We start from the raw sequence: 56,060 nt of genomic DNA, 5'->3' as shown, positions 1-56,060 counted from the left end.
AGCTCGACCGCTACGATCCCGCGATGCAGGCGCTGGTCGAGCATCTCGATCTTCTCGCCAAGCGCGACATCGCGGGCTTGCGCAAGGTTTGCGGCGTCGACGACGAGGACATCGCCGACATGATCGGCGAGATCCGCCGTCTCAACCCCAAGCCCGGCATGAAGTTCGGCTCGGCGCGTTTGCAGACCATGGTGCCGGATGTCTATGTCCGCCCGGGACCTGACGGCGGCTGGCATGTCGAGCTCAACAGCGACACCTTGCCGCGCGTGTTGGTCAACCAGACCTACTATTCCGAGCTATCGAAGAAGATCGGCAAGGATGGCGACAAGTCCTACTTCACCGACGCGCTGCAGAACGCGACCTGGCTGGTGCGCGCGCTCGACCAGCGCGCCCGCACCATCCTGAAGGTTGCGACCGAGATCGTGCGCCAGCAGGACGGCTTCTTTACCCATGGCATGACGCATCTTCGCCCGCTCAATCTGAAGGCCGTCGCCAACGCCATCCAGATGCATGAATCCACGGTGTCGCGCGTCACCGCCAACAAATACATGGCGACCAATCGCGGCACATTCGAGTTGAAATATTTCTTCACGGCCTCGATCGCCTCGGCCGACGGCGGCGAGGCGCATTCGGCGGAAGCCGTGCGTCACCACATCAAGCAGCTGATCGATTCGGAAGAGCCGGCCGCGATCCTGTCGGACGATACCATAGTGGAACGCTTGCGCGCCTCGGGCATCGATATTGCCCGCCGCACGGTCGCGAAGTACCGCGAAGCCATGCGCATTCCCTCCTCACTGCAACGCCGCCGCGACAATGAGTGGGTAACAATCAACAGTCGAGCATCGGCCGGAGTTCGCCGTCCGTGAAGAACACTTGAGCCGCCGATTCGAATTGCGAAGCGACTTTTGTTCTAGCTGGGTGGACCGACAAGCAACGTTGGAACTCGTCGGGCATGATTACTCGCCTCGGGTACGTTGGCGAGCAGCGAGGGCTGGAACGGGGCGACATAGAGGACCAGGACGTTTCCCGCGAGGCTCGATATGATCATCGACATGACCTTACGTTGGTAGCGGCGGGCTGCGACAGCGGATACAGGCTCCTATCGGCGCTTTTCGACGAAGTCTACAGGATGATCTCGGCCGGCCGCCGCTACCAACGCGCAGATTTGGATTCGATCTGAGCGACATTGCTCCAGGCAACATCGCCGATCACGATGGGGCGCGGCTTCTTCACCACAGAGACTTTAGGCACACGTTCCCATAAGCCACGCGCTCGACCAGACCGCCTCGACCGACATCGCTCTTGGTGCGCACGCCCAACGGCGTATCATCCACCGTCAGATTACGCACCAATATGTCTCTGGCTCCCGAATCCAACTCGCTGCCGATGGACATGCCGTCCCCCCGGGCTGCTTGAGCCATTGTCGCCGGCCTTGAGCCCCGCGATCACCAGACACCGAAACTGTCGTCCAGCCCGGAAGGAGCATCGCAAATTTGTAGCGACACGTCTGTGGACACCAAAGCCGGTTCGACGGCAACGCGACGCCTCGATACAAGCTACATGCGGCGTAGGCTTTTCCGGGAATTCAAGCGGTCGCGATAGCGAGTTCGGAGCGTCTGCGACAATCGCTTGTGTCCTCTAATAGTCGCTGGGCAACCGGCGAGGCGGTTGATCCGCCGCCGAGGATGCCGGCTCATCTTCAAGCAATCGCCGAAGCTCTCCCGGCGGCATCTGATCCTCGTTGAATATAAACGCATCTGGATCAGCCGAAACAGGCAAATTGCCGACCGGCTGATCCAGGCCGGACGGCACGGGCTCATCATTCAGCAGTCCACGGAACTCGCCTGGTGAGAATGGCAGGTACTCGAGTTCCAGTGCCGCGGTATTGGCCATGGACGGCAAGAGGCCGGCGGACGGATCCACTCCGCCCGGTCCAGGCGCATCATCGATCAGTCGACCAAGCTGCCCTGGAGAAACCGGCAGGGAATCGGAACTGAAAAGATTTGGATCTATCGAGCCGGAGTGCTGATCAAATAGCTGATCCGCCAGCTGTGGTGTGGATTCATCATCCAGCAGTCGCCAAAGCTCCCCAGGAGAAAGGGGTGCTCGAGCCATGACGGAAGCTTCTGTATCAAGCGAGCCTGCGACCTCCTGCGCTAGTCGATGCGGCTCCGACGGTGTGGGTTCAATATGCAACAACCGCGACAGCTCCCCCGGAGAAAGCGGCAGGGGCGCGAAAGTAAAGGCGTCTGGATCTGCCCGGGCTGCGAGCTCATTGGCGAGCGGATCCGGATCCAACTGCGCAGACTCATTAGCCACGAACTGGGAAGGCTCCGCGGGAGCAAACTGCCGGGCATCCAAGGTGAGCTCCCCTGGATCGACGGAGACCGGCGAATGCACTGATTGACTCGCCAGTGCTCGCCTGCGTTTCGCCGGGCGGTCGATGAGATCCTCTGGATCCGAAGTGAATTCCTCCCGATCGGTGGAAGCTGACAGAAGGATGGATTCATCCCACCCGCCGTCGATTTGGTCGCGAAGCTCCTGTTCCTGCCTCAGAAGTTCGGGATCCTCGGCCATGACGGACGGCGCGACGCCATCGTCATCATCGAGGAGCCGCCAAAGCGCCTCCGGGACGACATTCGACCTTAGCGATCCGGCGGCGGCGCTGCTTTTGGCCTGGTCAGGGCCGTCTGATGCGGAAGACCCGTGCTCCGAACCGTCCAAGCCCCCACGATGCTCACGGAGCGCCCAGAGCGAACCCGTCATTCTCTTCCAGTTCTTCGGAAAGGCTTCCTTAACATAGTCGTACAGCGCATCATCACTTGTTCCAGCAAGCGTCTCGCCGCGCATCCCGAGACTGTTCGACAGCTTGCGAAGCATCGTGTCATGATGCTGGACGGTCGCGGGGGCCCAGTGCTTGCTCTTGATACCCTCGTCTATGACGCTTTCGATAAGCGGCGCATCAACTTCAGTTGGAGCGACACGTGTGCGGCCAGTACTCATCGAAGTCGCGGCACGCGCGCGCCTGCCCCTGACTGCAGGTGAACCTCCGCGCTGTTCTTGAAGGGCCCGCAAAGCTATACCTACGTGCTTATTCTCCCTGAACACGGTGTCAGAGAGCTGATTTAGTGCACTATCATCACTGGTTTCGAGCGACTGGCCTCGCTCGCCGAGGTAATTCGCCACCTTGTAAAGCATTAAAGTATACTTCTCGGCCGTCAACGGCGACAATTTTCGGCGAGCACTGACGCCGCTCATCATCTCGTGAATGTAATCAAAATCCGCGCGCGACACATTCGGCGGCGGTTTACGGCCGCGGCGCCAGGCAAGGTCAGCGGAATCGACCGCGCGCGCCGCATCTAATTGCTGCTCGAAGGCGTCTTCTCCCGCCTGGTTCGGTTGATCGTCCCGAACGGCGTGTCGTACCGATGGCGGAGGAGGTGCTGCATTGGATATGGCGAAATTGTGCGAGTCCATGCCAGCCTCCATCCAGGCTCACCGGGTTAGTCCGTATTCGGAGAAGCTTTCGAGAAGCTGACGAGGTTACCGGCCGGCACCGGATCGCATTCGACCGAGGGGCCCTCTTCCTGGTTCTCACGAATTTAGGTGACTGCCGTTCCTGCCGTCCGGATCGCATCGTGATCGTTTGCGGACATAGTCAGCCAGTTCTCGTCATTCTCCATGCGATGCCGGATGAGGCACGGTCGGCTTCCGCGGTCAGCACCGCCGGTGACCCGCATGCCTTGTCTTACTGTCATAGCGGACCATCGTGTCATTGAAGCGGCCCTCGCCCTTCAGACACGTCTAGGAGTAATTTGAAACAGACGGACAAAACGACCGAACCGGCTGGCTCAAGATGGAGAGCTTTGACATTCCCTTCAGTACATCTACGTGAGCAGCCCCCGAAGCAAGACGCTCTAGCCAAAGACGCGGCGATACGTCCAGTATGTGGTGCTACTCTGCGCGCATCCCCTGGCCAACGCACCGCGCTCAACCAAAAAGCCGAGCCCTATCGACAGGGCCGCACCCAGTTGTCCGATTCGCCCGCCGGGCTCGCCCCCCATGGGTCTCGAGATCTTCACCAACTCCGCGACAAAACCGTTCGCGCTAACGGCGGTCCCATGATCGACTCGAAAACGCCACACCGGCATTCTGATCAACAGGATCGTCGACGCTGCGGGATTTTTGCGATCGCACGTGACGTATTGAATTAGTTGCCGCAGAGCTGCGTTGGCGTTCATCGATCGGCGATGAGACTGCTCGACGCTCAAGCCTCCGCTCCAGATCCGCCAATCCTGCCTTACATTCCTCGACAACCGATTGGGCGCGAAGCAGCTTGACCTTGAGCTCGTCCTGTTGCCTGAGTATTTTCTCAGGATCACAATCGTCCTGCATCAGCTCATTGACCATCTGCAAAGGCACCGATTCAAAGCCGCCGCTTAGCTTCACGAACCCAGGCTCGGTATCTCGCAGATGCCCGGCGCTTGAGCCACCGGCCAAAACTGACGCGAACAAGCGTCCTGAGGTACAACGCCTTTACCGTGGTGTGCACCATCTTGTTGAGGACCGCCATTCGTCCCGAGCCTTTTACAAGACAATCGGATTGTGCCCGGTAAACCGGAGCGCGATCCGAAGATGGCAGAGTTCGTGACGCAGGCGCACGGTTTGGAAAGCGCATCAGGAGACCTCTGCTATCGATCAAGCGGGCAAGTTCATCTGAATACCTCGACCGGATGGTGAACGAGCATCATAGTCGCAATTGGTTTCGTCACATCTTGAGGCAACCGGCATGCCAATTCCGGTTGAGTGTTTTTATGAAGAAACGATGTCAGTTTTCCCGCGGCACGTAGTTGCAAGCGGCACTATTGTCGCGATTGAAACAAACGACGTCTTGAACGAGACAGCCAAAGCCGTAACCACGACAGCCATAGCAGCGCTCACTATGGCAGCGGTCGATATTGAGAGAAGATTTTGCGGACGTCGGCCAGAATGCTCTCACCATTTTGAGCGGTGCGTTTTTGTGTGAGAACATGCTATTGCTGGCCATGGCGCGATGATGCGAACGCGAGCGCAGCGATAAGATCGTGTCAGCGAGGGCAAAGGGTTAGCTGAAGCGCGCAATCCGGGGCAGCGTGTTCATGAGGAAGACAGCAGAAAGAAGCTCGCATCGCGGCCTCGTCGTTGGCGAAATGGGTAGCTCGCCGTCAACTCACCGACGAACTCGCCGCAACTGCAACACTCGCCACCCCGATCCCTCACGCAGGTCGGACAGATCGCGATGATGGCGACGGATCTGGCCTGGATCGGCCATATCGGCACTGAGGCAGCAGCGGCAGCAGCCCTGCCGGCATAATCTTGCGATTGGCTTGACTCTCGCAGCCGGTGTGATCTCGGCGGTGGGTCCGCCCGCGGCCAAGCATGTGGGGCGGTGGACGGCGCCCTGTTACGGCGATCGGTGCGCATGGGGCTACGGGCCGCCGATCATGGTTTTGCCGCAGCAGGGCGAGTAAATTGTGATTGCGCTCGGGGACGAACCAACCATCGCGGCTAGCTCAACAATATCTGTTCAGGCTGGCCTGGGGCATCTTGCCGGCATTGTGGTTCCTGGCGATCCGTAGTTCATGCCAGCAGTCAACTGCCCAAGGCCAGCCTTGTGGATCACGCTCGCCACCATCCGACCAACGCACTGGTGGCCTATCTGTTGACCACCGGCCAATTCGGCTTGCCGCAACTCGACTGTTCGGAGCCGGCCTTGCGACCAGCCTCGTGAACAGTGCGACTTTCCTTGCCGGGCTTTGCTTCGTCACACAGTGTCGCCCGTTTCGCGACTACCAGGTGCTTCGATATCCGTGGCGGATCGTTGGCCATTGATGCGGCAGCTCATCGTGATCGGGACGCCGGTTTCGATTGCCATTTTCACGGAATCGGGCCCTTCTCTGCGACGGCGCTTCTGATGGGTGGTAATCAGCACCACTGCCGTTGCAGGCCATCAGATTCCCTTGCAGGTCGCAACGGTCCTCTTCATGATTCCATTCTGCATCGGGACCGCGGTGAGCGTACGCGTCGGACACACACTCGGCCGCAACGATCTGTCCGCATTGGGCGAGCAGGTGCTACCGCCATGCTGCTCGGAAGCGTGGTCGCGGCGATTGCTACGATTGCGGTGGTCGGCACTCGGTTTGAAATCGCCGAGCTGTTCGTCGGCCAATCGGCTACCAACGCCGACGCCACGAGGCAGGAGCCGCCCTACTCATGGCGTTCGCTCTGCGGAACGCAGGCGTTGTTCAACAAAGGCCGACGGAGATCGTCGACCCGGGAAGCTCATCGGGATCCACACCGCGTTGATCCGCGCGCATTTTCTCATGAAGCTCTGGCAGGACTGGATCGAGTTCTTCCTGCTCGAGCGTCTTGGCTCCATCTTCCGCCAGGTACGCTGCCAGAGCCGCGATACCGGAGTCCGGTGGACATCGAGCGGGTGCCGATTTTTTGAACGGCACTTGTCCCAAGCGCTCGGCAACTTCGACGCTCATGAGGTGAGGACCGATCGGTCGATCGACCGCGCGCTCGATGGTGCGGAAGATCCAAGTGCCGTCCGGATCGATGTCCGACCAATGAAAGATCGGCGTTTCTTCGGATACCAATCTTGCGATCGTCCGCAGCGCCTGCTGGGTGGCGAGCGAGGGGTACCCGCCGACATACATGGTCGTTCCTAATCGACCGGGGTCCGCTTCGGCGATGTGCCGGTTGAAGCTTGCGAAGTTTTCGATCGTCAGAATGTAGGCCGGCGGCTCCCGGAAGCGGACGCGATCTGCTTCCTTGGGACTGATCCCGAGATAGTGCGGAGAGATACCGGACAGGTCGGCTCCATCGAGGTCGATCTTGCCCGCGATCAGAAGCGGCGGGGCGAAGCGCTCCAGTCCGATCGCTCGCAGTGCCTCGCGCGGGCGGGCGCCAGGCGGAAAGTCCATTATGCCGCTCAAAAGCCGGACCACGGCACCCTCGATGCGCTCGAGTATCTTGCTGTGCCCCACCGTACGTCGCGAGAAAGTTTTGTAGTCGACGTCCAGATGCTTATTATCGAGGATCGCCTGGGCGAGAACGAATGCGTGGCGCAGCGTATCGACGTCGGACGAACCGAATCCGTGCCACGTCTTACCCCGCGCCCACACCTCTGCGATTTGAGAGCCACTGTTCTTCAGGGACTCGTGCAGCGCCACTCCGGCTATAAGCCGCGCGGCGGCGTCCTCCGCGATGCGTGACGCCGGCGTGCGGTCAAGGTATGGGTATAAGATCTCCGCCGAGGCCAACCGCACGTGCGCCACTTGGTCCCGCTTCGCGCCGCGCCCCCAGCCAATGGACACCGCGCCGGCACTTTCGGCTTTCCTGATCTGGTTCAGAAAAGCGTCCGCCGCGACGACCGACGAGAAAGCGGCATAGTCGGGGTGGGCGATTGGGCTTGTGGCCCCGGCCTCGAAGCGATCGAGCAGGTCGTTCAGCAGGCCGATCGCGTCTGTGAAACGTCGCGCCATGACTACTCAGCGGCCAGACGGGTGGCGAGCTCGTCTTCGGACATCAGGTCGGGATCGATGGCCATCAGTTCGCGCTTGGCCTTCTCTTTAAGTTCCACCACTGTGGCCCTGGACTGTTCGCCGATGCGGTCCACCTCCACGATTGTGTCCATGTGCTCGAGCACGGCGACCCGCTTCTCGAACGGCGCCGCGATCACGAACTGCAGGCCGAGGTTTTTGTAAAAGCTCATCATCTGCCGCTGGTTCTTGCCGTCCATCTTGGAGAAGGCCTCGTCGAACATGGCCAAGGCGAAGCCGGCGGGCTTGCCGACACGACGCTCCGCGCTGCCGTAGACGGCGGCCAGCGAAGCGCCGATGGCGACGTAGATGGGCACCTGCTGTTCGGCGCCGGATCCGGTGCCGCGCCGCTGCTCCCAGCGGGTCGAGCGGCCGGTGGCGACATCCTCCATGTGGATCTCGAAGGTGTAAAAGTTGCGGTAGTCCTCGAACTGGGTGAAGTCCTTATCGGGATCTTAGAGCAATGCCTCGAGCGCAAGGATCGTATCCTTGTGCGGGAAGTCATCGGGCACGTCGCCCCGGAACAGCATATCGAGGGCCTCCGGAGAGGTTTTGGCGATCTCGATGATCTTCAGGATGGGCTGGAATTCCACCATCTGAGTGCGGTGGAATGAATAACGCTCGTTGTGGAAGGGATGTGCGTAGAGGCTACGGTTTAACGATTGCAGCTCCCGCTCCATCTTGCCGATCCGGGCCGTGAGCGCGTTGATGAACTCGCCGCGCAGCAGGGTGGAGGCCTTTTCCGCCGCTTCCCGCGCCTGCCGTTCGTACTGGCGCAGCTCGTTGGATTCGATGTCCGAGATGAGCTGTTCCATCCAGGGCTTCACCTCCCGCAGCGGCTCGCTCTCCGCGCCGACTTGCGAGCTCATCCCGAACTGGTCGAAGTAATCGTAAAGGAGTTCGCGGACCCGTCGCTCGATCCGGAGGCGTTCGGCGTCCGAGGCGTCCGCATCCTTCAGCGCTCTGTCGGCGATGGCGCGGTGTTTCTCCGCGAAGCCCTTCTGGGCCGCGGCATTGAGGCGCTCGCGGTACACGATCCTGCCCTTCGCGGCGGAGTAGAGCGGGAAGGTCTTGCGATAGATCGACCGGGCGACCCGCAGGTTAAGCTCGGAGCCGGGTACGTTTTCGCCCTCTCCCAGTCTCCTTTCTGCCGATCTGACCTCACCGTCATGCTCGCCGAACGCCTTCTGCTGGATCTTTCGCTCGTCGAGCCTCTTCTCCTTCAGCTTCTGCTGCGCTCGTTTCTTCTCGCGAAGTCCGCCGTCGCCCGCCCCGTCCAGCGCTTCGAGCCTCGCCTGGGCTTCGGCGATCTCGGTCTGCGCGGCCGCGAAGGCAGCGGCGCAGGCCTTCAGATCGTCACGTCCCTCGCAGATGTTCTTCAGAGCGGCAAAGGCCTGCTCTGCCGCCTGGGCCTCCTTGCTCTTTTCCGTTTGGAGCCGATCCAGTTCCTCGGCCTGATCCTGCAGCGAGCGCAGGGCGTTCGCCTGGGCCGCCTTTCCAATCTTGTGCTGCGAGGCTTCGATCCAGCGATGGGTCCTTACGAGGCCGTCGTCGTAGAGGCCGTCCTTCATGATAGCCCGGCCGGGTCTGTTGAACTGATCGAGCGTGTCCGCGAGGCGGACTGTGCCGTAGCGGCGCATGATGAAGGCCATCGCGTCCGGATCCTGGCTCCGGAAGATCGAGGGGAAAGTACCGCGCTCCGGCTTGGCCCTGAACTGCTCGAGCTTGTTCAGGCTCACGAGCGATGCATGGCGAAACTCGCGGCGACCTTCCTTGAAGGTTGACGTGGCGGCGCTGATGTCCGCTCTGTCCACGAACACGGCTTCCCGGTCGCGGCCGAGGAGCGCCTCGGCGGCTCCTACCCATTCGGGTTCGGCGACTTCGATGATGTCGCAGAGCACGCGCGGGACCATTCCGCTCTGCCGCAGCCTGCGGCAGAGGAGTTCAGTGTCGTCGCCGAGATAGGCGCGCGCCCCTCCAGCGGCGTCCTGTCGGATTCGTTCGAGCACCTCGTCACGGCGGCCTCGGAGCCCGGAAAGCTCCGCGATGATCCTTTGACGCGCTTCGTCGATCTTCGGCAGCCATTTCGCGCCGCTTGCCGCGAAGGACTTCTCGGCCGCGGAGAGCTCGTCGGAGACATGCCCGATGTCGGCCCCGGCGGTGGCGGTCAGAAGGCTCTCAAGCGCAGGAACGAAGTCCTCGAAACCGTCCGCGCACATCGCGCGGAGCGGCTCCAGGCGACGGATGTTCTCCATGCGAGCCTTGAAGTCCGCTGAGGCGCGGTGCGCCGCCTGACCGGCAACATCGGTGGTCTGCTGCAGGGACTTTCTGCCGGTCTTGGCATCGTGCTCGGCGATCGCGGCCGTGAGACGTTCGATCTCGTTATCGATGGCCTTGACGTCGTCGTCGATGAATTCGAGTTCTTTTGCTGCCGCGTCCCGGCGCGCCATCTCGGTACGCCGCTTGGTCTTGAAGTCCAGGTTTGTCGCGCGCGCTGCGAGCCAAGTCGCGCGTTTTGCGATCCACTCCTCCCTGAACTTGGTCTCGAGCGCTTCTTCAAGGGTGCCGAGGACGACGCGAAGCGCCCTCAGGGCTTCGAGCCTGAGGCGCATCTTTCTGATGGTTTCGCTGATATTGCGGTATGTCTGGATCGACTCGCGCAGCTCCTTGATGCCGATCGGACTGTCCTCGAGGATGTAGTTCCGCACGAACTGTGTGGCCGTCTGGTTGTGGTCGAGCGTCATCGCGTTGACGATCGATTTCTGCAGGGCGCTGGCGTTCTGCTCGCCATAGGGCGAATGCGGCAGAAGATGGCGCATGTATTCGCGGACGTAGTCGCTCGCCCGGTCGCGATGATTGACGAAGTTGCCTTCGCCGACCGCAGCGACGATCCGGGCGCGCACGTCCTCCCACTGCGCCGGGAATTGCGACTTTCCTCGCTGCTCGATGAAGTCCTTGGAGCGCAGAACGGTCCCGACGGCGACGAACAGTGCCAGCACGGTTTCCCTGCTGTCGGACTTGCGCGCCTCAAGCGCCATGCCGATCGTGACCGGCGGTCGATCGCCTTCCTTGTCTTCGAACCCTAGCGCCACGTAGGTGCGCGCCTCGTCACGCCGGCGCTGGTCTTCGCCGAGCGTCCCAAGGCAGTAATCGACGACGCTGCGCTTCGAGCCGCTGCGCGATTTTCCGCTGTCGCCGGCGACGGCGTTCAGGCGCAGGAACCGCCGGCTCGCGCCGGTGAGAACGACCTGTGCCATGTCGAGTATTGTCGATTTGCCGGACCGGTTCTCGCCCAGGACCCCGACGTGTCCTGTCACGTCGATGTCGGCGACGTCGAACAGGTGCCAGTTCACCATCGTCAGGTGGCGTAGCTCCATCATGCCTCGTCTCCTGCGGGCTGCGGAAACCGCGCCTCCTCGCTACGGACGTAGCGCTCAAGCCGTTGGAGGGCATCGCCGCCACTGATCAGCTTGATCATCGGGCGGATCCTGATCTCGCAGTCCTGCTGCTCGTCGTCAAAATCACCGATCTCGACCAAACTGCGTTGGGCGGCCTCGCGCAGGATGTCCCGGAAGCGGGCGGCCGAGATCGCGCCTCCGCCGCCGTGTTGCGCCATCTCGCGATAGCGATCGAACAGGTCGTTCAAAGTGGCCACTACGACGGCCCGGTCCTCGACCGCTCCGACGTTCACCTCCTGCTGCCAGTATGCCGCCAGTACCAACACAACAATGGTTTCGTCGAGCTTCATTCGAGGCAGCGGCACGTCCTCATCCATGGCGACGATGCCGGCCCATTGCGCCTCCGGATCGCGATGGACGCGATATCCGCAACTATCGAAGAAGCCGTCGACCAGGTCGCGGAAACGGCCGTCCATGATCGTGTTGTAGACCGTCCCAGTGCGGGGATCTCCCGCGAACACGAACTGCCGCCGTAGCAGGAAGTGCTGCGCTTTGCGGAGGTCGGCTGCCTTTTCCGCGCCGAAGGAGCGCTCGACGTTTTCGAACTCACTGAGCACGGGCTGCCTCCGCTTTCCGGAAGTCGCCGGCTCGCCTGACCACGAAGTTCGCACACCGAAGCCATTCGCTGTCGTGGGGCGGCGTGTCTGGGCGCGGCTCCAGATCGAACCCGGCCGCGACCTGCGCCGGAACTTCGCCCGTCAACGCATATCGGCGGGCGCAATCGAAGGCGAGAAAGTCGTCCACGGTATCGATTTCCATGAAGCGGGCTTCCCTGGTCGCGAATGGCGGCACCTGGCCTTCGAGGAATCGTCTGACATCCTCGGGGCGGGGCGCGATGCGAGCGATGTACTCGAGGCGGAGTTTCTTCCGCAGTTCGTACAGCGGGTCCGATGGCGGCTCGGCGAGCTCCCTTGCTTCGACGGGACGGCGGGGCTGCCTGGCCGGCGCCTGATGGTGCTCCGACCAGGGGGACCGCAGCGGCTCGATGCTCCATTCGATAGTCGCCTTGTGGTGTCTGCCGTCCCGCATTAGGGCGTCCAGGCGCCGCACCAGGTCGCCGGCGCGGCTGACGAGTCCCTGCCCGCCCCGCTCGGCGTACTTAATGGTGTTGCGGACCCGGGCTTCGAGCTGCCTGCGAAAGGCCTCGATCCTATCGAACATCTCCCCGATCTGTTCAAAGATGCTTTCGATGGCCAGCAGGTCGTCGGCCGCGGCCATTCGACCGTCCTCGATATCGGCTGCCATGCTGGAAGCTGTGTACTCCTCGGCGAGGACCTGCATGGTTTCCGGGGTGTAGGAGATCCTCCGCGCGAGATCGACGATAGCGTCGCGAAAGCGGTACGGATGGTTGACGGTGAGGATGGACTCGAAATCCTTCAGCAGGAGCTGGTCGACAAATTCCTCGAAAAAGGCTTCCAGCCGTGTAGCGACTGTTTTCGACTCCATGACCGTCCGCCGGATCCGCTTCAGGTCGGCCAGAATGGCCCGCAGGCTCTTCGTGAACTGGTCGGCCTGATTGCGCGCCTCGCGGACGGCGAGCGCGGCTTCGCGCTGCTTGCGGTCGGTGATCTCGGGCCTCAGTTTTTCGACGGCCTCCAGGTTGAGGCGGATTTGCACGATCAAGCCGCCGAATCGCTGCGAGAGATCCTTGTTGAGGCTCGCCAGCCGCTGGATCACGAGCAGCGGTCCCATAGCCATGTCAACGGTAACGCGAAGCCCGTATTCCTCCTCTTCAAGCCACCCCCAGGCGAGCAGCCGGGCGTACAATTGTCGGGCAAGACCGAGCGCCTTGTCGCCCTTCTCGGAAGCGAGCGCGACGTCGGCCTTCCGGATCCGGCGGCGTCCCGCGGAGATCATTTCTGGCAGGCTGCCGAAATCATCGCCTTCATTCCAGAGGCCGGGATTAGCGCGCATGACGTCATAGATGGCATGGACGACCTGCTGGGGGGTCGGAAAGGACGGCGCGCCTGAAAAGAAGCGTTCATGGAGGTCGAGCAGACAGGCCGCGTACAGGTGCTTGTGATCGCGTGAGAAGGCCAAAAACGCGTCGTCATGCAAATGGCGGAACAAAGACAATCGCTATCACTCCCTGAATCGGCGGCATCAAAATAAGGGATGCAGCTTGCCGCCCTGCACTCAGAATCTGCCGAGGGGATACCTCAGTCGAGATGTATCGCAAGGCTGCTGCAACTCACTCTCCAGGTCACGATGGATCGCTACGGCCATCTGTTCAAGTCGGATGACCATAAGGCTGCGATGCACCTGATCGCGGAAAGCCTCTTTTGATTTAAAGATATGAACGGGATAGATACTACGTATGCGATATTTCGCAATTTTTGCGAAAAACAACGTATATAGCTTGACCCCGGCCTGGAATTAGTATATTCCACATGCAGATTTTCGATATTTTGCGAATTTCTTCATATGAATAGTTCACGTCTTCCCCATGGCCGCGCGCTGCTCCAGCGTGTTCTCGCTGCATCGGGTGATGTCGTCCATATCGCCGATGTCGCCAAGGCTCTTGCCGTTTCAAGGGTCGAGGCGGCCAAGCGGCTTGCTCGCTGGCGCGAGCAAGGCTGGCTAAGTCGGGTCGGAACTGGTGCTTACGTTCCGGCGTCCATCGATACTCTCGGTTCGGAACGTGTTCTTGATGATGGCTGGGTTCTCGTGCCGGCGCTTTTCGCGCCAGCCTATGTCGCTGGCCGTACCGCTGCCGAGCACTGGGACCTTACCGAGCAAATATTCAAAGACATCGTTGTGGTCACTGGTCAGGCCATCCGTACGAAGCAGCAACAACGGCATGGCTTTGATTTTTCGCTCAAACACGTGAAGGCGGAGAAGATCTTCGGTACCAAGCCCGTCTGGCGGCATCACACTAAGGTGCCGGTTTCTGATGTACACCGGACCATCGTCGATATGCTCGACGATCCCGCCCTGGGCGGCGGCATCCAGCAGGTCGCCGACTGTCTGGGCGCCTATTTCAAACGAGCTGATCGCAGCGACCAGAAATTGATCGAATACGCAGACCAGCTCGGGAATGGAGCCGTTTTCAAACGCCTCGGCTTCCTGGCCGACCGGCACGATGATGAAGGCGCGCTTGCGGAGCAATGTCGCACAAGGCTCACGGCCGGTAATGCCAAGCTTGATCCTGCTTTGGAATGCAAGCGACTCATCTCAAGATGGCGGCTGCTTGCTCCCTTATCCTGGGCCACCGGAGACGCTAGTTGATCGACAAGCGCGAAATCCTTGATCTTGCTGCGCAGACTTCGCTCACACCGCATGTCATCGAAAAGGACTATGTCCTCGGCTGGATGCTTGCCGGCATCTACGCTCACGAGGAGCTTGCCCAGAAATGGATTTTCAAAGGCGGCACCTGTCTCAAGAAATGCTTCTTCGAAACCTATCGCTTTTCCGAGGATCTCGACTTCACGCTCCGCGACGAGGCCCAACTCGATGAAGCGCTCCTCTAGCGGGTCTTCGCCGACGTTGGAGCCTGGGTTTATGAGGAGACCGGCATCGAAGTCCCCGCCGACCAGCAGGAGTTTGATATCTATCGGAATCCGCGCGGCAATCTCTCCTGCCAGGGCAAGATTAGCTACAAGGGGCCGGTTTCACCAACCCGGCCCTTGCCTCGCATCAAGCTCGATCTGACCGCCGACGAACATGTCGTTCTCCCGCCCGAGACAGTAGAAATCTTCCATCCTTATTCCGATGCCCCCGAGGAGGGCATCGAGGTCCTGGCCTATGATTACGTCGAGGCCTTCGCCGAGAAGTTTAGAGCTCTCGCCGAGCGTACTCGGCCGCGCGATCTCTATGATGTTGTTAATCTGTACCGCAACGCCGATGCAAGGCCAGAGCGCGTGCAGTTCGTCGACGTGCTGCGCCAGAAGTGCGCATTCAAGGGTATCAACCTGCCACAACTGGTCGACATTGCACCGCATCGCGGTGACGTGGAGGCTGGCTGGATTGGCATGTTGAACCATCAGCTTCCGGCCCTGCTCCCGATAGCTTCGTTTTGGGATGCTCTGCCTGAAATATTTGACTGGCTCCATGGCCAGTTCGTTGAGTCGGTCTTACCAGTGATGGCCATGGCGGCCAGCGCGCCTCTCATTCACGAGCGCATTGTTGACTTCCCGGCGGGTACGCACGGTCAGTCGTTCATCGAGACCATCCGGTTCGCTGGCGCCAACCGGCTACTAGTCGAAATCGACTATCGCGATCAGAAGGGGAAGCGCTCGACACGGGCGATCGAGGCCTATTCTCTGCGTCGGTCAAAAGCAGGTGATGTTCTTCTTATGGCCGTGCGCGCCGATGACGGCCAGCCACGCAGCTATTTGCTGAACAGCATTCTAGGCGTGACGCCGATGCAGAGAACGTTTACCCCGCGCTATCCGGTTGAGCTGACGCCAACCGGCTTCCAATCCATTCCGGCGACCGCGCGATCGACGGGAATTGTGGCGCCACGAACCTCCGCCCGGCGCCGGTCGCGGGCATCGAGCGGCGGCCCGACCTATGTCTTTCGTTGCACGGTGTGCGGCAAGCTGTTCGAGCGCAAGACGCACGACAGTACGCTTCGATCTCACAAGAACCGGGCGGGCTACCAGTGCTATGGTACTTACGGCACGTATGTTCGCACGAAATACTAGTTCGGTGCTTATGGGGCTTCGTTTGGACCTTCGCCGGGGCCCGCAAGCAAGCTTGCGTCATATTCAATCCGTCCGACGTTGCTGAAACGCAGCGTGATCGGCAAAGCGCAAACGGAACAGCTTACGTCAGTCCCCGCCTTTTGCCTTGCTCTGCGCGATATCCTGAAATGATCCGCAGCGCGGGCAATCCCACGAGAAACTCTTGGGGATGAACTGAAGCTGTCATCCTCTTTCTGTTCGAGGTTATAGGTCTGTCCGCAGTTTCCGCACTCAACCGTACCACGGGCCAGCAGGAACTCCCGAACCGTGCTACCGGCACTTCGCATTAGCTACAATTGCAGTGGTAGAAATTTCCGAGATTTCCGATGACGCGACCGCGGGCGAGTACGTCCGATATGCGTTTATGGATTTTGAGGGCCCACATGCGGACTATCGCGGCATCCCGTTCAAGATTGGACTGACGAATGGTCGGGACATGAAGAACGCTGTCCAGCGCGTGCTAGGCGTTTCGCAGGTAGCTAATCGGTATTTTGCGATGCTCGCCGAGAGTGGACCATGTACCCGCTTCTTCCGTCGCAGTTGCCTGCCGCTGCACACGAAGCGTGTAGCTGTCCGCCGAATTCGGGTCGATTGCAAGCAGCTCTCTCAGGACTTTGTCAGGCTGCCAGGTTTCCATAGCGCGCAGCGGCACCTCCGCAAGATATCGTTGAAGAAGGCTGTATCACCACATCCGAATCCATTCCTTAAGCTCCAGTCTTCTTGGACTTGCTTGCGATGCTCGGGTTTTAGGCTTTTCATTCAGCGATTTATGTCGCGTCCGTAACGCACTACATAGCGCAGCCTCGAAACGCTCTTGAGCTTGCGTTCTTCGTATTGATCGGAGTCAACTTTGGACGAGAAATCCACGGCTTTGGTCGCGACATGCGTCTATTGCTAAGAGGATGGGGCTGCTGCGCCTTCGGGCGATGGATCCGCTTGCTTCAGGTGCTCTAAGTAGCCGCGTGCGCGCGAAATCACCGCCTCGACCACCGTGTCGAGGACCGGATCGCCGCCGGCAGGCATGGCTTCGACCTCGGCCTTGGCCGCCATTGCATGGTGCGACACGGCCTGAGCAATCTCGGAGACGCGCCGGATTGTCTGCGTTGGAGAGAGTTTGCAGTCGATGGCGAAGCGCTCCCAGTGGTTGCGTCCGAGCTGGTCAGCCTGCTTCTGCCCGCCGATCTTCTGCGCCATGTTGCGGGTGATCTTCGGATATGGCGCCGTGCAGACGATGTCGTAGCCTGGCGCCATGGCCGCGCCGCGCGCCGATAGCATCAGCGAGTAATTTTTGGCGTGTGAATCCGTGTTCCACACCATCGGATTGAAGATGGCAAGATCGACGAAGCGGGCGGTCTGCTGCGCTGTCATGTGGCGCTGGGTCACGCCGAGCATGTCGGCCAATGATGGTCCTTTTAGGCCTCTATCGTTGTTCTGGTACTTGGCAGCTGGCGGTCGGCCCAGAGCTTGGCAGAAGTCTTCCTGATGCAGCCGCCGCCACCTCTTGCCCTCATGACGGCGGTCATAGCGCTCAACCAGCAGGTAGCTACGTCCGCCTGCCGTCCCGGTCGTCACCTTCGGCGTGGGGATTCCGATCATGCGCGCGAGCGTCAGGCAGAATGCCTCGTTCTGGACGGCGCCAGGCAAGCGCTCGCCACCGGGCTTGATGATGTGGGTCGATGGCGCGCCGTCGATCGGTATGTACAGGGTGTCGCCGTCCAGAGCGACGGCGAGCTTCGTCTGCACACCGGCAAGCGACATCGACACGCCATCTTCGCCGATGAGGAAGGGCTTGTGGGGTAGTTCAATGAGGATGCGCTCGAGCGAGGCCTTGTCGGGGATCTCTCGCCATTTGCCTGCGATCAACCCGGTGCCAGGTTGTCCGATGGAGAGCGCGCCGGCGGTGTCGCGGCCCATCTCGGCAAGAAGACCGATGACATCGGCCGGCGACTTGCCGAGCATATGACCTACGGTCCCGAGAGTTGCGTTCTCCGGCAGGAGATTTGCCGCCCATGGCAGAATTGCAGAGGCATCGTGCGACACCTGCGAGAGCGGCATGGTGAGCGACACAGGGAAGGCACCGGTCAGCCCGCGCCAGGATTCGGCATAGGTGAAGCCTGACGCTTCATCGGCGGCCGTGATCCAGCCGACCTCTCGCGTCTCAAAGTAGACCGGAAGACGGTCCATGAGGGTCCTCCTCGTCGCTGTCGGGAATGTCCGGTGTCTCGGAAGTGTTGGCCCGGCGGGCTTGGGCATCCTTGAGAACATCCTCGATGCGCAGTCCGAGCACGTTTGCCACGTGCAAGCTGCGCCCGAGCTGACAGGTGCTTTTTCCGGCCTCGAGGTCGACGATGAAGCGCTTTCCTGTTCCGCTCACCATGGCCAACTCGTCCTGCCGGAGGCCCTGTCGTTTGCGTTCTTCCTGGATGAGGCGACCGAATGCTGCAGCGAACTCGGCGGCTTGGCGCGCGACACCCGTCGCGCCAGGAGCCTCATTTTCGCCTGAGAGGGGAGCGCTCTTTGGAGGCATGTTCATAGCTCTCTCGTCCTAAAGTTACCGAGCGGGAACTTTAGGAGGTGAAACAGCAAATGTCGAGTGAAAGTTACCGAGCGGGAACTTTCAGGATGTCTTTCAATAGAAGCGCTGAAAAAGTTACCGATCGGGAACATTTACTCAAAAAGCGAGCTGGCGATCCAGAAAGTTCCCGATCAGGAAACCTGCACCCAATGTTAATTGGGTTTTATTAAAGAGGAGATCGACGACGACCGGCAGGAAAATCGCCCCACTCCCCGTCGAGCGAAGCAGGTCCTTAGCGTCCGCACGGCGTCGAGCGGCGCTGCGGCCTCAGAACGATTCCGGCGATCCTGTGCGGCTCGCGAACCGGCAGCGGATGGGCGATATAGGGGACGATCTCGCTGCGGCGAAACCGTGTCAAAACATGAGGCGCTAGGTGATCGGGCGTGCCCCTGATTGCCAGCTGAACCAGATCGCGGAGCCTTCCTCCTTGTCCGCGCGAGTTCAACTCTGCACTGACGACGAGCAGCATCGACAGCGCTTGCGGCCAACAACTCCTTCCACTGATAGTCCACTTGGGCCTTGAGGCCGGCATAGCAATCAGACGCCTGAAGTCGAAGCAGCAGACGGACTATGTTAGACAAATTCCGTTTTTGTTCGACAAACGGGTAAAGTTCTATGGCAAAAAGATCGGCTAGCAAGCCCACGCCCCGCCGGGCCAAACGGAGAAGAGCTGCATCCAAGGGTGGCTCGGTACTGATAAAAACCTTTAAGCGTGAACTAGCGACCAGCGGGCTTGTCGGGAGCAAGGTTGAAGCGGTCATGCTGGCGGCGGAACGATCTGGCCGTTTGAGCGAAAAAGGCAGCCGCATCGGTGGCCGGGTGAGTTCTGCCTTGGTCCGACAGGCCAAGCACCAGACGGGCATCGAGGCGGATACGGAGTTGATCGAGTTTGCGTTGGCGACGGTCGCACTCGAGGACAATTTCGCAGAAGCGTTCAAGAAGTCTCGGGGCAAGGTCGACCCAGCGTTAAAGCTCGGTTTCTAACGTGGCGGAATTCGACTTTGATGCGGCGCAACGGTGGGCGCGGTTCAATCCGGAAAACACGCTGGCACGGCGCAGCGACGATGAACTTCCGTTCGTCAGCGTAGGCCTGACCGCCGGACAGGGGCTACTGCTCGATACCTGCGTCTATATTGATCAAATGCAAGATCGTTCGCCTCCGATCCTGGACGACCTGATCACGCAGCGACAAGTCAATCATTCGACTGTCGCGATCCAGGAGTTGATGCACACGGTCGGCGCGCTCAATCCTTCCGACGCGCCTCGATGTGATCGGGAAGCAGATCAAAGCGATGCCGCCGCATCGGATCTTTGCGCCGGACATGTCTCCATTAATGTTTGAAAAAGATTTTGACGACCTTCGCTTTCCGACACCTCCAAGCTTTGGTTGACCGAGTGTTCAGCATGAACTTTCCGAATCAGTGGTGTCCCTGGCTGGACCGCCCCGTCGTTGACGATTTCGCATGCACGGCGCCAGCCGCGATCGATGCGCACACCTCCGGCATTTGGGGTAGCAGCACCGCGGTCTCGACGGGTTCGAACAACCTGTTGTGTTCGGCCGGATAAGCATGGACCTCCATTTCGGGACCTCATCAACAAGCTGGACAACGAACTGGTGAGATCCTTACCCAAAGGCTCTCCGTCTGCGCTGAGTTGCCCGCGAACAGAACGAACGCGGAATCGCCTTGATGCCAGCCGATCGCGTTGCAGAGGTAAGGGTACGTTGCGCCGAGATTGGGCCGGAATATGGCTTGCGCGAGGAATTCAGCGAAGATCTCTGTGCGCTAATCATAGGCGAAGCCTTCGAGCTCGAAGCGATGATCATAGACACGAAGGCTGGTCTCCTGAGGGTCCGCATCTACACGCTCTGTCCAGCGAGAGGCTGTCACCATCATGCGACCTCAAAGCATCTTGAGTTCTACAGCGGCGCGCCACGATCGCGTTCTTCTTCATCTACTCGACGCCATTCTCCCTCTTCCCCTTCGTGCGCCCCGCTACTGCGCGCAGATGCAAGACGGAAGCCCAGTGCTTCGCGAATGCGATGAGCTCGTCTTAAACTGAACTGACCCGCTCACCGCGTCATCGGGCACTACGAGCGCGCGTGGATTGTCCATCAGCACTTCCCCCGGTACGCTGCCGAATGTCCGCAACGCTGTCGGCCAGTGGTCTGAACTGTTTGAGGACAATAGTAGCTCCGACGGGCAAGACCACATGCAGCAATGCGCCGTTCTTTTTGCAGCCAGGGGCGAAGCCCGTCAGCTTCTCGCAAAAGGTTGCCGGAGTAGCGGTGCCGTCTTGGTCTGCATTCGAGCGCAGACAGGAATTGGCGCCCCTCTTGCGTATTTCCCGGCCAAGAGCATCGCCAAAAAGGCCGCCAGGATCCGTCCCGTGTTCCGCCAACCGCTTCATGAGCCGAGGCGTGCGCGACGTGCACTTCCCGGCTGTTCACGAGCGTAGGGCTCGACGTGGCTAGCTGGCCGAAATACGTTGCCACAGCGGCACTGCGACCTCGCTGGTAGAGCTGTGACTCTGGCTGCAGCGATTGGTCGATGGTCCCAGAAGATCGAAGCTCTCAAGCGGTTTACGCGACAGCCCCCACGGTCGAAAGGCCGAACGCCCGGCGCGCCGTGACAGGCATCGCTGGACAGTTGCGAGAACACGCTTTGTAGAGCAGTGTCCGGAGGCGGGTCAGATCAGCCAACCCGGAGATCCTCTGCTGAGGTCTTCCCCGAACGCCCGGCCTTGAGCTCATAACTTACGCGGGCCCCCTCTTCGAGGGTGGTGTAACCGGCCTTTTCGACGGCACTGATGTGCACGAAGACATCGGGACTTCCGTCCTCAGGCCTGATGAATCCATAACCTTTGGTCGGGTTGAACCACTTCACAATACCCATTGCCACGGCGGCATCTCCATAGTGAACCATTGTGATCTAGCGAAGAGTCTCCCCGTCATCAAGACGGTCGGCAAGAGATGCCCAGAATCGCTGCGCTGATCACGTGCTTGTTTTCTGTATCGCGTGGTCTAGCTGCGGCCGCATCGTGCAAGGGACAAAAATCCTGACGTCGACGACAGTTTCGCCGCAAGGCTTCAGCCCAGATGACGTTCTGATATTCGCTTCACTCGTCGCGCACCGCCGGCTTACAGAACAGCTGCGGAGCCTCGAACATGCCGCGCTCATCCAGAGCCGGCGGATGGTTTTCATCGGCCTTGAACGACAGGCCGGCCGCGAACTCCTTGCGCAGCCTGGAGCAGGAATGTCAATCCGAGCATGCCTGCATGAAGATGCCTGACATGTTTTCTCAAGCACGAAGACGCTCGCACGGCTGCGCTTTGGCTGTTCGTCTTCGGAGGTGGCCCGTACGTCGCGCCCTGTCGAACGAACAGGGTCCGCCGAGACAATCCCCAAGGAAGCGCATTTGGCAAGTATCCGCCCCCCTGTTGTATCTGGGGAATCGGTAAACCCGCTCGACAACGGCGGAGCCTGTTTAAACCGGTAACTTGCGCATCTGACGAACTTCGTCGCGCCGCCGGCGGCTCATCAGCCTCTCGCCTGCGTTCGATGAATTCACCGGAGCAACGTGAAGGCGTTGAGATATCCATCTCGATTGGATCTGCTTCGATCAGCCCGTTGACGGAAGTTTACTCAGAACAAAGCCGCCTCCATGCATAGGTGTATTCAAGCGCCAGTTGACGCGCGTGTTCCGTGACATTGGCCGCGGCGCTGTGTCCGCCGTCGATGTTCTCGTAATACAGGTAAGGCTGGCCCAGCGCGGCGAGCTTCGCGGCAGCCTTGCGGCCATGCGCTGGATGCACGTGGTCGTCCTTAGTGGAGGTAAGAATTAAGGGAACGGGATAGGTTTTGCCCGCCACCAGCTTCTGGTAAGGCGAGTAGCTTTCGATCCACGCACGCTGCTCGGCAATGGCGGGGTCACCGTACTCGCCGATCCAGTAGGCGCCCGCGCCCAGCTTGGTGTATCGAAGCATGTCAAGCAGCGGCACCTCGATGATCGCCGCGTTGAAGAGCTCGGGACGTTGGGTGATTGCGGCGCCAACCAGAAGGCCACCCTGGCTGCCGCCAATTACTCCAAGTCGGCGTGGACTCGTGATCTTGCGGCGGATCAGGTCCTCGGCAACGGCAATGAAATCATCCCATGTCGTCTGCTTCGTTGCCCTCTGGGCGGCTTGATGCCATTGTGGGCCAAACTCGCCGCCCCCGCGCAGGTTCGCAACGACATAGGCATTGCCCTGTTCGAGCCAGAGCCGCCCCCCGGCCCCAGATCAGAGGGCAGAAGCGGAATCTGGAAACCGCCATAGCCATGGAGAAGTGTCGGAATTGCGCCGTCAAACCTTGCGTTCTTGGGCCGCACCAAAAAATACGGAATTGACGTGCCATCACGCGAAGTGGCTTCGAGCTGCTCCACGACGTGCTTGGACGCATCGAAGGCAGACGGTGTCTTCTTCAATTCCTCAAGTCTTTTGCTTTCCGCATCAAAATACCAGACCGACGTTGGTCCGAGATAGCTCGAGACGGTAAACTTGACCCGGTCCGCTTCATCGTAGGTAACTGACAGGCTGACACCTGTATGTTCCGGCAGCGGTATGGGCGTCGCGGACCAAGCTCCCTGAGCGTACTTATAAACGAACGCTTTGCTCTGAACGTTCTCAAGGATCGTCAGGATCAAGAATTTCTTTGTGGCGGTTAACTCGCTCACGGCCTGGCGGGGTCCAGGTTGAAAGACAAGCGAGGCTTTGGCGCGCAGCGGATCCTGCTTCCATTCGTCGAGGTCATACGAGATCACCGAGCCCGCCGTGAAGCGGTTGTCCTCGGACGGCGTCCAGTCCTCGTCAAGTTTCACAAGCAGGCGGCCGCACGCGAGCGCGACGATCTCGGCCTTCTTCGGCAGATTGAGCTTGACGGGCCCATCGGGGCGGAAGACCACATATTCGGAATCGAAAGAGCTGATTTCGCGGACCGCGCCGGCCGCATGAATATGACGCTCGCTGTCACGAAGCACGAGGGACTGCGCCTCACTGTCGGTGGGCTCGCCACGATAGATCTCGCGAGCCTCACTGAGCGACTGAGCGCGTTTGAGCTCCTTCACCACAAAGGGGTAGCCGGCTTGCGTCAAAGTCCCCTCGCCCCAGTCCCGTGCAACAAGGAGTGTGTCACGATCGACCCAGCTGACGTCCTGCTTGCCCTCCGGGAGATTAAAGCCGTCCGCAACGAAGGTCTTCGCGGTGCGATCGAACTCCCGCATGGACACGGCCTCCTTGCCGCCATCGGAAAGACTAATTAGGCAGAGGCGCTCTTCAGGCGGAAGGCAGCTGGCACCTCGAAAGACCCAATTTCTATTCTCGGCGACGGCCAAGGCGTCCACGTCGAGGATGGCTTCCCACTTTGGGTCCTGGCCACGATCGCTCTCACGCGTGGCGCGCCGCCAGACGCCGCGCACGTGGTTCTCGTCTTGCCAGAAATGCTCCAAACCGCGCTCTCCCAATTGAATATCTGCGATCCGATCCTTCTGCAGGATGGAGAGCGCCTGTTCGTAGAAGTGCCGATAGCGAGGATCCGACTGAAGCACCCCGAGCGTCTTCTCGTTCTCGGCGCGAACCCAAGCCACTGCGGCTGGCCCTTCGATCTCCTCGAGCCAACGGGAAGGATCATCAGTCAGTGCGGCATCGGTTCGCTCCTGTGAAAGCGTCGTGGAGATCAAGCAGGCAATCGACATCAGCGTGGCGAAGAGGAGTGATGTCTTCATGGATTTGCTCCGGCTGACGTCCAGCGGCCAGGCTCGCCCCGAGTCAATCAGAAGCGGCGGAAAGCACGCAAGCGCGTGACACAGCGCGGCTTGCGCTATGTCGCGCCCCGTTCACTGCAAGCTGCGTGCCGGCTAAAGAGTCGCAAGTTTCAGCCGTTCGGGGCTGCACGACCATGTTCGGTTGCCGCCATTGGTTGCCAAGCGGACATTACAGCGTGTCGGCGGACGGCCTGTAAGACAGCACCAGCATTTTGGATCTTCAGTGGCAAGACAGGGATGCAGCGATGCTGCTTACCTCCGCATCTGAGGTCCTCCTGGTCGGCTCACCGGGCGGACTTGTCGACGGGCATCATCGGGGCAAAGACCGGCGCATTGATCAGCAGCCAGATCGACATCATCGTAAGGGTGGCATGCATGGCGATCTCCGACCCTTTAGCTGGAAGCATTGCCGAGTTGAAGGAGCTTTTTCCCTTGCGAAACACACGAAGTCGCGCCGATAGCTCGGTTCGTTAACTGATTGCCGAGAGGATTGCGCTCGCCAGAGGGAGGGTAAAAATGCCACGGCCCACGTTGCAACACGCCTTGAGATTGAGCCAACAATCAACAACCGGTACAAGCATCAGGTTTCTTCTGCGCAACAAAATGGCGAAATGAAGCTGTACATCAGCAGCAATTGAGGAGCTACAGTCCAGCTTAAACGATCCTGACCCACCGGGTTGCGACGCACGAGCCGTGGTCTCATGGACGACGCCCTATTACACAAACGAGATCAAGGTCGAGATTTCGATCGAGAATGCCTGCTGCTGCCGGATCATCCGGGCCGGTCAAGGCTGGTGCAACCCTCACTGGGAACTGTTCCGTAACCGTTGCTGTTGCGGCCCCAGAGCAAGTGCCGTTTTCCCGGGCGGTAGCGATCAACGGGCAGCAGCCCGCCGGCTGTCGCCGCCACCCTTCGCATCAGCGTTCGTTTACGGATGGAGCATGAGTTGACTGTATCGCCTTATTCTGGTCATGACTACTCGCATGATGTGTTGATTTCATGCGGGCCTGCGCCGCCCGCAAGAACCGCGTCAGCGCCAAAGACCTGGATTGCTCCTCTGTCCAGCTACAGAAGCCTGTCATCCGCGGCTATGCATTTCGCCCGGTCAGTCCTCGCGGGCACCGAACTCTTGTCCGCGACGACCATCGCGCGAAGCTGTCGCCGCCGGCAGATCCCAGAGTCTGTCCTGTGTATGCTTCAGTGGCGCCGCTAAAGCCTCAAAGGCCGACTCCACGTCCGCATAGGCGGCCTCCCTCAAAGCGGCATCCGCTGGGTCGATCTCGTTATACGCGGTGACGGCCTTGTTATAGTTCTGGTACAGGGGCATTTGAGCCTCGTTGCTCCAGCCGAAACCGGGAAAGAGGATATGATCAGCCGGAACCGTGACACGGCTTTTGTCCAGCTCCCGGAGGTAGTCCGCCGACCAGTCGTGGATGGTGTAGGATTCAATCTTGTCCATCATCGATCGCCAGCGCTTGACACGCTCCTCAAGCGGCATGTTGGCCGCTTTCTTAATAGCGTCTGCGACCTCTTCGGGGTGGTTTGGATCCACCAGCACCGCCTCGTCGTCGTTGAAATCTTCAGCCGCACCTGCAAACTTCGATAAGACCGGAACGCCAGGATTCTCCGGGTCCTGTGCAGCAACATATTCTTTCGCTACCAGATTCATCCCGTCCCGCAGCGGCGTGACCACACCGACATGCGCCGCGCGGTAAAGGCGCGCCAGCGCAGCCTGGCTGAACGAGTCATTCGTGTAGTGGATTGGCCTCCAGTCGTCTGTGCCATGCTCGGCATTGACGTGGTTGATCGCATTCTCCACGTGCTCCTAGTACTTCCTATACTGGTCGACGTCGGCGCGTGAGCGCGATGCGATCTGCAACAGCGAGATGCTGCCCGGCTCGGCCGCTAAAAGGTGGTTGAATGCTTCGACCCGCTTGTCGATACCTTTCGTGTAGTCGAGCCGGTCTACGCCAATCGCGAACTTGGCGCTCTGGAAGTTTTGCAATAGTGACGAGACTTTTTCTTGCTCGGCGGGCGAAAGGTCTACCGCAAGATACTCTGCGAACTGCTTGGGATCGATACCGATTGGGAATTTTTGAAGTCGCGTCTGGCCACGCTGCGTGGTCACGACACCATCCTTGCTCTCCAGCCCGAAATAGGTCCGCAGGCAGGCCAGGAAATTGTTCAAATCCCGGTTCGTCTGAAAACCGAGCAGATCGTACTCCAGCATCGCTTTCATCAGTTCGCGATAGTTGGGTACGCGCGCTATCATGTCGGGTGCCGGCCATGGCGTATGCAGGAAAAAGCCGGTCGGCCGCTCGATGCCGAGGCTGTGCAGATCGGCCCCGAGCGGAAGCAAATGATAATCATGCACCCAGAACGCGTCCCTATCCCGGAAGTCGAACGCCGCACGCGCCATAAACTCGTTGATCTTTCGATAGCTGTCATAATCGGAGCCCGAGCTGTCATAATCGGCTGTGGAGGCCGACATCTTGTCGGGCAGAGAGTGCAGTGCTGGCCATAGCGTCGAATTCGAAAACCCTGTATAATAGCCTGAATAGTCCGCTTCCGGCAGGTCGAGCCTCGCCACATCGCCTGCACCGGTCTTCACGAGCGGCAGCGGCTGCTCGCTCCCGTTCCGGGGTTCTCCGAGGAGCCCATCCAGACCGCACCGGAACGTTCCACGACCGGCTCGAAGCCCGCCGCAAGCCCGCCGGTCTGGGGCTTATTGGGATCGAACGGCGCAACGCGGTTCGAAATGACAACCAGCTTCATTTCGGGCTTCTGGTTGACCGTATCGAGGCGGTCCTCCATGTCGGCCGAAACAACAGCATCGGAAGGGCCTGCAGCTCCTTGTTGCCCCTGCTCCTGCTCCAACGGCATGTCGTGCAGGTACAGGTCAAAGGCCGCTTGGCCTAAGGTTTCATCTTGCTGAGTCGAGCCTGATGTACTGCTGGAATCTAACGTTGCGGAGTCGGGCGCCTCATGGATCCGAACCATCTCGTAACTCCCTTTGATGATGCTTGCGTTCGATGCAGCCGCAGATCAGCCCCAAGATGCCTTCACTACGCCACGATGGCGGGTCCAGCTTTCCGGAAGCTGACAAGTCGAGCAAAGTAGTCGCATTGCTGCACCAACTAGGACTTCGAGGACGTCGTGGCCGATCAGGCGACGAGATGCCCAATTAAGGCGACGTTTGGCTTCATCGAGTTGATAAGTGCAAGCAGCGCGTCGCCGTCGTAGCCGGCGAGCCGCAATGGGTCTCGGCGCTAGGAGCACTCGAGCGCTGTGGCGAGGTCACCGTCCTGATCGGCACCACCTGAATGACGCGAGCGCATTGACGAGTCTATGGAGCAGTCAATCCTCTGGATGTAGCAGATCTTCCGCCAACATCGGCCGCCCGCTCCGGCACCCCGACGGTACGATATAGACGGGCATCATAGGGCTGCTGGCGTGGTCCGCATGGCGCATCAGCGCGCATCCGAATACGAGATAGAAACCTGCAGAGACGCTTCTCTCAAGCTGCGGCGGCCCGCAACCTTGGCTCTCTAGGAGTTGCGGCCCTGCACGGTGATACGATCCGCTTCCATGACATGTCCCTGTTCGTACCGCAAGGAGGATACCTCCGATGTGGTCGGCTTGATGCTCTGCCGGCGGCTCAAACAATGCAGGCGGCTCTCCAATATGCGAGAACGAACGAAATTGCATCTGGAGTGTTTGACAACGATGGCAGGGGCTTGCGTCGTTAATGGCTCCGTAGTTGTCGCAGCCACCTCGCGGAGAATGCATATGAGCTATATACATTGCGCACCGATTTGTGCGTCGATAGCAACACGCCGCAAAACAATGAGCGGCCGGGGCGAGCGGCTCGCTCTCCAGCAAGACGGGTTACGAGCAGGCTACAGCCTGTGCCGGTCGCGGCTGACTCGCGCACACGAGCCGCGTACAAAGGCACCCTGCGATCGGGGTTGTACCGTAGCCGCCGCCGTTGGTGAATATGCACCATCGCAGCCATCGTTTCATTTTGCTTGCTTTCGCTCCGAGTCCGGCCTCTGCAAAGTTCACTCGAAAGGGACGGAGACGCAACAAGTACATCATTCGCGGCACATCAATCGGCACGGCACAATGGACCAGTCCAGACGACCTGAGCAACACGGGCGAGCTAGCGTCGTCGGGCAATTCAGCTGCGCAAATGCTAACGAACCTCTCGACCGCAAGCGGCCGAATATGTTCACCTCCTTCGATCAAGCCGATTGAGACGCAACACATTCAGAGAACAAAAAGTCGACGCGCAGTGCCCGTCATCCAGCAGACCAAATCCAGCTTGTAGCAACGCGGACGCGAAACGCATGCTGTTTTTTGAGTTGCGGCCCCGCTCCGGGGACAGGGGCGACGGGGCACGCGAGTTCCGGCGCGCGACCGACAAAGAATAAGCTGCGAGTCGAAGGGGGCAGAGAGCAACATACACTGCAAGCACCGTTTCGGTTCTAAAGGAGAAAAAGCTGACCAGCGGCAATCTCCACTAGCTTGCGTCAACCGCTAGCAGGAACGCCGCTAGCGAAAGCTCCTGAGGACCGTTATCGAGCCGGAGGACGAAGTCGATCCAAAGGTTCGCCTCTCAGAGGCAAAACGGCGCCTTCACGTGCGCTCGTCAGCCGGGAGTAGCTGGCTAAGCTCAATCAAGATGCCGTTTCCGCATGAATTTATGGTTGTCACAACGCTGACGCGTCGTCGTTCAGCCGCGCGATGTGCCCCGGCGATTCGACGGGCACGGTGGACAACCGGTCGCGCGTTCTGCTCGAACAGGATCGCTGGATTGGTGCAACGAAGCCGGAAAGCTACCGGGCGCAACATCCACAGCTCATGAACTCGGTGCTGGAAAGCCTGCAACCGCCGGCGGATTTAACCAACGCCGCGAACGCAGAGGGCATTTTCTCAGGTTCTCATCTAGCTGCGGGGGCATCGGGATCGAACGTTGCTGCTATCATCGTCGGGGCATGATGAAGCAAATGGAGCAGTTGGCGCCATGTTGCCTCGAAGCGATATGCGCCGGGCAGTTTGAGCAGGCTAAGTACCAACTGGCTGGGCTCTCAAGGTCTCAATACTAGCTGTGAAACGCACGCCAACGTTGGCGATCAATGCAAGATCCTGCTGCCTTAGCGCCAACGAGTTCGGCCGCTGACGACTCCGAGGGCTGTCGTATCTTTTATATTGATCATTACATTTTCCACGCCGCAGCACCGCCCCAGCGCGCTTCGTCGTTTGGATGCGTGGCGCATGGATCATATCCCTTTCGAAGACGGCCGGCAGTCGAAGGGCAATGCCGGCAAGTAATCTCAGGCCGGGAATTCTGGTCCTAACCTAGGCCAGCGCGAACCAATTCTTCTGTCGACCAGATCCACAAATAGCCAATTTGCGTCGCACGAGCATCTGTCCTGCCCTTGAGACTTCCCATGTGATCTCGTCGAGGTCAGCAGCGATTTCCTCGGCGCTGCGCAGTTCGCGTCTTCGCAGCGACTTCAGAACGCGCCGCCCGAGCGCGACCAGGTCGAAGTTGGGCTCGATGTTACCTTCTTCAAAGCGGTCACACCAGAGGAGCTGGCCGCGCCAGATTATAAAGTGACTACCGCATCCTCCGTCTCGCCAAACCGATGGATGGAGGGTTGGTTTATCAGTCCGCATATCCAGTCTCCAAGACTTTCCTACGCGTGGATCGAGATTGACGACGAGCGTTTCACCGCATCCGTCCGGACAGCGCATCAGGACCGAGCGCAGCGCGCCTCGCTGAATAATCACCGCATCGCCGGGAGCGGCAAGCTTCTTTTCTCCCTCTTCGCGGTATTCCGAAAATCCGAGCAGGTTCACCTTCCTCGCCACCATAGTCATGTCTCCCTCGCCGCCAGCTCGCGCGCCAGTTGGGCCGCGACGGCGTATCCTTTTGTACGCCTAAAGCGGTCGGCAGCAGGACCGTCATCCCATTGGCAGCGCCTGAGGAGTTGAACGGCGACCGCAGCTTGATATTCAGTGGAACACGATTGCACTGCGATTCCTATCCTCCTGAGCTGTCGCACCACGCTGGACATCCAGCAGAACTTGCTGGTCGGACCACAGGGCCCGGGGGGATGCAAGAACGAAGTTGAGGCGTAAAGACGATCAATTTCATCTGCCCAAATCGCATCTTCATATACCCAAGGGTTACACTCCGGTGGCATTTGGAAGGCAAGCCAGGTCTCCAACCCTGCCAGATCCGCCGTCAGAGGGGCGGAGCGAACAACCGACGCAAGGTCAATCACAATCGCATGGTCATTGCGCACGCGCACGTTTTCCCCATGGAGATCGCCATGCGCCGGCGCAGTGCGATAGCGCTGGCGCAGTTTGCCTAACTGATCAAGGATCACCTCCGGGTTCGCCCTGATACCAAAGCGGAAAGCATCTTCAACAAAGCGCGACTTCAGCTTGCAAGGACGAAATATCTCGGCGTCGATCATAGCTTGGACTACTGAGCCCTCGTCCGGATCCTTGCCGTATGCTTGATCACGCCAGCCACCAAGAGTCTCTTCGATCAGCGATGTCACGGCCCGAGCCGCCAGATTTCGGCGCGCTAAATTCCACAAGGATTCTGATCGGTCGACGAAACTTCCGACCAACAGACCGCGTTCCGCGCCGAATACCGGATTGTGAATATTCGGTCTTAGGCCGAAAGGAATATATCTATCCGCGTATTCGCGGTAGTTCCGGTATTCTTTGTCGATCTTGTCGCGCCGATCCAGTTTGGCGAAATCAGGCTGCGGCCATGCGCCAGCATTGGACGTATGAACGGTCATGTGAACGGCAAATACGCGAGCTTCTGACAGCCCTCCCGTGAGTTCCTCCAGCACGATCCGACTGCAGTGCGCGAATGCGCGCTTAAAGAGTATCTCGTCGGCCTCGCGCAAGGGCTCGCGGCCGCCCGCGACTGCGATCTTGAGCTCTGCGTGCGGCCTTTGACCGGCATCGTGCCTTGCGATCTTCTCCGCCAAGGAATGCCCCGGCAGATCCGTGCGGACCGCGACCCCGGCCATATTCAGGACGGATTTCGCCGACGCCTGCACGCGCCCCATGGTCTTGTCGTCGTCCGCAATGAGATCGACCCGCAAACCGCTGTCTATGAGGGTTCTCACATGGGCGTCCGCGGCCCTCACTACGTCTTCCGGCATGTCAGAGCCGAACTGAAACACGGCGGCGCAGGCGTTTGAGGTATCCACGCCATCCGCCGAGGCGCAGCACAGCAGGTGCAGGTTCCGTTGCACGAATTCCCGCTGCGTTTCCGGCGGTGGTGGCGCCCCGAACCACAACACTTCAGGTCGCGCCTCAGCCATTGTTCTCGCTCGGCCGTACCGGAAGGGGCCACGAGGACCCTTTGGCGAGAGCGCCGCGAGGTGAGCAGACGATGCAATCCTCGACTCTTCTCGCCTGCGTCGGTCGCACCGCGCCTCTGATGCCGTCGTAAAGCTGGAAACGAGCCTGGCTGGGCATCGAGGTCACGGTAGCCATGAACATGGTGGCCGCCAGGGATGCCATCGTCGTGTTGATTGACATGACGGCCGGTTGAGGCTCGTAGTCCCCCAGCAGATAGGGATCGGACGCGCGGCGTTCCGGGCTCATCATCTCGCGTCGGATCTGATTTCCGTCTAGCGCGCCCGTACATGTCAGACATGGCAACTCAGGAGCCAACATTTGCACGCGCCCGGTGACGTGGGTGACCGCACCCTCCCGGACGGTAATGCTCGTGCCCATGTCGATAGTGGGCACCAGGTATTGGTAGGCGATTTGGCAGACCACTGCCCTGCTCGCATGGGAGTCAGTGCAGAGGAAGACGAAGTCGAGGCCTACAAGCTCCGTCGCGATATTCGCATCGACTACATCGGCTCTCAGTCCCCGCACCCACGAGCCCGGCGAGCACGCAAGTATCTCCCTTTCCGCGACAGCGATCTTGGTCGCGCCCACGTCAGTAGGACCGGCTCCGGCCAAGCGGTTGAGGTTCGTGGTTTCGACCACGTCAGGATCGATCAGCACGAAATCGCGAACGCCAAGACGAATAAGCTGCTGGAGCAGCACTGACCCTGTACCACCGACCCCGACGACACCCACCTTCAGTGACGAGATTGCCCGCTGACCATCGGCACCAAAGGCGCGCACCTGCCGATCGTATCGGGCATGGCCGCCTTCGGTGGATTTCTCGGACGACATGAGGACCAATCGCTCGCCTACCTGCCAGACCGGCACCTCCTGAACGGTGCCAATCCGCCGGGCTCGGCATCCCGCCTGACTCAAAACGAGCGCCAGGTGTTCGCTTTTAGGCGCGCGGCGACGCAGATAGTCGGCCAATGCGATCTCGCCCCTGTCATCGACTGTTGAAAATCGTGGATGCCTCTGTTCGAACGGATGGGTATGCACCAGCACGACGCTTCGTCCGAGCGCGCGGGCACGGTTGGCGACTTCGACGATGAATGCTGGTCGAAGCGTTGCCGACACCTCATCACGATGCTCGTAAGCCGAATCGGCCACGGTCTCTACGTTGTCCACCAACCATGAATCGGTGTGCGGATCGTGAATCGAATAAGCCACCCCGCAGCTCTCGAGCGGCGCTGAGGCCAGCAGGTCGGCCGAAGCTTTGCGATACGCCGCCCAAGAGAAACGCAGTCCGCTCATTGCAGTTGCCTCAGGCGACCGGCGATGGTGTTCATCCAGCTTGAGAGGGTGTCGCGGTTGGGATTCCATGCTTGGACATGCCAAGAGAACCAGAGTCCAAGCTCCGCGGTCTCCGGGATAACGTTGTCTTTGCCGGCATTGCACGGCATGCGTCCACCCTCGAGCATCAGATCGTTGTCCGCCCAGAAGCAGTCGGGTGCGGCAAAAGGGTAGCCAGTCGGAATCAGAAAGCGGATCGAAGTCGCACCCCTGCTCCAGCCGGGCGGCAGCGAGATCGAACCGATCGCCACCAGGATTGCACCGCTCGGCAGTCCTTGCGTACGCATATCCGGCCAGCGCCGGAGCAGATCCTCGATCTGGACTTGAGCGGCGCCGCCCATCAGCCGAAGCTCGCCTTCGGGGCCGACGAGAAGCGAAGCGGACCCTTGTCCTTGTCCAACGGGACCCGTTCGTCATCTCCGATAAGGCGATCGGGATCGTTTCCGCGCCCTTCGAGAACGAGATCATGAGAGGAGTCCCAGTCGGCAACGCGCGCCTTAATCTGTAGCCCTGTTAGTACCGGCTGGTCGGTCTCGTACTTCTTGCCGCCAACAAAGAAGAAGTACGTCTCTTGGTGTCCGTTCTGCTTGTCACCCATCTGTTCGCCTCTAGTGTCGTCGCACCCCAGGCGCGGCTTCCCGGCCGAACAGTGCGAGCTCCTGTAAATCCCGATGCGGGCCCCGGGCCCGCGGGTCAGGGCCTTGTTATACGAACAAGGTCGGTGATTTCCTTCGAAATGCGACTGATCCGCGCCGAGATTAGCGCAAGAGAGAGGCTGTGGGGCTCAGGATGCGCGCGTTTTGGTTGGCCGGCGTCAGTTCTCATGGCCGGCGCGAATCGAACGCGGCGATGGGTTCCTGACAATCCAAGGTCACCCGCCCAAGTGGCTTTAAACTGAAGCCGAAGAAGCCGGGCTCACCTCAAAAAAGCACTGGGGCTAGAACGTTCGCTTCCGCATGGCGCATACACTTGTCCAGGCGCCCGAGCTCATTCGAAAGCATCCGGCGCACCCGCGCGGCTTGTCGCCTTCAGGCGCCCAACGACTTCGGCAGACATAGCACTGATTTCGCGAGAGAGGCGACTTTTCGACTACCGCGGAGATCGACAGTGTCGCGCGGACACATGGCAAGAGTATCTGGCTTTGTTCCGATGGTCACGGGCAGCGCGGGATTGAGAGCGTCGTTGTTCTCCATGCGTCAAAGCGGACCGCTGGCTTCTGCTCTGGACCGACACTCCGCATGACCATCTCATCGCTTAGGAAGCTGACCGCGGCGAGCGCCGGGAGGACCGCCCATCGTCGTCAGTTAGCGCCGCTCGCCCGGTCCTCAGAGCCCGTGAACGACAGCGCTAGCCGGCCAGCCCGATGCTACCTGAAATAGACGGGTAAGCTTCTTCCGCCGAGCAGCGCCACTCAGAGTTACCTACGGCTCTCATCACGACAAAGAAGAGCGCATTCGTGAGCAGCGAAATCGACAGAAAGCTCAGGGCACTGTACATAGCCGTCTCCGTCGTTCATGGTAGCGAAGAGCTTCTGCCGCGTTGGACGAGCTCCTTGCCAGCCACACAAACCGCGCGTCTCCCATCGGTTACTCGACTGATAGCCCGGCTACGACGAATTTGGGCGGATTGCCCCATGTTCCTCTGCTGCCGAAGGCCGACGCAAGGGCGACAAGAACAGATCGGCGAAACAGCTCGCAGCTCTCGCGTCGACGACTTGCCAAACGTGTCCTTCTAAAGACCGACTCACAATGACCGAACGTCCAAGCGAACCGGCGGCCCTGGCGAAAACAGAGTCACACCAGCCTCCAATACGCAACGTTCGCCGAGCAGATTTCGGCCCGCAATTCTTCAATTGAAGAGGTTGCGGAAACGCTCTGAACACTGGGCGAGGGGCGCAATGACACGATCATCCTTCGTCTGCCATCCCGTTTGCGCCGAGGCGGATGCGGACAGCGGCATCCCGGAAGGACGCGAGTGACGGCAGTGGATCAAGAACGAGTATGCTCGTCACCCGACGTGGCATACCACTAGGTGTCGATCCGAAGGACAGACCCTTGCCCGACTGCATATCCTCGGTATCAAGTATGCGAAGGTGAACATCTTCCCTTCCGAACGCGTTATGCGCCCGTGATCTCACCCCGCCCATGGTCCAGGGCGCCCCTCGTCGATCGGCGACGAAATAGAAGCCCCCTGCGCCTATATGCCTATATTAGGGCTCGACAGCTGCGGGCGCGTATTTAACTTTGCATTCCGTCGGAGCAACCCACAGTCGCCCCTTACATCTGCAAGCGACACGGAACCGCGGCCTTGTCCTCAAATAAGTCGCTTACGTCGCGCCTTAACGACGCACTGAGTTCGGCTGGACGTTTCCAGCTTTCTCATCGCATTCTTGACATGAAAGTTAACGGTATTCTCGCTCACTTTCAGAATGACGCCAATAGCCCAGGACGACTTCCCTTCCTCGACCCATCGCAAACACTGTCTTTCCCGCTCCGACAGCACAACCTCATTCTCATCCGGCATGAATTTCTCCTGGACTCGAGAGAACAGGAGAGGCATCAGCAAGTGCCATGCCACTCAGTGGCGGCCAGCAACATCGGCGAGGCAGGACGGATCTTCGGCGATTTGCCGCGACATTCGCGCGAAACCGCCATCCCACTACAGCCCTGTCGATGGGCTTGCGACATGTGTCGTACACACGACATCAGCATTACGACAATCGTGGCTGTCGATGTTGTGTCCAACTCTATGTGAGCCGGATATCACCCTTCCACTAAGCACTCCTCCCCGCCAAGGAGTGGGGACTTCTTCCTGGGGCCATAGGACCAGGCTCGCGAACCCAGGTCATCCATTTGTACCAAGGCTCCTCTTTCCAGCCTTTAAGGATCCCAATCAACCCCATAGCGAAAAGCTTTGCGCTCGGCACCACTCGTACGCAATTATGCAAATCTGCGCGTCTCAAAAAACTACCAATGCTGGTCATTGATCGGCATTCCCCCAAAACGATATGAACGGTGACGTTGGCGCCAATCGAGGATCGGCTTGCAGGATCTAGGCATGCAGTATCAACCACAAGCTGTTCGGGCTACGGCAGGTCGTCAATGCGCACGGCCGTCGCCCGTCGAAATGCTTCGGGCCCAGGTCTGCTCGAATGATGAGCTCTCGTTTCTGATGGAAGCGCATGATGGCCTGTCTGCCACGATCGCCCAGCGCTCAGGATTCAAGGGGCTCTGGGCCTCTGGTTTGTCGATTGCCAGTTCGCTCGGCTATCGCGATGCCAATGAAGCTTCATGGACCCAGCTCGTCCAGAGCGTCGAACGCATAGTGGACTCGACAGAGCTCGCTGTGCTCGTTGATGGGGATGGCGGCTTCGGTAATTTCAACAATGCTCGCCTACTCGCACGCAAACTTCGTCAGGCGGGCGCCGCCGGCATCTCGCTCGAGGACAGCTGCTTTCCGAAGCTGAACTCGCTCATTGGTGAGCGGCATCCGCTCGCCGATATCGATGAATTCTCAGGTCGTCTGCGGGCTGTGAAGGATGCAGTCGCCGACAATTTGGTTCTCGTGGCCAGGATCGAAGCGCTTATCGCCGGGCACGGGTTGAACGAAGCTATCTTGCGTGCTCACGCTTATGCCGACGCCGGAGCCGACGCAATCTTGATTCACTCGCGAAAGAGTACCGCGGACGAGATGCTTTCGTTTGTCACCGAGTGGCGAAACCGGCTCCCTGTCGTGATCGTTCCGACGACGTACTTTCGAACGCCAGTCTCTGCCTATCGTGATGCGCGCATCTCCACAGTCGTCTGGGCCAACCACTCCATGCGGGCTGCGGCAGCTGCAATGCGGCGCATCTGCGATAGCATCGCAGCTCAAGAGAGCGTTGCGAACATTGAGTCTCATATCGCGCCGCTCAGTGAGATATTCGAGCTCCTGAGGTATGACGAGCTCGCCGTGGCCGAAAAGCAATATCTGCAGCCCAGCTAGTCATGTCAGCAGGGTTCGCACCTAAAGCTTCCCTTTCAAAACCCGCCCGATGCGCCGCTGGCCCCTCGTCGGACTCGCTCCAGTGTGACCCAGCAAGCCCGTGACCCAACATCCTGGACAGCTCCGGACAGGGCTAAATATCTGTCCCTAACGCTTAACGATCACACAGCCGCTGATGCAGGTGTATGCGTTGATGACAATTCACACCATATCTGGGCTGGTCGGACAAGTCTGCGGCACGTAAACACTGAACAGAAGCGTTCACGATGCTCGGGGAGCGAAACTCGGGATGAGGAAGGCGAATGAAATGCCTCTGAATGCTCCCAAGCATGCTCTCATTCTCGCCGCTGGAGTGGGCTCTCGACTTCGACCGCTAACGGATCTAAACCCGAAACCGTTAGTCCAAATCCATGGGACTGCCATCCTGCACAACGCGCTACATAACCTTGGGCGCGTCGGCGTGGAACAGGTGACGATTGTTGTCGGGTATCGCAAAGAGGCGATCCAAGAAGCTTGCGGCAGCCGGTTTGGCGGTGTTGCGATCAAATACGTCGAATCCTCCGTTTACGACCGTACTGGGAGCGCCTATTCGCTCTGGCTGGCGCGTGACGCGCTCGTTTCCGGGGACCACTTCCTTCTTGAGGGCGACGTCTTCTTCGAGGAAAATGTATTGCGGCGGCTGCTCATCAGTAAAGCGCCCGACGCGGCTGCTGTCGCTCCCTTCGATGAGCTGATGCAGGGGTCAGCGGTCCTGTTGTCGCATCTTGGCTTCATTTCAGAATTTCGTCTGAAACAAACAGCGAGAAATCTCATCACGGATGGCCCGCCTCTTTACAAGACGATGAATCTGTTACAGCTGTCCGCGTCTACTCTGCGGACAGAGGTCGTTCCGGCCCTAGACGATATGATCAAGGCCGGAGCTACCCAGACCTATACGGAGGAACTTCTTTCCTATCTCGTGGAAAGACAAGGCCTGCTGCTTGCTGCGGTGAGATGCGACGATCTGCGGTGGTACGAAATCGATGATGCGGAAGATCTGCGTACCGCCGAGCGCATTTTCGCAAAAGCCGACGTTTGATCCAACGGCCCACGATCACGGAAGGTTTGACGCGGCGCGTCTTCACGACCTGCGCCGCGGCCGCTGACACTGGCCGCGTTACAATGCCAAGACCCGCAAGCTTGAAGGGGTCGCGACCAACGCGGCCTCCTAGTGCCTCAGCAAAACGCGAGCGGCTCGTCCGGGCATGACGCGTGAAATACACACCCATAAGCAATGGTGGTAGCGAAACAATTATTTTCGCGCCTAGCCGCTTTGACCGCAGGAATGGGATAGGACCTAGACCTTGAAAGAGGCAGATGACTTCGATTTGGTCGCTTGCGCTTTTCCGGATCGAGGCTTTCCTGCAGGCGACTGCTCCGCGGAACTCATCTCTTTAAAGTCAAACCTGAAGCTGATTCTCGGTGCGCAAAGTACATTCTCGCCAAATTTGATCGGAATACGGCCGGAGCAATCAAGGCTCTCTTTGACGAAGACCGGCGCTGATGTCGACATTTCAAGGAGGCGGGCCTCCTGCGCGGAGGGCAGACGTGCACTTATCGTCACCCATTGTTGCGAGTAGTCATCAATTCCAATGCGCCTGAGAGCTGTCGAGATCGAGTTGGCGCCAGAGAATTTGTCCAGTAGTCCGGGAGTGCGTTTCGCCGGAAAATAGCTATGCGCTATGACGATTGGGATCTCGTCCTGATAGCTCAGCGTGTCGATGCGCAGCACATCGTCTTGAGCTTGCAAGTCGAGATGGCGGGCGAGCCGCTCGTCTGCCTTTATCGTTGCAGCAGAGAGGATCTTACGACGCGCCAAGCGGCCTTGCGAGATGAGATTATCGGTCAGCCGGGTTTGTGGGGAGAGCAGATAGGCTGTTGGATGTTCGACAACGAAAGTGCCCCTCCCCTGCTCGACGCGGAGCAGTCCCTCCTGCTCGAGGGACCGAATGGCGTATCTTACGGTGTGCCGGTTGACACCATATTCGAGAGCAAGCTCTACGTCGTTCGGAAGTTTTTCGCCTGGCCGAAATCGACTCGAGGCAATGGCTTCTTCGATGTTTGACCGAACAAACTCCCAGCGCTTTCCTTGATACATAGGTCGATGGTCCGTGATTCAGGCTTTCAATTGCGCGGATTAGCGCCAGGTTTATCATTCTTAACCTGCGCCAGCCGTGTTACGGCCGCCCCCCTCAGATAAAGACGTTGGCGGTAAAGGTCCCGGAAGACAGTTGACCGGCGCGCTGAAGAGGCAATTGAGACGCTCGCATCTTCGACATCATGCTGGCCTGAGTCCTCGCAATCTTGCAAAGCTTCATCGATGATACGGCCGTGCACCGTCGACGGTAGCGGCAGTCCCAAGCTGGAGAGGATCGTTGGTACCAGATCAACGATGCTGGTTGGGGCAGCAACAACTCCGCTTCTAAAGGCATTACCAGCAAGGATGCATAATGAAGACAGCTCGTGCGCCGAAAGCCCTCCGTGCATACCAACGCCGATTGGATAGGTCCCATCGTAGTACACGGCGTCGGGCGAACCGCTCCGATTAGCCGCGCCGCAATCGGCGAGAACAAACGACAGGTCTGCACTTCGTTCGTGGTCGGCCATGACAGCCGAAAGCACAAGGGTGCTCGCGATAAGTGGAGAGCCATCGGGAGCCTGACGTGAGAAAGCAACGCCGAACCATGGCTCCTCGCACATGGCGTGATACAGCTCTGTCAGCAGATGACCCTCTCTGTCCTGGGCCCAAATGTTGACAACGCGTTGAGCGGTTATTGCAGCGTCTACGTCGGGCGTGAGTTCGTATCCGACCTTGAAACCCGACCGCTGCAGGTGTTTCAATACGGAGACCTTTTCTCCAATGATGGCGTGTCCGTGATCGGATGCAGCAATAAGCTGTACTCCTTCCCGCTCTCCTTTCTCGTTCCACCAAGCGAAAATACGCCCAAACTGGCGATCGACCTCGTGGAGCACCTCACGCGCTCTAGGATGCTGAAGTCCGAACATGTGATATGTAATGTCTGGCTCGGAAAGCCAGAGCAGGCTGACCTCCGGAAGTGCTTCTTTCTTCAGGAACGAGAAGAATAGATCGACGACGCGTTCAATGGTCGCACGCGCCGGTCGCTCGTCGGGAGGAAGCATCGGAAACGACGGCGCAATCCGGCGAACGGCAGCGTTGCCACCGAACATTGACGGGTCATGGACCCAGAACGCCGGCGCCCCCGCCTGCCAACTCCCCCAGCTGGAAAGTCCAAAAGAACCCTGTGACTGAGATCCGATCGACAACATCGCCCTTCCATGAGCCGCCAAGACTTCGCCGATCGTCGTGGCGGTGAGGACGCCACCGCTTTCGCTGCCGAGTGTCAAGAGCGCCGAGAGCGAAGATCCGTCGATCGACCGACCGTTCGTCACAAAGCGGTTGCCGATGATTCCATGCGCCGAACTATGTCCGCCCGTGGCCATCGCGGCCGATGAAACCCGCGTCTCACTGGGAAAAGATGAGGTATGGCGGGCAAGTCGAAGGCCGATTTTGGACAGCTCGGCGAGATTCGGCGTAACTGCTTCGTGAAGCTGGTCAGGACGAAGACCATCCAGCATGACAATTACAAATTTCATTCGGCCACCTTCCAGCTCCGATTCCGAGACTTAACCTACGGGAGCGGCAGCCTCGTTGTCCAGCTACCTAGGCACCTAGGTCTGTCATGATGGTGTCACAAGGTGTGAATTATATCTCGCACTAATCGAACCACTCCTCAGAAAACCATTGTCCGAGTCCGCCCGGCCCGAGCGTGAGCACGCGAAGCTGCATGGTTCAGAACCTCGGCACTCGATGGTTTGTGCAACTAAGAAGAGATGTGTGATGAAGACCTGTGATCGACGCACGGTTCTCAAATTGGTCGGTGGGCTGAGCTTGCTTCCATCGACCTCTATCTTTGCCCAAGACGCTGGCCGGACGGCACTGCGGATCGCAATGCAGGATCTGCGCGTCGAGCTCGATCCGCTCCATCCCCGTGCTACGGCGCTCGTGAGCTTTCGGGTGCTCGAGAGCATTTACGACAAGCTCTTTGCGATCGACTATCAACGAGACGGGCAGATTCGGCCGATGTTGGCTGAAAGCATCGAGGCTCTCGACAACACCAAATATCGCGTGTCCCTGCGGAAAGGGGTTCAATTCCACGATGGTGAAGAGTTAACGGCAGAGGACGTCGCATTTACGTTCGGCGCGGAGCGCATGCTCGCAAAGGATAGTCCGGGTTATGGTGTTGGCCAGATCAGCTTTCCCTCGATGAGCGGGGTGCGGGCAACCGGTCGACATACTGTCGAGTTTAGCACGAAGGCGCCCGATCCGGTCTTTGTCAAACGCCTGACCTCCTATGGAGCCGGCATCGTCTCGAAATCGGCCTATCTGAAGGCGGCGACATTCGATCAATGGGCCAGGGCTCCCATAGCGGCGGGGCCTTACAGGGTCGTTGAGGCCGTCGAAAACCGCTACATACGCCTCGAGGCGCACGAGGGGTACTGGGGTGGAAGGCCGCCGCTGAAGGGGATCGAGTTTCGGATGGTGCGGGAGCCGGCAGCACGCGTCGCCGGCCTTCGCGCTGGCGACTTCGACATCATCACAACCGTAGCGCCGGATCAGTTCGATATCCTCGCCGCGGACAACCGGCTGGACGTGGTTGGAGGCGACACGATGTCCTTCCGCACGCTGGTCTATGATTCGACGACCAATGAGGTGCTGCGGGATCCGCGCATGAGGCGCGCCATGAATCTTGCGATCGACAGGCAGACCGTTGTCAATAGTATCTGGCGCAAGCGCATCAGTGTGCCGCCTTCCCATCAACACCTTGCTTACGGCGCTCTCTACAATCCTGACCGGCCAATCCCACGGTACAATCCGGAAGAGGCCAAGCGGCTTCTTGCCGAAGCTGGTTACAAAGGGGCAGCAATTCCTTTCAAAACAGTCGGCAACTACTACACGGCCGAGCTTATCGAAACTCAAGCTATCGCGGCAATGTGGAGGGCTGTCGGCCTGAACGTCGATATCCAAATGAAAGAGAATTGGGCCCAAGTCGAAGACCGTCTGGGCCGAGGCGTGAACAACTCGTCCGATGGCACATACTACCCTGATCCCACAGCATCATTCGTCTCGCGCTGGGGGTCTCAGAGCAATTTTCAAAGGGGTGGGTATTGGCGGAACGACAGATTCAATGTGCTGGAGACGACCTTGCTGACGGCGCAGGACCCGGCCCAAAGGCGAGCCGCCTATCAAGAGATGCTCGACATATTCGACGAGATTGATCCACCAGGAACGGTGCTCCATTCGCTCGGCGAGTTCTTCGGAAAGCGCGCCAACATCAAGTGGACACCGACGCCAACCGGTTTGATGGATTTTCGGCCAGGCGCAATCAACGTTTAGCCGAGAACGCCCTGGGCCAGACGCAGAAGACTATGGTCTGCTCGGAAGGTGGAATCATGGACCAAACCAGTTCGCATGCACTTGAAGCACCTTATGCTCGAACCCTTGAGCACGGGAGTGCCGGACGCCCGGCCATCGCGGCTGGCAGCGCGCCGATTCTTAGCATTACTGGATTGACTGTTGTTCTCGCAGAGCAGCCCGAGACGCGCCTCCTGGACGCCGTTCAGTTCGAGCTGCGGAAGGGTGAGTTTTTCGCGCTTGTCGGCGAAAGCGGCAGCGGAAAGAGCGTGCTGTGTTCGGCCATCATGGGAGTAGCAAGTTCCGAACTGAGATGTCTCGGCGACATCCATATCGAAGGCAGGCGTCTTTCTGATGTCGATCGTCGCCAGCGTGCAATGATCTACCAACAGCCAAGTCTATATCTTAACCCTGTTCGGCGCATCGGTTTCCAGCTTCGCGAGACGGTCCAGGTGATCGATGGCTTGAGCAAGAAAGAGGCGAGCGAAAGGGCTGCAGATCTACTCCGTGATGTGGGGATCAATGACCCCAATGAGACGATGAGAAAATACCCGCACGAGATGTCCGGTGGAATGAATCAGCGCGTCATGATTGCAATGGCGCTGGCGATGAAGCCGAAGCTTCTCATCGCTGACGAGCCGACCTCGGCCCTCGACGTCACCACGCAAAAGCAGATCCTTGACTTGCTCGAACAGCTCCGCTCAGCCATGGCAATCCTCTTTGTGACCCACGACCTGGGCATTGCCCTACAACGATCGGACCGAATCGGCGTTCTCTACGCCGGCCAGCTGGTCGAAATCGGGCGCGCCGATCTCACCGCTCGAACTCCCCTGCACCCCTATACGCGCGCGCTATTCTCCGCTGTCCCCCCACTCTCAGGTCGTCCCCGGCGTCTGCACAGCCCAGCAGGCAGCCTCCCTGAACCTACTCAGCGCCAGGCCGGCTGCAATTTCGCATCTCGGTGCTCGGGAACGCTGGACATTTGCCAGCACACAAGGCCCGCCTTGCAGGGCATCGCACAACAGCTGGTGGCATGCCACAACTTGGAGGCATGAATGACGTCGTCCATCGAACCTCCTCACGTTTATACAGCGCGCGCGTCCTCCGAACCCATTCTCGAGCTGCGCAATGTCGATTTTTGCTACCCGGCTGCTCGGCGCTCCGCTGCGGAGGTCCTTGGCGGCTCGAGACTGCATAAGATCAACATGATCGTCCGTCGTGGCAAAGCCCATGGGCTGATCGGGGAGTCCGGCAGCGGCAAAAGCACAATTGCGAAGCTTCTGCTTGGGCTGACAGCGCCACAATCGGGCCAGATCTTTTTTGACGGCGAGCTGCTGAGGCCGGATCGATTGGCTGCGTTCCGCCTCCGTGTCCAACCCGTCTTTCAGAGCCCTCTCGACGCACTGGACCCAATTACCCCGATCGGCAAACAAATCATCGCGCCTCTGCTCGTGAACTTCAACATGAAGTCTTCCGAGTGTCAGGCTCGGCTCGCTGCAGCGATTTCGGCCGTCGGCCTATCGGGCGAGATCCTTGGCAAATTGCCGCATCAGATAAGCGGCGGACAGGCGCAGCGGGTCAATATAGCGCGGGCGCTTATTCTCGATCCCGAGGTTCTGATTTGTGACGAGCCCGTCTCCGCGCTCGACATGACCGTTCAAGCTCAGATCCTGAACCTTCTGTCGGATCTGCGCGAGAGCCGGGGCCTGTCCCTCTTATTCATAAGTCATGATATCAGATCCGTGGCCTATCTCTGCTCAGAGATCACCGTCCTGAAGCGCGGAAGCATCGTTGAGAGCGGTTCACGCGATGAGGTGCTGCTCGACCCAAAGACGGATTACATGAAGTCCCTACTCGAGGCGGTACCCAATTCTGGGCTTGGCCTTGAAACGGCATCACCTTCAAAGCCTTTCTCGCGGCAGATAGGGCGTCGCGACTTGCCGGCGGAGGGGTGATAGCGGCATGAGGCGCAACACGCAGAAGATATTTGCGAGCAAAATTGCTCGCGCATTGGTCACGCTCGTTTTGATGGTAACAAGCGTATTCGTTCTTATGCGCTGCGCGGGCGATCCGGTCACCGTCTTACTCGGGCCGGACGCGACGGCGGACATGCGGGCCGCATACTCCGGCGAATTGGGGCTCGACCGCCCGATCCTGGCACAATACCTAGCCTATCTTCATAACATCGTCCGAGGAAGCTTAGGCGTCTCTTACGTCTATCGACAGGATGCACTCGGTGTCGTCCTCAGCCACCTTCCACTGACGCTGATACTCACCTGCTCTGCTCTTACTTTGGCGGCGGTCACAGGCGTTGCGGGAGGAATAGCTGCCGCGGTGTTTCCGTCGAGCTTCATAGGCCGTGCGTGCACGATCGGAACCGTCGTGGGACTGTGCGTTCCCAGCTTCTTCCTGGCGATCGTGCTGATGCTGGCGTTCTCAATCCAGCTCAATTGGTTGCCGACCGGCGGTGCGGAGGGCTGGCGAAGCCTGGTTTTGCCGGCAATAACCATGGCGGCCGCAAGCTCCGCCGTGCTTGCCCGCTACACCCGGGTCGCGGTTCGCGAAGCGCTGGACAGCCGGTATGTGTTGGCTGCGTTAGCGCGGGACATTCCGTTCTGGCGGATATTGATACACCACGTACTACCCAATGCGGCGGTGCCGATCCTGACCATACTTGGCCTGCTCATCGGCGGAGCGGTAACCGGTTCGACAGTGGTCGAGACAGTCTTCTCATGGCCGGGTATCGGAAACCTCTTCGTCACATCCGTCGGAAACAGAGATGTTCCAGTGGTGCAGGCAATAGTCCTTCTTGCTGGCACTGCGATGATCATGACCAACCTGGCCGTCGATCTCGGATACACCTGGCTTGATCCGCGCTCGAAATCCTCGGAGACATAGATGAGCACCGCCCGGGCGCGTGAATGGACCTGGAATATCGTTCGGGCGTCGAAAGACCGTCGCGATCTGCGTAGGCCACCCCAAATTGGACTCTATGTTGCCGCGATATGGATCGTCGGATGTCTGTTGATTGCCGCACTGGCCCAGGTGATTTCTCCCTATCATCCAGCGGAGATCTCCTTGGATGCGCGGCTTTCGCCTCCACTATTCTTCGGCGGCACGCTGGACCATTTGTTGGGCACCGACGAGCTCGGTCGCGACGTGCTGGCTCGCTTGATATATTCGATCCAGATCAGCATGCTCGTTGCGGTGGGCGGGACCTTCATCAGTACCCTGCTGGGCGTTTCGTTGGGCTTCCTCGCTGCCGAACTCGGCGGATTAATCGACGAGGGAGTCATGGCACTGGTCGATATGCAGGCTGCCGTGCCGTTCATGATGACCGCACTTCTTGTCATAACGATCTTTGGCAATTCGCTGGCACTCTTTGTCTGTCTTGTGGGCCTGCACGGTTGGGAGCGCCACGCCCGCATCGCGAGGGGGCTTGCTTTGACGGCCCGCAACCGGCTCCATGTAACGGCGGCGCGGACCTATAACGCTTCGCGGGTCCATATCTACGCAAGGCATATTCTCCCAGCCTGTGCACCGACCATCGTGGTCGGCATGACCCTTGGGCTCACCGAGACGGTTCTCCTGGAAAGCACCCTGAGCTTTCTGGGGCTGGGGATACAGCCGCCGATGTCCAGCTTGGGCAATATGGTGGGATTCGGCAGAGACTATCTGATGACCGCATGGTGGATCGCTCTCGCGCCCGGGCTCGTCATCGCAGCGACAGCGATTGCTCTCATGAGAATCAGCGAGGCGCTGCGCCAGACGGAATCTCGCTCAGCTTCCTTCACATTCACCTGAGATGACGTCATGTCTCGTCCCGACTTCGAAAGCTCAACAAATCACATGGTCAGGAACGTTCCTCTGTATCGACAAAAGAGGAAGTTCACCTGTGGACCATCTTCCCTGATGATGGTCATGTCCGCTCTCGACGAGCGATATCTGCCGACTGAAACAGCTGAACTCGAGATCTGGCGAGAGGCGACAACCATTCACGGCGGCTGCGGACCGGTTGGTCTGGCATTGGCCCTCAAACGGCGCGGCTTCGCAGCGCTTGTTGTCGTGAGCCATGACGGGCTTTTTCTTAAGTCTCGCGCTTCGCAAGGCGGCGAGGTGGAGGTGATGCAGATTCTCCAGGAGCGAGATCTAGCCGAAGCATACCAGCGCTGCATCCCCGTCCATCTTGGCACCTACAGCCTCGATGACCTCTCGAAATGGATGGCGGTGGGGTGGTACCCTATCGTGATGGTCAGCATTGAGTTCGAAGCTAAAACGATCACTCATTGGGTGGTGGTGACTGGGACGGACGCCGATTACGTGTTCTTCAATGATCCGCTCAAAGATCCCGCCGAGGAGGATGCTGCCACGCGCGTCGATCATGCGAGCTTTGCCAGCATGACCGAGTTCGGCCCTAACCGGGAAAAGGCTGTCATTCTTGCTGGCCTTCCAAAAATGTCGAATGTCGCGCTTCCGCTTCCCAGGATTTATGCTCAGCATCAACCTCGGCCTGACATGCCGGGCGTTACTGGTCCCGAACGCTGATGCATTCGGTAGCCGCTAAAAACCCAACATATAGCCAGGATAGGTCGATCTCGAGCCGTCGAGCGGCCTGCGGTCGGCAGCGCCGGTATACACCGAGTTCGACAGCAGCATAACCAGCCATCATGAGGCCTGTCCTGCATTCTTGCGCGTGTCCGTCAAAACGAGCTTTTCGCGGGCGCGCGAACACGACAGGTCGCTCTCAACGTCAACGTCGTTCTCGCGTCCTAATCCATTGGCGTAATTCAGCGCAGTTCCAGCCCCTTCAGAACGCGCCATGCGCACTGGATAGCGCGATCACGCATCCAGACATCTGTGGCGGCTGGCATTCTCCTGTTTCTACACCGATCGGCTCGTCTTCCCGCTAAGCGGTGCCGCATTCCGGATTGCCTTGGCTACCCCGCATCCCGTCCTACCAACAGCTATGAAGAAAGTTGACGAAGGAAGATCTCCAGATTGCAGATCAGCCAGAGTTGTTTTCCGAATGCATCGTTCGCCACTTGAGAGCGGCGTGCATACCATCGGCGGAGAGCACCAATATCGAGATAATCAGCGATCGCGGGAGAGTCTTTGAAGACTAAATCCCGAAACGGCATCGAGCTCTGGTCTGTCGCCCACTTACCTAACGGCAACGGAAATCCGAGCTTCTTTCTCGTGAGCACACTTGCGGGTAGACGATCTCGGTAAATGGTGCGCAGCGCGGCCTTGGAGACGTCAAGCGTTTCGCTAAATTTTTCAATCGGAGCGAAGGCCGCCTGAAACGGGGCGAGGGCATGTTTCCAACGCAGATGTTCTGAGAACGACATGCGCAGAGCTAGCGCAACGATTCGGTGGTCTGTGAAAGGAACGCGAGACTCCACGCCCGCCGCCATTGTGGTGTTGTCGACCATTTCAAGCAGCGCCGGCAGATGATGCCGTACAAAGAATTGCCTTATGCGCTCGACCGGGGTGGCGCCGCCTGAATGGTAGGCATTGTTCATCCAATCGATGAGCCCCGCATCGTGACCGATGTCTTTTCTCCATGCCGGTGTCGCCAGCCCAAGCTTCTCGGCTTGCGGAAAGTAAGTGTACCGCGCAAGAAAGAACTCGAAGTCGCTCGCTTTGAACTTGGGAAGGCCGAGATGACGTCGCGCCGGGCGGCCAATGACATCTGGCAACGCGGCCAACAGCGCCTGTCGACGAAGGTCGAAGGACAACCTGAAGATCCGGCTATACCCGAGGAATATCTCGTCGGCACCTTCGCCGGTAAGGAGCACCTTGTGAGAGCGGCTGACCGCTCGCGCAAGCAAATACATCGCCACTTCGTTGTGCATGCCAATTGGATGCCCACGCAATGCAGTAAGGCGCTTAACGACATCCAGGCTCGTTGCCCCAGGCAGCTGGACCAAGACGTGGGCAAGCTTGAGAGATTTCGCGACCTCAACAGCATAAGGGCTTTCATCGTACACATCGTTGCTTACGATTCCAGTAAAGCATGTCGGCTTTTGCGACGAGCGCCTTGAAAGCTCGAAAGCCAACACACTGGAGTCGAGCCCGCCGGAAAGCAGCGCCGCGACTGGAGTATGGGGCAGCAAATGTTCCTCCACGGCGCCGCCGATCAACGTTTCAAGAGAACTGCAATCACTGCTCTCATCGAGGCAGGCAGGATCCCACCAACGTCTATGCTCGTGCGATTGAGCCGTGATCTTCAGCCAGGTGCCAGGTTGCAGCTTTCGAATTTCTGCAAATAGCGTCCTCTCGCCGAAAACGGCGCGGTAGGAGAGAAAGCCTGATAACCCAACCGGATCGAGCTTCGAGCGGACCCTTGGCCACTGCAGGATGGCTGACGGCTGTGAGGCAAAGACAAGGCCATTATCCGTGAAAGCGTAGTATAGCGGCTTGACTCCGAGCCGATCTCTGACAAGGAACGCTGTCGCGGTCTTTTGATCGTAGATTGCGAAAGCAAACATTCCCCGCAGACGTTTGACGCTATCAATCCCCCAACAAGCAAATGCCTTGCAAAGTACTTCCGTGTCCGACTCAGTGCGAAATCGGTATCCGCGCCGGAGCAGGTCCCGCCTTAAGTCACGGTAATTGTAGATCTCCCCGTTATACGTGAGGGCCAAGCCGAATTCCGCATCGAGAAACGGTTGGTTTGACCTAGGATCCGGATCGATGATCGCGAGCCTTCGATGCGCAAAGGCAAAGGAAGAGGTCACGCAACTACCACTCGCGTCAGGGCCCCGATGGGCCAGGGTCTGAGCGCAACGCGCGAGGTTCCGCTCAGTCACTGACAGATCAGTAACCCGTCCGATGAATCCGCAAATCCCACACACAGCTAGCCTCCTGCGTGCTCAGCCGGCTCTCACGCGGTCGGGGCGCCGGCGCCTCTCGATAGGCTGGATGCTACAAAAACAACCTCCAGAGCTAAGACCACGTTCAGTCAATGAGCGGAGGTTTGCAGGCAACACTTTGGCGCGGTCTCGCGAAGCGCGATCTCATATTCCGGGCTAGCTTCCGCGGCGCGAGCCGAGTCAAACCTTACCCTGGAGGTGAACGTCCCGAGCGAGGGTCCGAACCTCATTGGTCATGACTCGTTCGACAAGCCACTTTGGAGGCTCAATGCGTGGTGGAAGGTATAGAGCGCGGTAGAGCCGACCGAGCTCTTCGGCGCTGCGTGGAACGTCTGCCGAATCGAGAAGTGCGGCCATCGTGCGCATGGGATAGAAGCAAGCCTTGCGCTTTTCTTGAGCTATCAACTCGTCTTGTGAGCGACAGGTCGCCGATCCGTCCAACAAACGCAGCCACACTTGGCAGAAGAGAGCGTAGCCATAAAGTTGCGCTCTGGTGTCTAAAGAGAGGGCTGTCTCGGACGGCAGCACGGGGAACCGCAATTCGCCGATAATATCGCCCCTATCGACCCGCTCTGAGAGATAGTGGACAGTTACCCCAAAGATCTTCTCGCCATTGAGTATGGCATGTGTCCGCGCAAAACTGCCGCGATATTCAGGGAGTGGGCCTGGATGAAGATTGATACCTCCTCCATCGAACCGTGCGAGGATATGGGGCGGGAAAATCTTGTTCCACATGACGCTTACGAGAAACGTTCCGAGAGGAGGAACATCATCTATCGACTCGAAAAAGGGTACTCCGAAGCGGTCTGCGACTTCCCAAAGCTCCTCACTGGTTTCGTGCCTCCACCAAGTTTTCTCGTACCGGGAAGCGCCGAGAATGCCGGCGATGTGGTCTTTGCCGCTCGTCTCGATGACGAACAGAAGACAGCGGGTCGCAAGTCCCCTGGTGCCGGCAAATACCACGCGGTTGATTGAGCTCGACATTTCTGGTCCTTACGACATTGCAAGCCCGCTTATTGACCCGCTCTACTCGTCATCAATAATCCGGCAGACGCAGTGGCCGCCACGCCGATGGTTATCACATGCACAAGACTGCCAGAGGCTTTGATCTTGAACGGGGCGATGTGGAGCAACGATAGCGGTACAAAGAATGCGGGAAGAACCACACCCAACTCAAGCGGCGCGATAGTGTGGTCAACCAGCAAGATCGCGGCCAGCATCGGCAGAGCGTAAGAGAGAGGTAGACCGGTCGAACGACCACGCTCGTCCAATCCGAAATAGTCAAAATATGCCAGACGAAGAGCTCCGATCAGCATCACGAACGCTGTGAACACCGCAGATGCTGGAAACTCGATAAAAGATGCGATGACAATCGCCGGGATGACAGATCCAAACGAGAGGTCAGAGAACGCATCGAGAGCTTTACCAATGGCCTTGGTAGCCATTGTTCGACCTTTGGTGCGCCGGGCAATTTCGCCATCCACATCATCAGCGATGATCGCCCAGAGCCCGAGCGCTACTGCCACCTCATACTGTCCTTTGACCACGAGCCCCATCGCTGCACCGCAGCACAGGAGCCCCACGGCAGTAACGGCATTTGCGCGGTCAGATAAATATGCGATCATCGAACCTCGATGTTGCTCTTTCTGCCGAGAGCGATCGAAACCTGAGCCCAAGCGGCTGGTTGGCGGCCGCAACTTAAATTGGGCGGGGCCCGAAATGTCCGCAATCTACCGGTTCTAGTAGGTCAGCTTAGTGGTTCCGCGAGCGAAGACGGCAGCTCTTCCCTTCATGCAAATGTGGGGGCGAGGCGGACTTGAGCTGTGGTCGGCCAGCTTGACGTTCTCTCCCATAGCCGCTGCTGTTCAATCGCCTCGAAAGGACCGCCAGCGGGCGCTTGTTGACATGCCCAAGGCAGGACGCAAAGTGGGGCCGAACACCGCGGCAAATGGCGGTCGCGATCGCGATGACCAAGTCTAGCGTCCAGATAATCCCAACGTGCAACTCCTCAGCGGGGCGACATCTGTCATTTTGAGCTCTGGCCCGGGCGAAGCCGAGATACGTCTCCCATTCGGGGCTGCAGTTGGACCGCTCAGTTGATCCCCCCTCGCGCGCACCACGGCTTCCAGAATGCGCGCGAACGTCGAGCTCCGCGTGATGGCCTAGACTCAGACACTTGCAATCGTTGATCTAAGGTGGCGAACACTTATTGACGATCCGGTTCACGTCGGGCTCGCAACCAGGCCGATCAGCCCACTTTTCATTGGCCTGGCTCCGCCTTTGATCGGACACCCACGAATGCGAATGAAAGCGTGCTTCCTACTGCGCAGACGGTTAGTGAACCCAAGGCAAGCCCAATTCCATAGTTGTTTTGGATGAAGCTGAAGAAGAACGGCGCAAACGACGCCGTCGACAATCGGAAAGTCGTGATCAATCCGACTCGTGTTCCATACCCGCCCGGCCCGAAGACTGACAGCGGCAAGCTTCCTCGACAGATGCTGTTTAGACCAGAGCTAAACCCAACCAAGGCAACGAAGATTGCAATTCCGACGAGAGAGTGACACGCCGGAACAATGACGATTGTGGCCGCCGAAAGCATAAGGCATGAGAAAATGGTGAGTTGAATGGGAGATATCCTCTCGCTAAACCATCCTGCAAACAACCGTACTGCGAGCTGTGACGGGCCGAAGAGTGTGGAAACCAAGGCTGTCTCCTGCAGGTCTAAGCCGATTGACGAAAGGATGGGAATCATTCGACCGAGTAATGCAGAAAAAGCAAATGTCGTCAGTGAGAAGCCTACCGTTATGAGGACGAGGTCAATCGGCTTGGAAGAGGACTGGTCTTGCGAGTCACAGACCGTGTTCTGCTCTCCAAGCGTTGCGGAGGACTTCCCAAGAGCCAATTGTATTAAAGGGAAGGCGAGGAGAACATTGCAACCTCCATAGATCCAACAGACTTGCCTCCAACATATCGACGTGAGCAACAACGAGGTTAACGGCCAAAACAGCGTTGACGAGAAACCCACGATCAATGTCAAGGCAGCCATTTGCCGTTTCGCATGAACCGCATCTCGCTGTACCAAAAACACGAACGCAGCCTCGTAAAAGAGAAATGCCGACGCAAGTTGCATACCGAATAGGGCAATTGCAAAAACGACCGCGTTCCAAGAAGTTGCTGCAATTCCCAGGCTAGCAGCTCCAACGAATGAGGCGACTTTCATTGTCTTGCCTGCGCCGTATCGGTCCATGAAGCGACCGGCAACCAGCGACATCAGCGCGCTAGCAAGCAAGGCAAAGGAGAAACAAGCGAGTAGCCACTCCTCTGTGACTGCGAGGTCACGGGAAGCCTCTTTTGCAATGGACGCCACGCAATAATAAAGCGTGCCGTAGCTGATAATTCCTGCACCGCCCAGTGCCACAATGATGAGCCTATCATTCTCCCTGATGGGCGGCGATCTTCTCGATTCGGGTCGCATATCATCGAGTGCTTCAACTACTACGGATCACGCGCAATCGGCTCCGCTCGCCTCCCATTTCGCTCCGAACAGATTTATTCCAGCGATGGTGAATGACACGAACTACGGGGCGAGACGACTTTTGACCGCTGTTTGGTCGTGTCAATCGTGGCGTCTCCGCCACACGCCTTCCCCGTAGGCCTCTATTAACCGTGGTCTGCACTACATCCATATGAAGCGGCCGGCCTGCACATGTATTTCGAGGCGACAAAATACGGTTCAATCAGCTTAGCCACGCTTATCAACGGTATCCGAGCATAGACTGGGCTGAGTTTGTCCTCGGAAGATGACACTTCCTGATTATCTCCAGTTTGCTCGGACTCCTTTTTTAGAGAACCGTTTAGCCACGACTTGCACATTTTACGTCATCGCTGTGATTTGTTAGGGTACGCGTGGCGCGCCAACTCGCACGTCCGAATTGTCGCCTAAAGGTGACGCCGCTGTACTTGGCTGCGGACGCACCCAAGAAAACAACCCCTGTCAAAATGCCATCGTGAAGCGTTCCTTCGAACTCGTAGTCCAAGGCCAAGGGATCGCCCGGCAATTGGGAAAACAGCTTCAATTTCGACCCAACTATGTTGCCTCGGCAGTTACCCGAGACCTCAGCGCCGATGTGCGTGCCCGCAATATTCTGACGATCCTGTAGCAGCATGAACGCATGGACAGCGCTACCGTGAAGAAAGTCGATAAAGACCTGCCATGCTCCCGCTAGCTCCTCGAAACCAGCCTCTTGAGGCGCCGCTGGCGCCAAAGGCGGCCCTAAAATGGCATGAACGATTGAGCGGCCGACGATCTCAGCTTCGACTTTGGTCAGATTGGTCGGATCGACTACGATCCGCTGCGGGCGCTGCCAACAGTCGTGCAGCACAATGCGCGGACGCCCGGTGGCCAGCCTCCTGGCGATCACGTCGGCGTTTATTGGGAACGTTTTAGCCTGCCACGAAACGGCAATTCGTGGATTGCAGAATGCGGCGTCTGGCTCCATCTCTTCGACAGCCAGGCCAGGCAAACTCAAAAATTCGCGCTTCATTATCGAAATACACTCGCGCCACCTTTCCATCGCACGAGCAGCCCCTCCCCTTACCCATTGCTCTAACGCGACGTAAGCACCGATTATCTCGTCTTTACCAACCTTCATTGACCGACCAAACGATTGGCCAGGTGGTCCATTCAGATACGCTGCTCTACATAGTCTTTCCGAGCCAAGTAAGAAGCCCGTAGATTGCGGTCCGCGGATATACTTGCCGCCCGAATGAATCAGCAGATCGGCCCCGTTTCGAAGCCAAACGCTCGGAAATCGTGGGGCTGCTCCGGCCGCGTCTACAATCAGCGGGATTCCCAATTGTTTGGAGCGCAGAGCGATTTCCTCGAAGAGCACGACAGACTTCGGAATATCTGAGGCAACGACGCATATTCCTGCAATGTTCTCGATTGGAAGCTGGTCCAACTCTGAGGCTCGACCGATAGGAAGCACTATACAGCCGACTGCTCGAATTGCATGCTCGTAAGCCATCCGTTGATCAGCAGCGACAACCACGATCTTCTCGGCATGCGACGGTAGCTTCAGCATCTTTTCCGGATCGTTGCCGGCAACGAAAGCAGCAACAGCTTGGCTTACTGCTGCCGCGCTTCCAGCGGTCACGAGGCCCCATTCGGCACCGGTGAGCGTCGCCAGTTTCCGGCCCACCGCTTCTGCCAGTTCGTCCATAATGACAAACACTCGACCCGAAGCTTCCATTGCGGCGAGCACAGATCGCGTTGGATTGCATCCGCCGTAGGAGGTACGCACACCAGTGCAATTAATGATCGGTTCAACGCCAAGATCGCGCAACACTTGACCCGCGGCGGGGCTGGCATACGCCGTTCCGTTGCGATGAACATCCAAGTTCATAAGGCATCTCCTGCAACTCTTTAGCAAACAGACGGAGCCGACTGCGGTGCTGACGCTCAAGTAAATAGGAGACACCCGAACGCGCACAAACTCTGACTCTATTGGGCCAGCTCGCGCCGCCACAAGAAAGCGACTGGATTAGTTTTCGACATGTTCTCTTGAGCTCGACAATCGCTCGCGCACACCGTCGGCAGCGTGAACGCGGCGATGCCAACCATTCGATCGCGTGCGATTTGAGCCAGGTTGGCATCCCTCCTCCCTGCCCCCGATGACGCTAACCCGGGGCGCGATGTCCAGCCGGCAGCTCCTGCCGCGCCAAGGAAAAGCATCAAAACTCGTGCCAGTTCGCTGATTGCGCAGGCGAACCCTTTCCGATCACTTCTTAGTGGGGTCGACTCTGCGAACCAGGCTGAAACACTGTCGCGAACCCAACAAACCCGACGAGTCGTCGTATCGTTTCTCTTATCGCTGGCGAGGCCTTTGCCATCCTCAAGACCTAACGAAATCGCCGCCAGAACAGGAGCGCACACTGCCCACAAATTCGCCGCTTCCGCGACAGCGTGCGACTCCTGTTGAGACGAGGTCCGTCTCCCCTTGGCCGAGACGTTTCTTAGGCGATATCTGGCGAGCCCCGATAGATGAATTCTGTGATTTCCTCGACAGAGCTCCGATGGCTCTAAGAGCCTCTTGTATTCATCTCGATACTCTTCTGAGACATTGATTTCCTCCGAAAAATGGATAGGGTTAAGCTTCTTTTAGCTCCGTCTCGATCGGGGGGATGTCCCGATCGCTGTTGAACTAGGTCGGGCCGACGTTGCCGGAATGAATGTTACGCGGCCCTCGTGACGTGGGCAACGGGGTTGATCGTCATGCGATTGTGGCGAGCTTGAAGAGCCGCACGCAGAACCGACAATTGGTTATGCGCCTTCAATCGTCGGAAGCCCTTATTAGCCTCGATCATGCCGGCCGCGACCCATCGCAAGGCCATACCGGCATCCCGCCGGCGTTTGACGTGGCGCGTGACGCGGCGAATGGTGCCCATCATGTTCTCGGCGATGTTGGTACAGGCGAGCGATCGACGAAGCTCCTTCGGCAACTTCAACCGGACGACAGTCAGGATTTCGTCGAGGCCTTCGAGGATGCTGGCCGCTACGCCGGGCCATTGCTGGTCGAGTCGACGCGCGAAATTGCGGATCAATTTTTCGGCCTTGTCGGCGTCATCGAGCTCCCAGGCCTGGCGCAGCACCCGACGGGTGGCCGCATGATGCTCTTTCGGCAGGCGTTCCATGATGTTGCGCGCCTTGTGGATCTGGCAGCGCTGGATCGCAGCGGCCGGACCGAAGGTGCGGCGGATCGCCTTCGACAGCGCCTTCGCGCCGTCGGCGATGAACAGTCTTGGCACCGTCGGGTCGAGCCCGCGCGAGACCAGGTTGTCCAGCAGGGCCTGAACCGTTGCGGCATTCTCGGTCGCCCCTTCCACCAGCGCCAG

Annotated in this window: 40 protein-coding genes and 5 pseudogenes; 15 read left to right on the top strand and 30 right to left on the bottom strand. The window is 58.9% G+C overall.

Translation table 11 applies throughout. The features are described 5' to 3' along the window. The coding region (rpoN, locus tag E4K65_RS42030; protein WP_135179097.1) for an RNA polymerase factor sigma-54 at window positions 1-866 on the top strand (866 nt) is incomplete at its 5' end. Window positions 867-1,229: 363 nt separating this feature from the next. Here rpoN and E4K65_RS42025 read toward each other — a convergent pair. From E4K65_RS42025 to E4K65_RS42015, 3 genes are all read right to left on the bottom strand, one after another. Further along, complete coding sequence (locus E4K65_RS42025; protein ID WP_235885970.1) at window positions 1,230-1,394, bottom strand: glycosyl hydrolase family 28 protein; 165 nt, start codon at window positions 1,392-1,394, stop codon at window positions 1,230-1,232. Between the two features lie 244 nt (window positions 1,395-1,638). After that, window positions 1,639-3,477, bottom strand: coding sequence for a hypothetical protein (locus tag E4K65_RS42020; protein WP_135179095.1), 1,839 nt, complete (start codon window positions 3,475-3,477; stop codon window positions 1,639-1,641). 630 nt (window positions 3,478-4,107) lie between these two features. Continuing rightward, complete coding sequence (locus tag E4K65_RS42015; RefSeq protein ID WP_235885969.1) at window positions 4,108-4,449, bottom strand: hypothetical protein; 342 nt, start codon at window positions 4,447-4,449, stop codon at window positions 4,108-4,110. Between the two features lie 1,508 nt (window positions 4,450-5,957). On the opposite strand from E4K65_RS42015, the pseudogene E4K65_RS50105 reads away from it, so the two are divergent. Continuing rightward, a pseudogene (locus E4K65_RS50105) lies at window positions 5,958-6,101 on the top strand (MATE family efflux transporter); the annotation flags it as partial. Between the two features lie 183 nt (window positions 6,102-6,284). Here E4K65_RS50105 and E4K65_RS42005 read toward each other — a convergent pair. The 5 genes and pseudogenes from E4K65_RS42005 to E4K65_RS41990 form a co-directional block, all read right to left on the bottom strand. Then, window positions 6,285-7,529 (bottom strand): Wadjet anti-phage system protein JetD domain-containing protein, encoded by a 1,245-nt coding sequence (locus E4K65_RS42005; RefSeq protein WP_235885968.1) that lies wholly within the window; start codon window positions 7,527-7,529, stop codon window positions 6,285-6,287. A 2-nt stretch (window positions 7,530-7,531) separates the two neighbouring features. Next, window positions 7,532-8,008: pseudogene (locus E4K65_RS49135) on the bottom strand (SbcC/MukB-like Walker B domain-containing protein); the annotation flags it as partial. A gap of 33 nt (window positions 8,009-8,041) precedes the next feature. Beyond that, window positions 8,042-10,963: an ATP-binding protein gene (locus E4K65_RS42000; protein WP_283813929.1), complete on the bottom strand. Its 2,922-nt coding sequence runs from the start codon at window positions 10,961-10,963 to the stop codon at window positions 8,042-8,044. Next, window positions 10,963-11,601 (bottom strand): DUF4194 domain-containing protein, encoded by a 639-nt coding sequence (locus E4K65_RS41995; protein ID WP_135179094.1) that lies wholly within the window; start codon window positions 11,599-11,601, stop codon window positions 10,963-10,965. Before E4K65_RS41995 ends, E4K65_RS42000 begins: the two co-directional genes overlap by 1 nt. Further along, complete coding sequence (locus E4K65_RS41990; protein ID WP_126261380.1) at window positions 11,591-13,120, bottom strand: Wadjet anti-phage system protein JetA family protein; 1,530 nt, start codon at window positions 13,118-13,120, stop codon at window positions 11,591-11,593. Before E4K65_RS41990 ends, E4K65_RS41995 begins: the two co-directional genes overlap by 11 nt. A 348-nt stretch (window positions 13,121-13,468) precedes the next feature. On the opposite strand from E4K65_RS41990, the gene E4K65_RS41985 reads away from it, so the two are divergent. Together E4K65_RS41985 and E4K65_RS41975 are read left to right on the top strand one after the other, a co-directional pair. Further along, window positions 13,469-14,272 (top strand): type IV toxin-antitoxin system AbiEi family antitoxin domain-containing protein, encoded by an 804-nt coding sequence (locus E4K65_RS41985; RefSeq protein ID WP_135179093.1) that lies wholly within the window; start codon window positions 13,469-13,471, stop codon window positions 14,270-14,272. 83 nt (window positions 14,273-14,355) lie between these two features. Then, a pseudogene (locus E4K65_RS41975) lies at window positions 14,356-15,690 on the top strand (nucleotidyl transferase AbiEii/AbiGii toxin family protein). Between the two features lie 933 nt (window positions 15,691-16,623). On the opposite strand, the gene E4K65_RS41970 reads toward E4K65_RS41975, so the two are convergent. Together E4K65_RS41970 and E4K65_RS41965 are read right to left on the bottom strand one after the other, a co-directional pair. Next, the gene (locus E4K65_RS41970) at window positions 16,624-17,982 is read right to left on the bottom strand and encodes a type II toxin-antitoxin system HipA family toxin (RefSeq protein ID WP_209312142.1); all 1,359 of its coding nucleotides are present in this window, start codon (window positions 17,980-17,982) and stop codon (window positions 16,624-16,626) included. Then, a complete protein-coding gene (locus E4K65_RS41965) occupies window positions 17,888-18,106 on the bottom strand; it encodes a helix-turn-helix domain-containing protein (RefSeq protein ID WP_430649052.1) in 219 nt (72 codons plus the stop codon). Before E4K65_RS41965 ends, E4K65_RS41970 begins: the two co-directional genes overlap by 95 nt. Before the next feature lie 957 nt (window positions 18,107-19,063). Between E4K65_RS41965 and E4K65_RS41960 the strand changes: the two genes are divergently transcribed. Both E4K65_RS41960 and E4K65_RS47925 read left to right on the top strand, forming a co-directional pair. After that, the gene (locus E4K65_RS41960) at window positions 19,064-19,288 is read left to right on the top strand and encodes a hypothetical protein (RefSeq protein WP_135179090.1); all 225 of its coding nucleotides are present in this window, start codon (window positions 19,064-19,066) and stop codon (window positions 19,286-19,288) included. Between the two features lies 1 nt (window position 19,289). Beyond that, entirely contained in the window at window positions 19,290-19,646 is a 357-nt protein-coding gene (locus E4K65_RS47925; RefSeq protein WP_235885966.1) for a PIN domain-containing protein, read from the top strand. A 1,351-nt stretch (window positions 19,647-20,997) separates the two neighbouring features. Here the strand turns inward: E4K65_RS47925 and E4K65_RS41950 are convergent. The 5 genes and pseudogenes from E4K65_RS41950 to E4K65_RS49125 all read right to left on the bottom strand — a co-directional run bounded on the left by E4K65_RS41950 (window position 20,998) and on the right by E4K65_RS49125 (window position 27,104). Then, window positions 20,998-21,204 carry a cold-shock protein gene (locus tag E4K65_RS41950; RefSeq protein ID WP_208639263.1) on the bottom strand — a complete coding sequence of 69 codons (207 nt, stop codon included), beginning with the start codon at window positions 21,202-21,204 and terminating at the stop codon, window positions 20,998-21,000. Window positions 21,205-21,944: 740 nt separating this feature from the next. Further along, window positions 21,945-22,526 carry a prolyl oligopeptidase family serine peptidase gene (locus tag E4K65_RS49130; RefSeq protein WP_235885971.1) on the bottom strand — a complete coding sequence of 194 codons (582 nt, stop codon included), beginning with the start codon at window positions 22,524-22,526 and terminating at the stop codon, window positions 21,945-21,947. After that, a complete protein-coding gene (locus tag E4K65_RS41945; protein ID WP_235885965.1) occupies window positions 22,424-24,064 on the bottom strand; it encodes a prolyl oligopeptidase family protein in 1,641 nt (546 codons plus the stop codon). The genes E4K65_RS49130 and E4K65_RS41945 overlap by 103 nt, the downstream gene beginning before the upstream one ends. Window positions 24,065-25,209: 1,145 nt before the next feature. Next, window positions 25,210-26,694: pseudogene (locus tag E4K65_RS41940) on the bottom strand (alpha,alpha-trehalose-phosphate synthase (UDP-forming)). Between the two features lie 17 nt (window positions 26,695-26,711). Then, window positions 26,712-27,104, bottom strand: a complete 393-nt coding sequence (locus E4K65_RS49125) for a hypothetical protein (protein ID WP_235885964.1) — start codon at window positions 27,102-27,104, stop codon at window positions 26,712-26,714. A gap of 1,773 nt (window positions 27,105-28,877) precedes the next feature. Here E4K65_RS49125 and E4K65_RS41935 point away from each other — a divergent pair. Beyond that, window positions 28,878-29,105 (top strand): hypothetical protein, encoded by a 228-nt coding sequence (locus E4K65_RS41935; protein WP_135179089.1) that lies wholly within the window; start codon window positions 28,878-28,880, stop codon window positions 29,103-29,105. 360 nt (window positions 29,106-29,465) lie between these two features. On the opposite strand, the gene E4K65_RS41930 is transcribed toward E4K65_RS41935, so the two are convergent. The 7 genes and pseudogenes from E4K65_RS41930 to E4K65_RS41905 all read right to left on the bottom strand — a co-directional run. Beyond that, window positions 29,466-29,990, bottom strand: coding sequence for a ubiquitination-like system serine protease family protein (locus tag E4K65_RS41930; RefSeq protein ID WP_135179088.1), 525 nt, complete (start codon window positions 29,988-29,990; stop codon window positions 29,466-29,468). Next, window positions 29,987-31,462: a phospholipase D-like domain-containing protein gene (locus tag E4K65_RS41925; protein ID WP_135179087.1), complete on the bottom strand. Its 1,476-nt coding sequence runs from the start codon at window positions 31,460-31,462 to the stop codon at window positions 29,987-29,989. Before E4K65_RS41925 ends, E4K65_RS41930 begins: the two co-directional genes overlap by 4 nt. Continuing rightward, window positions 31,455-32,795, bottom strand: coding sequence for a HesA/MoeB/ThiF family protein (locus E4K65_RS41920; RefSeq protein WP_167771590.1), 1,341 nt, complete (start codon window positions 32,793-32,795; stop codon window positions 31,455-31,457). Before E4K65_RS41920 ends, E4K65_RS41925 begins: the two co-directional genes overlap by 8 nt. Continuing rightward, entirely contained in the window at window positions 32,792-33,175 is a 384-nt protein-coding gene (locus E4K65_RS41915) for an E2/UBC family protein (RefSeq protein ID WP_135179085.1), read from the bottom strand. The genes E4K65_RS41920 and E4K65_RS41915 overlap by 4 nt, the downstream gene beginning before the upstream one ends. Continuing rightward, window positions 33,175-33,432: a multiubiquitin domain-containing protein gene (locus E4K65_RS41910; RefSeq protein WP_135179084.1), complete on the bottom strand. Its 258-nt coding sequence runs from the start codon at window positions 33,430-33,432 to the stop codon at window positions 33,175-33,177. The genes E4K65_RS41915 and E4K65_RS41910 overlap by 1 nt, the downstream gene beginning before the upstream one ends. A gap of 749 nt (window positions 33,433-34,181) precedes the next feature. Next, window positions 34,182-34,331, bottom strand: a complete 150-nt coding sequence (locus tag E4K65_RS47920) for a hypothetical protein (RefSeq protein ID WP_167771589.1) — start codon at window positions 34,329-34,331, stop codon at window positions 34,182-34,184. Between the two features lie 816 nt (window positions 34,332-35,147). Continuing rightward, a pseudogene (locus E4K65_RS41905) lies at window positions 35,148-35,342 on the bottom strand (response regulator transcription factor); the annotation flags it as partial. 618 nt (window positions 35,343-35,960) lie between these two features. Between E4K65_RS41905 and aepX the strand changes: the two are divergent. Both aepX and E4K65_RS41895 read left to right on the top strand, forming a co-directional pair. Next, window positions 35,961-36,818, top strand: coding sequence for a phosphoenolpyruvate mutase (aepX, locus tag E4K65_RS41900; RefSeq protein WP_135179101.1), 858 nt, complete (start codon window positions 35,961-35,963; stop codon window positions 36,816-36,818). Window positions 36,819-37,125: 307 nt separating this feature from the next. Continuing rightward, window positions 37,126-37,896, top strand: coding sequence for a phosphocholine cytidylyltransferase family protein (locus tag E4K65_RS41895; protein ID WP_135179100.1), 771 nt, complete (start codon window positions 37,126-37,128; stop codon window positions 37,894-37,896). Between the two features lie 258 nt (window positions 37,897-38,154). Here the strand turns inward: E4K65_RS41895 and phnF are convergent, their stop codons facing one another. Together phnF and E4K65_RS41885 are read right to left on the bottom strand one after the other, a co-directional pair. Then, window positions 38,155-38,955: a phosphonate metabolism transcriptional regulator PhnF gene (phnF, locus tag E4K65_RS41890; protein ID WP_135179082.1), complete on the bottom strand. Its 801-nt coding sequence runs from the start codon at window positions 38,953-38,955 to the stop codon at window positions 38,155-38,157. 26 nt (window positions 38,956-38,981) lie between these two features. Continuing rightward, window positions 38,982-40,472: an alkaline phosphatase family protein gene (locus E4K65_RS41885; protein ID WP_135179081.1), complete on the bottom strand. Its 1,491-nt coding sequence runs from the start codon at window positions 40,470-40,472 to the stop codon at window positions 38,982-38,984. 244 nt (window positions 40,473-40,716) lie between these two features. Between E4K65_RS41885 and E4K65_RS41880 the strand changes: the two genes are divergently transcribed. The 6 genes from E4K65_RS41880 to E4K65_RS41855 are packed head-to-tail and all read left to right on the top strand — an operon-like array spanning window position 40,717 to window position 46,836. Beyond that, window positions 40,717-42,273 (top strand): ABC transporter substrate-binding protein, encoded by a 1,557-nt coding sequence (locus E4K65_RS41880; RefSeq protein WP_235885963.1) that lies wholly within the window; start codon window positions 40,717-40,719, stop codon window positions 42,271-42,273. Beyond that, a complete protein-coding gene (locus E4K65_RS41875) occupies window positions 42,216-43,346 on the top strand; it encodes an ABC transporter ATP-binding protein (RefSeq protein WP_235885962.1) in 1,131 nt (376 codons plus the stop codon). The genes E4K65_RS41880 and E4K65_RS41875 overlap by 58 nt, the downstream gene beginning before the upstream one ends. Then, window positions 43,347-44,246, top strand: coding sequence for an ABC transporter ATP-binding protein (locus E4K65_RS41870; RefSeq protein ID WP_135179080.1), 900 nt, complete (start codon window positions 43,347-43,349; stop codon window positions 44,244-44,246). A gap of 7 nt (window positions 44,247-44,253) precedes the next feature. Then, the gene (locus E4K65_RS41865) at window positions 44,254-45,189 is read left to right on the top strand and encodes an ABC transporter permease (RefSeq protein WP_135179079.1); all 936 of its coding nucleotides are present in this window, start codon (window positions 44,254-44,256) and stop codon (window positions 45,187-45,189) included. Then, window positions 45,190-46,095, top strand: a complete 906-nt coding sequence (locus E4K65_RS41860; RefSeq protein ID WP_135179078.1) for an ABC transporter permease — start codon at window positions 45,190-45,192, stop codon at window positions 46,093-46,095. A 9-nt stretch (window positions 46,096-46,104) separates the two neighbouring features. Beyond that, window positions 46,105-46,836: a peptidase C39 family protein gene (locus E4K65_RS41855; RefSeq protein ID WP_135179077.1), complete on the top strand. Its 732-nt coding sequence runs from the start codon at window positions 46,105-46,107 to the stop codon at window positions 46,834-46,836. A gap of 419 nt (window positions 46,837-47,255) precedes the next feature. Here the strand turns inward: E4K65_RS41855 and asnB are convergent, their stop codons facing one another. From asnB to E4K65_RS41825, 6 genes are all read right to left on the bottom strand, one after another. Next, window positions 47,256-49,148, bottom strand: coding sequence for an asparagine synthase (glutamine-hydrolyzing) (gene asnB, locus E4K65_RS41850; protein ID WP_135179076.1), 1,893 nt, complete (start codon window positions 49,146-49,148; stop codon window positions 47,256-47,258). Between the two features lie 198 nt (window positions 49,149-49,346). After that, the gene (locus E4K65_RS41845; protein ID WP_135179075.1) at window positions 49,347-50,150 is read right to left on the bottom strand and encodes a formyl transferase; all 804 of its coding nucleotides are present in this window, start codon (window positions 50,148-50,150) and stop codon (window positions 49,347-49,349) included. A 29-nt stretch (window positions 50,151-50,179) separates the two neighbouring features. Next, complete coding sequence (locus E4K65_RS41840; protein WP_135179074.1) at window positions 50,180-50,791, bottom strand: CDP-alcohol phosphatidyltransferase family protein; 612 nt, start codon at window positions 50,789-50,791, stop codon at window positions 50,180-50,182. 635 nt (window positions 50,792-51,426) lie between these two features. Then, entirely contained in the window at window positions 51,427-52,584 is a 1,158-nt protein-coding gene (locus E4K65_RS41835; protein ID WP_167771588.1) for an MFS transporter, read from the bottom strand. A gap of 436 nt (window positions 52,585-53,020) precedes the next feature. Beyond that, window positions 53,021-54,571, bottom strand: coding sequence for a hypothetical protein (locus tag E4K65_RS41830; protein ID WP_135179072.1), 1,551 nt, complete (start codon window positions 54,569-54,571; stop codon window positions 53,021-53,023). 829 nt (window positions 54,572-55,400) lie between these two features. After that, on the bottom strand, window positions 55,401-56,060 hold a 660-nt coding region (locus E4K65_RS41825), incomplete at its 5' end, for a transposase (protein WP_209312141.1).

Source organism: Bradyrhizobium niftali, assembly GCF_004571025.1.
Classification (GTDB): domain Bacteria; phylum Pseudomonadota; class Alphaproteobacteria; order Rhizobiales; family Xanthobacteraceae; genus Bradyrhizobium; species Bradyrhizobium niftali.
Note: the sequence above shows the minus strand (reverse complement) of the source record. Positions and strands in the feature narration are given on the sequence as shown.

Excerpts from the sequence above, each read along its gene's own strand:
- E4K65_RS42025 (WP_235885970.1), bottom strand. The coding sequence starts at position 1,394 with ATGTCCATCGGCAGCGAGTTGGATTCGGGAGCCAGAGACATATTGGTG.
- E4K65_RS42020 (WP_135179095.1), bottom strand. The coding sequence starts at position 3,477 with ATGGACTCGCACAATTTCGCCATATCCAATGCAGCACCTCCTCCGCCA.
- E4K65_RS42005 (WP_235885968.1), bottom strand. The coding sequence starts at position 7,529 with ATGGCGCGACGTTTCACAGACGCGATCGGCCTGCTGAACGACCTGCTC.
- E4K65_RS42000 (WP_283813929.1), bottom strand. The coding sequence starts at position 10,963 with ATGGAGCTACGCCACCTGACGATGGTGAACTGGCACCTGTTCGACGTC.
- E4K65_RS41985 (WP_135179093.1), top strand. The coding sequence starts at position 13,469 with ATGAATAGTTCACGTCTTCCCCATGGCCGCGCGCTGCTCCAGCGTGTT.
- E4K65_RS41970 (WP_209312142.1), bottom strand. The coding sequence starts at position 17,982 with ATGCCCAAGCCCGCCGGGCCAACACTTCCGAGACACCGGACATTCCCG.
- E4K65_RS41965 (WP_430649052.1), bottom strand. The coding sequence starts at position 18,106 with ATGGTGAGCGGAACAGGAAAGCGCTTCATCGTCGACCTCGAGGCCGGA.
- E4K65_RS41960 (WP_135179090.1), top strand. The coding sequence starts at position 19,064 with ATGCTGGCGGCGGAACGATCTGGCCGTTTGAGCGAAAAAGGCAGCCGC.
- E4K65_RS41945 (WP_235885965.1), bottom strand. The coding sequence starts at position 24,064 with ATGAAGACATCACTCCTCTTCGCCACGCTGATGTCGATTGCCTGCTTG.
- E4K65_RS49125 (WP_235885964.1), bottom strand. The coding sequence starts at position 27,104 with ATGGTTCGGATCCATGAGGCGCCCGACTCCGCAACGTTAGATTCCAGC.
- E4K65_RS41930 (WP_135179088.1), bottom strand. The coding sequence starts at position 29,990 with ATGACTATGGTGGCGAGGAAGGTGAACCTGCTCGGATTTTCGGAATAC.
- E4K65_RS41925 (WP_135179087.1), bottom strand. The coding sequence starts at position 31,462 with ATGGCTGAGGCGCGACCTGAAGTGTTGTGGTTCGGGGCGCCACCACCG.
- E4K65_RS41920 (WP_167771590.1), bottom strand. The coding sequence starts at position 32,795 with ATGAGCGGACTGCGTTTCTCTTGGGCGGCGTATCGCAAAGCTTCGGCC.
- E4K65_RS41915 (WP_135179085.1), bottom strand. The coding sequence starts at position 33,175 with ATGGGCGGCGCCGCTCAAGTCCAGATCGAGGATCTGCTCCGGCGCTGG.
- E4K65_RS41910 (WP_135179084.1), bottom strand. The coding sequence starts at position 33,432 with ATGGGTGACAAGCAGAACGGACACCAAGAGACGTACTTCTTCTTTGTT.
- E4K65_RS47920 (WP_167771589.1), bottom strand. The coding sequence starts at position 34,331 with ATGTACAGTGCCCTGAGCTTTCTGTCGATTTCGCTGCTCACGAATGCG.
- aepX (WP_135179101.1), top strand. The coding sequence starts at position 35,961 with ATGCTTCGGGCCCAGGTCTGCTCGAATGATGAGCTCTCGTTTCTGATG.
- E4K65_RS41895 (WP_135179100.1), top strand. The coding sequence starts at position 37,126 with ATGCCTCTGAATGCTCCCAAGCATGCTCTCATTCTCGCCGCTGGAGTG.
- phnF (WP_135179082.1), bottom strand. The coding sequence starts at position 38,955 with ATGTATCAAGGAAAGCGCTGGGAGTTTGTTCGGTCAAACATCGAAGAA.
- E4K65_RS41885 (WP_135179081.1), bottom strand. The coding sequence starts at position 40,472 with ATGAAATTTGTAATTGTCATGCTGGATGGTCTTCGTCCTGACCAGCTT.
- E4K65_RS41880 (WP_235885963.1), top strand. The coding sequence starts at position 40,717 with ATGAAGACCTGTGATCGACGCACGGTTCTCAAATTGGTCGGTGGGCTG.
- E4K65_RS41870 (WP_135179080.1), top strand. The coding sequence starts at position 43,347 with ATGACGTCGTCCATCGAACCTCCTCACGTTTATACAGCGCGCGCGTCC.
- E4K65_RS41865 (WP_135179079.1), top strand. The coding sequence starts at position 44,254 with ATGAGGCGCAACACGCAGAAGATATTTGCGAGCAAAATTGCTCGCGCA.
- E4K65_RS41860 (WP_135179078.1), top strand. The coding sequence starts at position 45,190 with ATGAGCACCGCCCGGGCGCGTGAATGGACCTGGAATATCGTTCGGGCG.
- E4K65_RS41855 (WP_135179077.1), top strand. The coding sequence starts at position 46,105 with ATGTCTCGTCCCGACTTCGAAAGCTCAACAAATCACATGGTCAGGAAC.
- E4K65_RS41845 (WP_135179075.1), bottom strand. The coding sequence starts at position 50,150 with ATGTCGAGCTCAATCAACCGCGTGGTATTTGCCGGCACCAGGGGACTT.
- E4K65_RS41840 (WP_135179074.1), bottom strand. The coding sequence starts at position 50,791 with ATGATCGCATATTTATCTGACCGCGCAAATGCCGTTACTGCCGTGGGG.
- E4K65_RS41830 (WP_135179072.1), bottom strand. The coding sequence starts at position 54,571 with ATGAACTTGGATGTTCATCGCAACGGAACGGCGTATGCCAGCCCCGCC.